Raw genomic sequence first — 57,671 nt, forward strand, 5'->3', positions numbered from 1 at the left:
TTTTTATGAATAGTATTGTTAATAGAGTGTTAATTTCAAAATAATGTTCTTTATTGTTTTATAAGTTAGTGAATTCAGGCAGGTTATTTCTTGGGGTGACGGAATGACGATGCATTTTTTATTTTCGCAAAATTTTATAGGTCTGTGTGCGGCGTTCTCTGTGCGTCTTGTTGCGGCAGGCCTCAGAAAAACAGACATTATAGCGGCTTTCGCCAGTGCGGCGCAGCATAATACCTCCTTTAATGATGAGCTTGTGCACAGAGGCGCCATTTCCGAGGGCGACCTTTACCGGCTGTGGGCTGAGGAAGCGGGGTTGATCTATGATGATGCGCCCGCTGCGGGAGAGGTTTTGCTGCGCCCTTTTGATGGCTCTGCGCGCCTCAGCAGTATTCGTCATATATTGATCGCGGGGCGCAAAGGGCAGAGCCTGCTCTATATGGCCCCTGATCTCAAAGAACTGGCTATGCTGAAATTCTATTTGCAGCAATATCCTGAAATGCGCGACCGTTTGAGGCTGTGCCCGCCAGCGGTGCTGGTAGCCCTTTTGCACAACCGCTACGGAAAGGCTGCGGCAGGCCGTGCGCAAACAATGACGCCGTCGCATCTTTCGGCCAGTCTTGTGCTGAACGGCTGGCAGGGCTTTTGTTTCGGCGGATTGCTGCTGGGGGTGATGTGGCTATTCCTGAAAGAGGGCAACGCTCAGCTTTCATTACTTTATTGGGCAATGACATTGTTCTTCTTTGCTTGCGTTACAATTCGCCTTCTGGCTGCATTTAATGCACGGCCATTGCATATCAGGCCGCTGGCTCCGTACCGCCTGCATGATCTTCCGGTTTATACCGTGCTTGTGCCGCTCTATCGGGAGGCGGGTATTGTGCGGCAGCTCGTCAGCGCATTAAGTGCTTTGAACTGGCCGGCGACCAAGCTGGATATCAAGCTGGTATGCGAGGCCGACGACAGTGAGACATTGGCGGCATTGGCTTGTCAGTCATTGCCTGCTCAGTTTGAAATATTAAAGGTACCCTCAATCGGGCCACGCACCAAGCCCAAAGCCCTGAACTATGCTTTGCAATTTGCCCGTGGTGAGTATGTCGTGGTCTATGATGCTGAGGACAGGCCACATCGTGATCAGCTGCTGGAGGCGTGGCAGGCTTTCCGCCGTGGCGGCAGTGAACTTGCGTGTCTTCAGGCACCACTGGTTATCGGTAATTTTGATTTCAATTACCTGACCCGTTTTTTCTCGTTTGAATATGCAGGATTGTTTCGGGGGCTTCTGCCCTGGTTGAGCAGGCGGGGTGCGGTAATGCCTTTGGGCGGAACGTCAAATCATCTGAAACGGAAAGTGTTGCAGCAGATAGGCGGCTGGGACAGCTTTAATGTGACAGAAGATGCTGATCTGGGGATGCGTCTGGCGCGTTTCGGTTATCGCGTGAATGTTATTAATCGCCCGACGACAGAGGACGCCCCTGAAAATTATAAAGACTGGAAAACACAGCGTACCCGCTGGTTTAAAGGTTGGATGCAGACATGGCTGGTGCATATGCGCTCACCAGTACAAACGTGCCGCCAGTTAGGCGTTGCGCGTTTCAGTCTCTATTTAATCTATACAACCGGTTTGCTGCTATCAGCATTACTACATCCGTTTATGCTGATCGGTCTGGGGTGGGGCGCCTTTTTGTTTGTAACGGGGCAGCAGGATCAGGCTGTTTTGGCAGCAATGTTATTCAACGGCATGAATTTGCTGACGGCTTATTTAAGCTTTCATGTGCTTTGTAAGAAAACGCTGCGATATGAGGAGCGGCGACACTATTTTTATCTCTGCGGTGTGCCGTTTTATTGGTTGTTGCTGTCCTTTGCATCATGGCGCGCGCTTTATCAGATGTTTACAGCGCCTCATCATTGGGAAAAAACCCCGCATTTTCCAAGTCGCCTTGAAGGCCTGTTCAAAGAGACCGGCGAGAGCGTCATGATCGCAACCGGATCGCCGGTTCTTTATGCACAGGAAGACAAGGGGATTTTACCGGAATGTCACAAAGCCGTAATGTAAATCATGAATAATTTTGCGAATGTTTTCAAAGGGAGTGGTGATCGTTTCGAATGAGATCACGGCGAATATTGAGCAACAGGTAATTTGCTTTAGCTCCAAAATGCTTTAGCAATATTCGCAGAATATGACTTGAATTAAGAAATCACATAAATGCCTGTGTTCCGGCAGGTAAAAGGCGGCATTCAGATACATGGCAATTGGTCAGAAACAGCAAAATGAAATTGCCGTAACAACAACGGATATTGAAGTGGCGCAACGGCACAAAAAAGGTTTGCAGCGGTTCACAGACCCTGTGCGCAAATCTGCGCCGGCTCTGTTTATACTTCTGCCGCTGTTCTTCGTTTTGTTGTATTGGGGTGTTTCTCCCCTTCTGGCTGTGGTTGCCTGTGCGCTCGCTTTTGCGGCACTGATTATTGTGAGCTCATTCACTGCTCCGGAGCCTGTGGCTGTGGCAGTTAAAACGAAAAAACGAGATGGTCCGCTGTCGCGTTTATCCGGTGAGCGGCTGGCCGATTTTCTGCCTGATCCTTTGGTGTTGTTTGATGCAGCCGGTACCATTCTTTATATCAACCATGCAGCGCGTGAGACTTTTCCGCCGCTCGCGCGTGATACATCGCTTTATCTGTGCTTTCGCTCACCGGAAATGCATTCGCTGATTCAGGGAATTATTGCTGACGGTCAGGCGCGTTCAACGGATTATCTGGAGCGTTTGCCGCTGGAGCGCTGGTATCGCGCTTCAGTGATGACGTTTGAAACGGCGAAGGGTGAGGCGGATTGCTTCATTCTGATCTTCCGTGATCAGACGGAGTTGCGCCGGATTGATCGTATGCGGTCGGATTTTATCGCCAATGCCAGTCATGAATTGCGCACACCGCTCGCATCTTTGCGTGGCTTTATCGAAACGCTGCAAGGACCGGCACGTGATGATGCGGCGGCGCGGGATCGCTTTTTAGGCATTATGCAAACGCAGGCAGATCGGATGTCCCGTCTGATTGATGATTTGCTGTCACTCTCCCGCCTTGAAATGAAGGCGGCCATACCACTCAAAGAGCGGATTGATATAGGGCTGATCCTGAACCACGTTGTGGAAACGCTGGCGCCTATGGCATCAGGTGTTGGGGTCACAATTGAATGGGTAAAGCCGGATCATCCTGTTCTATTGCCGGGCGACAGAGATGAACTCATTCAGGTATTCCAAAATCTGATTGAAAATGCTTGCAAATATGGCCAGTCAGGAAAACGCGTGGTGGTGACACTGGACGAGCAGGGGGCGGAAAGCGCTTCGGCTTCCGCAGATGCGCTGCGTGGCTTTTCTGTCAGTGTGGAAGATTTTGGCCCCGGCATACCGGCTGAGCATTTGCCTCGCCTGACAGAGCGTTTTTACCGTGTTGATGTTGACAGCAGCCGCGCTCATAAAGGTACGGGGCTTGGACTGGCAATCGTCAAACATATCCTCACCCGTCATCGCGGGCGTTTGATTATCCGCTCGCAACTTGGCAAAGGCGCTGTGTTCACCGTTGTTTTCGCCGGATCATAAGTTTGTAATTTGCGGAAACATTCAGCGTTTGAAAGTGCGGATGATACGCCATTTCAGCGGCCGCAGTGCCTGCCAGAATGAAGTGGCACGCAGACGCGCCATTGTGGTCTGGTATGTTGCATAAAGCCTGCCGCGCGTTGTGTTGCACACTGTCATGCGTTTCAGCGGAATTGTCAGGTCACAATTTTGCAGTTTCCAGTCTTCATTGCCAACGCCGAGATCCAGGCAATCATAGCCCTCTTCTTTGAGGCGCGTTATGAGAAGATAATGCAGCATACGGCCGGGAGAGTATTTTGCCCAGTTTTTAAGGTTTGAGGCAATCATAATGCCGTAATAATGCGGCCCGCTTGTTAGCGCCCACATGCAGGCAATAATTTCACCATTCAGCTTCAACGCGGAAAGATGCAGCACACCGGCATGATGAAACCGCTCTGTAGCGCATTTGAAATAATGGAGCTTCTCCGGATGTGTCTCAAAGCCGGGCACTTCGGTTTCAATAAAACGCTGCTGTTTTTCATGGAGCATGAACTCTGAATAGGCCTGCCGCTCTTCATCCGTCGTCGCAACATTAAATGAGAATTCCTCAGTCTCGCTGAGCTGGCGTATATTGCGCCGGATATTTTTCGGTCTTATCAACCCTTTTTCAATTTCAGGCAGGTCATGCGTCAGAACAGTAGCATGGCTATCGGCGCCATTACTGAGATTGGCCAATAGAAATAGCGGGTTCACAAGAGAGCCAAGCTTTTCAGGCATGTTCTCAAAGTCGGCATAGTCAAAGGCAGGCAGTGCCAGTTTGATTTGACGCCACAGGTTTTGTGCCTGATCGACTGTCCACTCAATACCGCATTCAAACAGAACGGGCGCATTATAATCGGCAACGCCCTGATCCGTAAAACTTAAAAGGCGAATGCCGTTGCGCGGTATAATTGCGAGGGGCAAAAAGAGCACAGGCAATCCGGACGGCGTGCGCACTTCAACCAGACAAAGCTCTGCCTTAAGAACAGGCGCATAAGTCTCGGCCCATACGCTCAAAAAGGTTGTGGTCTGGAAAATATGATAATTGGGGCTGGCATTACTATTGATTTTTCCGGGGGCCGCCGGTGTCGCGGCTGGCCAGTCTGCCGAAACGCTGTCTACCGCGTTAAAACAACGGATAGAATAAGCAGGCTGATAGGTTGCCGGATCAATCCTGGTCGCATTGTTCTGCGCTGAAGAGAGCATGTCCATATTATCAAAGAAACCTATGTACGAGCCGGATATAAAAATCTGAAATACTGTTCAGCTGAATTCCGGGCTTCCCTGTGTCCGCGTCAATAATTGAGATATTATAGCGCCAAAAGATATAAATAATTGCTGTCAGAAATCAGAATTGGCAGGATTGAGTAAATAATCTCCTATCAACCGGAGAGTTATCCGCAATTTCGTGGTCGCTTAAATGATGATTAAGCAAGTCGTAAAGTAATTATCATTAATCATTATTGTAATGTTTCATTTATATTTAACGTCAATTTTAATCAATTATGGTGTCAATTGCAAAACGCTCTTGTCAGGCATATATGCCGTATTATTCCATGCGCGAATTAAAGGACGCGCATTAAGGCAAAAGAATGGTGCGGGCGTCGCGGGTGCAGTGAGCCGCGACATACTTTGAACAGATTGCTGCGGATTTTGTGACGGAAGAGAAATGACAGTTTCAATCATAATCAAAGCACTGAATGAAGAACGGCGCATTGCTGCTGCGATTGAAAGTGCATTGGCAGCCCTGCCCGGCGGGCAGGGTGAGGTCATTTTGGCTGACAGCGGTTCAACGGATCGTACCATTGAGATTGCGCGTCAATATCCGGTGAAAATCGCCCAGATCGAAGCGCCTGCTAAAGCCAGCTGCGGCCTTGGACCTCAGTTAGGTTATCAGTATAGCCGCGCTCCTTTCATCTGCCTGATGGATGGTGATACGGAACTGGCACCTGATTTTATTATTGAGGCCATGAAATATCTGGAAGAAAATCCGCGTGTTGCCGGTGTAACGGGCCATGTGACGGAGCGGAATAATGAAAGTCTTGAATATGTCCGCCGTGGTTTGCGGAAAACAGCCTATAAAGCAGTTGGCACGATTGACCGCATTAATTGCGGCGGTCTTTACCGGCGCGAAGCGATAGAAGAGATCGGTTATTTATCCGATCGCAATCTGCATAGCTATGAGGAATATGATCTTGGCGTGCGGTTGCGCAGCAAAGGGTGGACACTGTTTCGTCTTGACCGGCGTTTTGTTTATCACACAGGACACAGCGCCAATGCGTACAAGTTGTTGTTGAGGCGCTGGCAGACAAAATATATTCGCGGGATCGGTGAACTGCTGCGCTCGGCAACGGGAAAACCGCATTTTAAAATGCTTTTTGCCGAATTGCCGGAATTGCGTCTGTGGATGGGTGTCTATGGATGGATCATTGTAATGTTGCTGGTTCTGGCCGTGTTGCCCGCCGGTATCGCATTGATGGTTGATCTGGCGATGATTGCCGGCGTTGTGGCACTAATGAGCATGAAGCACCGTAGTCTTTCCATCGGGCTTTATTCTGTGACGGCATGGTTTTTCCATGCTGCTGCGCTGCCACTTGGCTTTTTTGCACCGCGTAAAAACCCTGCAGCACAGATTGAGAGTAAAATCATTCAGGAAAACAAGAGCTAGAGCATTTCGAGTTTTGATTGAAACAGAGAGAATACTCTAGCTCTTTGTTTTTACGCATTTCCTGACGCAAAATCTGTTCCCGCTTTTGCTGGAAAAGCTTTAGGCCGAGCGTTGAGCGGCCTTGCGCACCAGTCGTGACAGCACCAGCCACGCGGATAAAGCGATGGAGAACTCAATCAGATAGATTGAGATAAATGTGCCTGTGGGCGGCATCAGCCATGTGGCAAAGGCCAGCACAGGTGCGCCGATCAAATTGCCGGTGTTGAGAATGGCTGCACGATATCCATGCTCACCGGCGGCACCCATTGCTTCTACGCCGACCGACCATAGGGCATAGAAAATAATGACCCAGCACAGCACCTGCGTGAAATATACCATTGACTGATATTCCTGCCCGAAAACCAGCGGCAGATAAGGTGCAAGGAAATAAATGAAGGTGGCAGTGAAGATGGCAATGCCCAGCGCCATCAGAGCGGCTTTTTGTGCCAGCGGCCACGCTTTGTCGATGCCGTTTGCGCTCATTTTGGCAAAGCGTGGATAGAGCAGGCGGCTCATAGCATCAATATTCAGATAGCTGCTATCCACAATACGACGGGCAACACCGTAGCTGCCGATGACTGCAGGAGAAAGAAGCAGACCGAGCAAGAGTAAATCGATATTCTGGCGAATGGCGCGGAATATGAATGGCGTTGCAAAGAAAACGCCGAGTTTCAGCTCCTCACGTACAATGCGAAATGTCGGCTTGCCAAGGCGTATCAGCAAAAACCAGTAAAAAGCGGCAACCAGCAGATGGCAAGCAAATTGCCACCACGCCCAGCCGTTAATTGTGCTGACGCCAAAGGCCATACATGCCACCACGGCGGCAAAAGTACGTGCGAATGCGAAGCCGACCACGGAAAGATTGGCCGCTTTGAAATTACTGTGTCCGATATAAACGGCCTCAACCAGCAGGATCAGGCGCAGCAGAACAATATTGGTCACAAGATAAAGAAAAAGGCTGAGCTGATTGGTAACAGGGTCTTCAGAAAACTGTATCCAATAGGGCAGAATAATCATGCCGGCAGCAATAAGAAACGCGCCGCTGATGCTGACAAGTATCAGGTTGTGCCCCAGCAGGACGGGGTATATTTTGTTGTTCTGAGCCACGCGGCGCAGCAGAGATTCTGCCCCGCCGATGCCGCAAACATGCACAGCGATACTGGTAATTGCCATAATGGTGATGAACATGCCGAATTCGGCGGCACCGAGAAAACGGGCGAGAATAGCAAATGTCACAAGCTGAGCGACGCTCGCCATGATCAAACTGCCGCTGGAGGCCATATAGGAGAGGAGCGACGGTACATGCCGCCTGATACGCGCAGACAACCGGTTGTCTGGCAACTCCGTTTCACTCATATTTTCATTTTCCCGTGTCGCTGCTTCTGTAAAGCATTTTCCGGTAAAATGGAACTATTTTAGGCCCGCAAGCACAAGAAAGACCAAAGACTATTATTAATTAATATAACTAAAATAGAATATGTATTTTTTATGCATTCCAATGCCTAAACGGCCTCTGACAAGCTTTGTTAACCTTTTTTTTTAATATCTCTGTTACTGCATAAATAAGGTCCGGCATATGTGCCCGACATAACAGCTTCGACTCAAAATAGTAGAGACGTCTTATGTATACTCTGCAAGAATTAGCCCAAAAAGCCAAAGCCACGCCTGCAAGCGGTCGCGGGGCAGAGGCTGTTGTGCGGACAGATGCAGAAATACAACCGGATATTGCGGTATCTCCAAAGTCTGCCACGCAGGCTTCGCGCGATAAAGCGACGATGTACAATGATGACACTGCTGTTCAGCAGGGCTGGGTATTTCCGGCAATTGGCGTTTCAACGATTATCAACTGGCTCTTGCGTTACTGGTGGCTGATCCTGCTGCTGGCAGCATTGGGTGCAGCTATAGGTATCGGGTTCGGTAAAACCGCCAAGCCGCGCTTTAATGCCGGAACCGATATTCTGGTCGCGCCGTCCAATCTGCAACTGGTGCCGAACGATGTTTATGTGCCAAGTGTGCAGGCCGAAAGCCAGCTGATGGATATTGAGAGTAAACTGCGTTTGCTCACATCCGGTAATGTTCTTCAGCGGGTGGTCGATGAATTAAAATTGCAGGATGATCCTGAATTCAACGGCACGCAAACGGGATTGCTCTCAGGCATACTGGGTGGCGCAAAGAAAAATGCTGACAGTGCCAATCCTGAGCAGGCAAAGAATATTGCTGCCTTGCGCGAACTGTCTTCCCGTATTGAGGCGCGCCGCCCTGAGCGTTCTTATCTGATCAACCTGACTGTATGGGCGCAGGAACCGGAAAAGGCTGTCTTGCTGGCCAATGCAACGGCCAAGGCCTTTCAGGAAGAGGTCGCGCAAAATGAGCAGGATGGTGCGGCCCGCGCATCCCGTGCTCTGACAGAGCCGTTGAATGAACTGAAAAAGGCCGCCACTGAAGCCGAGATGAAAGTTGCACAGTTCCGCAATGCGCAGGGCTTGCAGACCAGCAATGCCGGTGAGCTCGTCAGCACACAATCGCTGACCCAGATTAATACGCAGCTGGTTGCAGCGCTGACCCGTCAGGCTGAAGCTAAGTCGCGTTATGATGAACTGACCAGTGCGAATAATCAGGCGCTGGATCCGTCCAGCACATTGCAATCGCCGACTTTGACAGCTTTGCGCACGCAATATGCAACACTGAAGCAGCGTCTTGATGCGATGGCGATGACCTATGGTTCGCTTTATCCTGAGCTGGTAAGTACGCAGTCACAGATTGCAGGATTGCAGACACAGATTGCACAGGAAACATCACGTATCCTGCGTGCAGCGAAGCTTGATCTTGATCAGGCCAATTCTGTTGTTGAGACGCTGCGTCGTCAGACTGAAGCTGCCCGTTCGGCGGTTTCACTGGATACCGATGCGCAGGTCACATTGAATGATCTTGAACGTGACCGGCTGGCTACAACAGCACTTTATCAGACCTATCTGACCCGTGCGCAGGAAATTGCCCAACGGCAGCAGATTGATGCGACGAATATTCGTATTGTTTCAACCGCTCTGCCGCCGAAAAGCCGCTCGTGGCCTCCGGGCACAGCTGTTCTGGCCGTGGCCGGTGCCGTTGTCGGTGGCGGACTTGGCTCAGCCTTGGCGATGTTGCTGGGTTTTGTGGGATTGATGCGCGCTCAGCGCCGCGCGGCCTATGCAGTCAATTAAAATCTGAAAATGCAGACAAGACAGCATAGCGGTTTGGGCGGTACAGAAACCGTACTCGCTCCGGTTTTGTTCATGGCACAGTTTTTGTACATGTGGGTGACGGTCGATCCCTATGTAGAGATTTCTGTCTCAATTGCCGGGAGCGGGGCTTCCAGCCTGATCAATCAGCTGGCAGCGATGAGCCTGTTTTGTCTGTCGATCATTTTTATTACGCAAAGCCCCGTTAAAGCGTTGGTTTTGCAACCGCGCGGTTTCATGATTGTGCTGTTACTGTGGCTGATCGTTACAACGGTCTATGCGGTTATTCCTCAGACTTCGATCAAGCAGCTGATTTTGGTTTGCATCACGCTGGTTAATGCTTCTGTTTTTTTGCTTCTGCCGCGTTCGGAGGAGCAGTTTGCACGTTTAATATGTGCTGGTTTGTTGATCATGCTGGGATTCGCTTATTTCGGTGTGTTTTTTAAACCGCTGCAGGGCATTCATCAGTTTTCTACTGAACTGGGAAATGATCAGGTGGGTGACTGGCGCGGGCATTTTGCACATAAAAATGTTGCCGCTGGTGCGATGCTGATGAGCAGCTGTTATGGTCTATATCTGAAGGATAAAGGGCTGCGCTTTTCGGGGTGGCTGATTGTTATATTATCGGTGTATTTTCTTATTCACACAGGCGGAAAAACATCGACAGCGATGCTGCCCGCCATTCTGATTATTGCTTTTGTTTTTGAGAAGTTTGGTTTGCTGCGTTGGCCGATTGCATTGGGCGGCGCTCTGACAATTAATTTTTTAACTGTAGGCGCAGCACTGTTGCCGCCGGTTTATAAGTTTATTGAATCTCTGGGTGTAGATCCCAGCTTCACAAACAGAGCTGATATCTGGCGCTTTGCTGCACAGGTAATTTCCGAACGCCCGTTTTTCGGTTACGGCTTGCAGGGATTCTGGCGGTCTGATGTCGTCGTAAATAATGATACGGTTGAAAACTGGGCACCACTTGCATTTAATGGTCACAATGCTTGGGTCGATGCTCTGATTAATCTGGGTGTAATCGGTTTTATTTTAATGATTATATGGGTTTTGGTGTTACCTTTAATCTATGTAAACCGAATATTTAAACAGAAAAAATACACTCCTGTGGTACGGCTTTATATACGTATATGGCTCTATGGCCTTTTTTCCTGTTCCTTAGAGAGTATGTTTTTCGAAAACGGCAGCTTGTTGTGGTTTTCTGTGGTGGTGGCGATTTGTGGATTGCGTTTGCAGGCGGTGGCTGAGCCGGTTACAGAGATGAAAACCGAAACAACGGGCAGCTGCGCAAACACCCTGTCTCAAGTGGCTGTAGTGAGGTAAGACGGTGAAGCGCAAAGTCAAATTTTGGGTTGGTCGCTTGCAAGCGCATTTGATGCGCCGTATCGCTCCTAAAACACTGAATATACCAACAGATCATCCTGTCATATCTTTTACCTTTGACGATGTGCCCGACAGCGCTTTTCATTATGGTGCAGCCATTCTCGAAAAATACGGGCTGCACGGCACATTTTACATCGCAGGTAATCTTGCCGGAAGTTCTGACACCAGCAGGAAGCTGATTTCGGAAGACGGTATTCGCGCACTGGCCGACCATGGCCATGAAATCGGTTGTCACACATTTTCCCACCCGAATGTTGCGACATTGAGCGGTGCAAAACTGCAAGAAGATATTGATCGTAACCGTTCTTTCCTAAGCCGCATTCTGGGCGGTCGCAGGGGCGGGCATGGTGCGCAGCTTAATTTTGCTTATCCGTATAACGCAGTGTCGTATTTTGCGTATCGCCGTTTAGCCCGAAATTACCGTACCTGCCGCGCCGGAGAAAACCGGATTAACCGGGGGGCAACGAGCCCGCAAATGCTTTGCGGTATGGAAATCGGCCTGTCTGATGCTTATTCGCAGCAACTGACGCGCGAGATTGATGCGGTTAAGGAGCAGCCGGGCTGGTTGATTTTCTTCACTCATGACATTTCTGAGACACCAACGCCCTATGGCTGCACGCCGGCAACTTTTGAAAAGCTGGTTCAGTATGCGGTACAAAGTGGTGCTACAATTTTAACTGTTGATGCAGCGCTGGATCGTTACACATCGCCGCGTTCGGTATGAGGCGTTAAGCTTTATCTGATCTACAAAGCATAACTGCCGGTTTGAGGAATTTTCATGATCTCTGATATGAAGCAGATGCGTCTGCTGGCCATTAATAATTACTTCTACCGGCGGGGCGGAGCGGAAGCGATTTTTCTTGACCATATGAGCTTGTTTGAAGACATCGGCTGGGATGCTATTCCTTTTGCTATGCAGCATCCGGAAAACCTGCCTTCAGACTGGTCGCGCTATTTCGTTTCAGAAATTGAATACGGGCGTGAAAGCTCGGCGCTGACCAAGGTGAAGCAGGCTGCGAAGGTCATTTATTCCCGTGAGGCGCAGAACAATCTCAGTGCGCTGCTCGCGGTGGCAAAACCGGACATCGCCCATGCGCATAATGTCTACCACCATTTGTCGCCGTCGATTTTTGCCACGCTGAAGCAGCATAATATTCCGGTTGTGATGACCGTACATGATCTGAAACTGGCCTGTCCTGCCTATAAAATGCTGGTGGACGGTCATATTTGCGAGCAATGCAAAGGCGGGCGGATTTATAATGTTGTCGCCAATCGCTGCATCAAAGGCTCTGTGCCGCTGAGTGGTCTGGTGTTTGTGGAAACTGCTATTCACCGCATGCTCGGGCTCTATCGCAATAAGGTTGACCGCTTTGTAGTACCAAGTCGTTTCTATCGTGAGAAGCTGATTGAGTGGGGCTGGCCGCAGGAGCAGCTGGTCTATATTCCGAACTTTGTTGAAACAGATCATCTGAAACCGGTCTATGAAGCGCAGGATTATTTTCTGTTTGCCGGTCGCTTGGCACCGGAAAAAGGGCTTAAAACGCTGATCCGTGCAGCGGCAAAATCCGGCATCCGGCTGGTCATTGCCGGTACAGGGCCCGATGAGGCCGAATTGCATGCGCTGGTTAAAGAGCTGGATGCGCCTGTGACCTTCGCCGGTTATGTGACTGGCGAAAACCTGCATCGTCTGATCGGCGAGGCGAGGGCACTGGTGCTGCCATCAGAATGGTATGAAAATGCGCCGGTGAGTATTCTTGAGGCCTATGCACTTGGCACGCCCGTCATTGGCGCGCGTATCGGCGGTATACCGGAAATGATCCGTGAAGGGGAAACCGGTCTGACTGCGGAAGCTGGCAATGCCGATGATCTGGCCGCACAATTGAGCCGCATGGCTGCCTTGCCGCTTGCAGAGCGCAATCGCATGGGCTTGGCGGGGCGTGAATGGATATTGAATGAATTTTCAGCAGATGCCTATCGCAACCGTATGCTGGAACTCTATGCCGGACTGGGTGTGCGGGCATGAGTAAGCATAAACAGCCGAAAGTGATGATGCTTGGTCTGCGCGGTGTGCCTCAGGTGCAGGGCGGTGTGGAAAAGCATGTTGAAGAGCTGAGCGAGCTTTTTGTGCAAAAAGGCTGGGATGTTGAGGTGCTGGGGCGCAAGCCGTATCTGGCACAGAAAACACCTTATCAATGGGAGGGCGTGCAGGTTACGCCGCTTTGGGCGCCGCTTTCCACTAAGTTTGAGGCTATTGCCCATACATTTCTCGGGGTGCTGGTAGCGGCAGTGCGCCGTCCTGATATTCTGCATATTCATGCGATCGGACCTGCATTGCTCACGCCTTTGGCGAGGCTGCTGGGGCTTAAAACTGTCGTGACCCATCACGGCTTTGATTATAACCGCGATAAATGGGGCGGACTTGCACGGAAAATGCTGAAAACCGGCGAATGGGCAGGCATGCGTTTTGCAAGTCAGCGTATTGCGGTTTCCCGCCATATCGCAGAGGCGATGGCAGAGCGTTATAAGGTATCATCGCAATTCATCCCCAACGGTGTAACCTTGCGCGAGAGCGGTGTTAGCGATGTTTTGCAAAAATTTGGTTTGGCCGAGAAACATTATGTGGTGATGGTTGCCCGTATTGTGCCGGAAAAAAACCAGCACGATCTGATCGCGGCTTTTGCCGCAATGCAGGGGGCGGGTTATCACAAGGATAAGAAGCTGGCGATTGTCGGAGCCGCCGATCATCAGTCGCCTTATGTGGATGAGGTCAAAGCTCTTGCTGCCAAAACGCCCAATGTCGTGCTGACAGGAATGCAGCGTGGCGATGATCTGACGGCGCTATACAGTAAGGCTGCATTATTTGTGCTGCCTTCCAGCCATGAGGGCATGCCCATCGCAATGATGGAAGCTATGGGATCCGGGCTGCCAGTACTGGCGAGCAATATCACCGCTAATCTGGAGGTTGGTTTACCGGAAGCGGATTATTTCCCGCTGGGAGATACGCAGGCCTTAGCACGGCAGATGGCCGAAAAACTGGATCGGCCTTTCAGTGCAGAGCAGGCGGCTGAACAGAGTGCGGAAATTGCAAAAAACTATAGCTGGTCAGGAATCGCAGATCAGACTTTGGCGGTTTATCAGCGCCTGTTGTGAGTTTTGAGCGCTGAATGGTGCAAAAAGCGGTGCATTTCCTGCTTTGGCTTCGCACTAAATGCAGATGAATATATGCGGCATATGCATGATGCAGTTGACGTGAGCATAATAAAAAAGGCGCTGAGAAGCGCCTTTTTTGTTTGCAGTAATTTTCCAGTCAGCGAGCGCGGCGGCGCTCGGCTGTCGGCTGGAATGCCAGCTTGGAATGGTAGCTGCAATATGGGCTGGATTCACCGGATTCATGACCGCAGAAATGGAAGTCATCATGCAGAGGATCACCGACCGGCCATTTGCAGGTGCGTTCTGTCAGCTGCAGCAAGGTCAGGTGGCGTGAAATCGGCACAACGACATTTTCATTCGAGCGAATGATCGGTGCTGCAACGGCATCAGCCAGAATTTCAGCCTGCAGCGCTGCGCCGCCGGAAGATTTCATGACTGTTGCACGAGGTGCAGCCTGTGCAGCACTGACGCTGGCAGCAGACATGCTGCTGACATTGGAGGTCGTTGCCGGCCGAGGTGCGGCCACCGGTGCAGGTGCTGGTTTTTTGCTGCGAGGTGCGGCAGTGGTGGTTTTGCCGCGACCGGATAGTTTAAGCCGGTGCACTTTGCCGATTACCGCATTGCGGCTGACGCCGCCCAGCTGGGCTGCAATCTGGCTTGCACTCAGACCTTCACTCCACAATTTCTTGAGAAGCTCGACGCGTTCATCTGTCCAGTTCATTGTGGCTCAGGCTCCGTTCTTTATAATCTTATAGCGTCCGGCTATCGTTTTTGCGGGCCCGTCCAAGCAGGCACCATATGTACCGGACAGCTGGCGCTGTCGCACTAAATCTAGTCTTACTTTAATATGAAACTACCTTAAGCATGGACACCGTGACAAGCGCGGCACCCGTAGCTGAAATGGTTTTCCCCAACCTTGGAGATCAGCGGGCATTTAATAGACCGGTTTTTTTTAAATACAAGGTTTTCGTGCAACACTCGGGAGTTTATTTCATCCGCACGGGGTCAGAAATTAGCTGTCACAGATCGGCAAAAGGCTTTTACAGGCTGGTCGCAGGACTGTTACCTATACGTCAAACCCGCGTGACAGCGACATTTTTGCACGTTTTATGGTTGCTGTTTTGCTCAATCACAGTTCCGTCTTTGATTGACATTTAAATATTGGCGAACAATAGTGCATTGTCTGGCCGCCCTGAGGGCGGCTTTTTGATTTCATCCGCGCGCAACAACCGCTTCTCCGGGGGAGTTTTGAAAAACTCACGGAGACCGGTGAAGACTGGTGATGATGCCCGCTTCAATTTAAAGGCTTTGGAGGCCTTATTGGCATGACGACTGCAAATGTGCACCCGCTTTACGACACCTATAATCGTGCAGCGTTGCGCTTTGAGCGAGGGGAAGGCGTTTGGCTGATTACAGAGGGCGGTGAGCGCTATCTTGATTTTGCAGCCGGTATTGCTGTGAATTCACTCGGCCACAGCCACCCGCATCTGGTGAAGACACTTCAGGATCAGGCCGCCAAACTGTGGCACCTGTCCAATGTTTATGAAGTGCCTGGTCAGGAGCGTCTCGGTCAGCGCCTCGTCGACAATACATTTGCCGATAAGGTATTCTTCACCAACTCCGGTGCCGAGGCTCTGGAATGCGCGATTAAAACCGCACGTCGTTATCAATTTACCAATGGCCAGCCTGAGCGCTACCGCATTGTCACTTTTGAAGGTGCCTTCCACGGCCGCACGCTGGCAACTATTGCCGCTGGCGGACAGGCTAAATATCTTGAAGGTTTCGGCCCGAAGGTTGATGGTTTTGATCAGGTACCGTTTGGCGATGAAGCTGCATTACGCGCTGCCATTACACCTGAAACCGCTGCTATTCTTCTGGAGCCTGTGCAGGGTGAGGGCGGTCTTCGCTCTTTCCCGACCGAGTTCCTGCGTCTTATTCGCCAGATCTGCGATGAAAACGGCCTGCTGCTGATTTTGGATGAAGTACAGACCGGCGTTGGCCGTACCGGTAAATTCTATGCTTATGAATGGGCTGGTATTGAGCCTGATCTGCTGGCAACAGCTAAGGGTATCGGCGGCGGCTTCCCTATGGGGGCTTGTCTGGCAACAGCAGAAGCAGCCAAAGGCATGGTGATCGGCGTGCACGGCACGACCTATGGCGGCAATCCGCTGGCTATGGCCGTGGGGGAGGCTGTTCTGGATGTGATGCTGGCGGATGGTTTCTTCGATCACGTCAACGAAATGGCATCGCAGTTCCGTCAGGGCATGGCTTCGATCATCGACCGCTATCCGGATGTGTTCACAGAAGTGCGTGGCAAAGGCCTGATGATCGGTCTGAAATGCGTGGTTCCGAACACAGATGTTATTACAGGTCTGCGCGCAGAGAAAATGCTCAGCGTTGGCGCCGGTGACAATGTTGTGCGTTTGCTGCCGCCGCTGACAGTAACGGCAGATGATATGCGTGAAGCCCTGAACCGGATTGAAAAGGTTGCAGCCAAGCTTTCAAAAGCTGCTGCATAACGGTGACTGATAATGGCAAGTGATAAGACTTTAAAGCATTTTACCGATCTCTCAGCAGTCAGCCCGCAGGACCTGCGCTTCATCCTTGATGAAGCGCGCGCCCGCAAAGAACGATTAAAAGCCGGTGAGCGCGATAAGCCGCTTGATGGTAAAGTTCTGGCTATGATTTTTGAAAAGCCGTCTACTCGAACCCGCGTTTCTTTTGATGTGGGTATGCGCCAGCTCGGCGGCGAAACAATCATGCTGACCGGTTCGGAAATGCAGCTTGGCCGCAGTGAAACCATTGCGGATACGGCTAAAGTTTTGTCACGCTTTGTCGATGCTATTATGATCCGTACAACATCTCATGAACGCATGCTCGAACTGGCTGAGCATGCGACCGTGCCTGTGATCAATGCTCTGACCGATGATACTCATCCGTGTCAGATCATGGCCGATATTCTGACTTTTGAGGAACATCGCGGCCCGATCAAAGGCCGCACGGTGACATGGAGCGGTGACGGCAACAATGTGCTGCATTCCTTTATTGAGGCTGCAGCACAATTCGACTTCCGTTTGAATATTGCCACACCTTCGGGCAGTGAACCGCTGTCGCGTTTTGTTGACTGGGCAAATGCAAAAGGCGCAAAAATCTTCTCAACCACCAGTGCCGAAAAGGCTGTGACCGGTTCTGACTGCATCGTGACCGATACATGGGTTTCGATGGGGCAGGAAGATAATGCGCGCGGCAATAATGTTTTCATGCCGTATCAGGTGAATGCTGACCTGATGGCGAAGGCCAATAAAGATGCTTTGTTCATGCACTGCCTGCCAGCCCATCGCGGTGAGGAAGTGACGGATGAAGTGATTGACGGCCCGCAATCGGTTGTCTTTGATGAGGCTGAAAACCGGATGCATGCGCAGAAGGCGATTTTGACCTGGTGCCTTGAAGGACGCTGATCGCTTCTTATCTATAGAATAACGTATGGATCGGTATGCCCCGATCCTGATTTGAAGATTGAACCACGGCTTGCAGGTCGTATAACGCCTGCGAGCCGTGTGTTATTTGTGGCGCGGATATTTGCACGCCGGTGAAAAGAGACTTACGATGAATAACCAGACCAGCTTAGAGCAGATTGTAGTTGATAGCCCGATGCCAGACCATATTACCATGTCCGGTGATGATGTTGTTGTGCCGTTTCAGGTTGAAGGTCTGGATGTGCGCGGCCGTACGGTGCAGCTCGGCGCGGCACTGGATGCTATTCTGAAACGCCATAATTATCCGGAAGTTGTGTCACGCCTGCTGGGCGAGGCTGCGGTTCTGACTGTGCTGCTTGGCACATCGCTGAAATTTGATGGCAAATTCATCTTCCAGACCCGTTCAGACGGCCCTGTGGACATGCTGGTTGTGGATTTCCGCACACCGGATGCGATCCGCGCTTATGCCCGTTTTGACGAAGCCCGTGTGGCTGAGTTTGTGGCGGCTGGTAAGACCAAGCCGGAAGAACTGCTGGGGCAGGGTACGCTGGCGCTGACTGTGGATCAGGGTGAGTTTACGCAGCGCTATCAGGGTATTGTTGCTCTTGACGGTTCTTCGCTGGAAGATATCGCACGCAATTACTTCATGCAGTCTGAACAGATTGCGACTGAAGTTCAGTTGGCTGTTGCCAAGCTTTTCGAGCGCGGTGCCGATGGCAAAGCGACCGAACAATGGCGTGCCGGTGGCCTGATGGTGCAGTTTCTGCCGCAGTCCGAATTGCGGGCGCGTCACCGTGATCTGCATGGCGGTGATAATCCGAATGGGACTGAAGCTGAACAGGCTCCGGTTGAGGATGAATGGCAGGAAGCCCGTTCACTGGTTGCGACCATTGATGACTCTGAATTGACCGATCCGCAGGTGCCGTCTGAGCGTCTGTTGTATCGCCTGTTCCATGAGCGCGGCGTGCGCGTTTATGAAGGCACGAAAGTGACCGATCATTGCGCTTGTTCGCGGGACAAGATCTTCGGTGTGCTGAAAGGCTTTTCGGCTGAAGAAATTGAGCACAGCACAGAGAATGGCAAAATCTCTGTGACCTGTGAGTTCTGCTCAGGCCGTTATGATTTTGAGCCATCGGAAATTGCAGCTGCACAATGAGTGCTGATGCAAACAAATGTGCCTGCCTGATACGGCAGGCACAGATTGCAGATGCAGCATTATTACCTGAGATTGAGTGCTCGGTAGCCAAAACCTTCAGCACCGATCCGTCACTGCATTTCATTCTGGATATGCCGGTGATGTCTGTTGAGCAGCATCTGGATTTTATGCAAAAAGGCCATGTGCTGGTTACGGAATGTGACGGGGTGCTTGGCGGTTTTCTGGTTGCAGAAGCCATGCCGGATGAAAGCTGCCTGCATGTCTGGGAATTATCCGTCCATCAGGATTTCCAGCGGCGCGGGCTTGGCCGCAAATTGCTGGATGCGGCGGCAGATATTGCCAAAGCGCAGGGCTGCACACAGCTAAGCCTGACGACTTTCGGCGATGTGCTGTGGAACCGGCCTTTTTATGAAAGCTGCGGCCATCAGGTGCTGCCGGTCGATCAGTATAATGCGCGTTTTCGCTCAATCGCTGAACTGGAAGAGTCCATCGGTCTGCCGATTGAGCGCCGTGTGACGATGATTAAAACTGTATAGTTAGAGCATAATTCCTTAAACTTGGATCAGTTTAAGGTAAAATTATGCTCTAATTTTAAAGTGTTAGAGCGACCTTTGTGTGCCAAGTCTGGCACACGGCGCTCTAGTTCAGAACCGGCCTGTGTCCCGGCATATCGAGTGAAAAAGCCGGAATTGTAATGGCAAATAGCTTGCCTTCATCAGGGCTGCCTGCCTCATGATTTTGCATCATATAGCTGCCGGACATCATGCCGGATGAAGTTGTCAGCGGGCAGCCGGAGGAATATTGATAGCTGTCACCCGGTTTCAAAAATGGTTCTTCGCCCACCACGCCGGGGCCGCGCACTTCTTCCGTGCGTCCATGCGCATCGGTAATTTTCCACGTCCGTGAGCGCAACTGCACCGGAATGTCCGAATGGTTGATGATCGTCACCCGATAGGCCCAGACATAGCGGGATTCATCCGGTGAAGACTGCTCCTCCAGATAAAACGGCTCAACGGTCACTTCGATATTCTCAGTAAATGCGCGATACATATGAACCACTCTGGCTGGCAGGGCATGACGGCTGCTGACAAATCACCAGCCGTCGAGTGCCAGTTTAGCCTTGTGCGGCTTTCAGCGCAAAGCCAATATCATCGATCAGATCATCCGCATCTTCCAGTCCGATGGAGAGACGCAGCAAGCCGTCAGTAATGCCGAGTTCTGCCTTTGCCTCATCGCTGAGATTCTTGTGCGTTGAGGTTGCCGGATGGGTGATCAGGCTTTTCGCATCACCGAGATTGTTGGAAATACGGATGACTTCCAGCGCATTCTCAAACGCGAAAGCTGCTTTTTTGCCGGCTTTGAGTTCCAATGCGATCATGGTTGAACCACCGGTCATCTGACTGGCAATGATGTCTGCCTGCGGGTGATCCTTGCGACCCGGATAAATCACACGGGCAATGGCATTCTGCTCGGCCAGAAAATCTGCGATTTTGGCTGCTGAGCGGGTCTGGGCTTCAACGCGTACGGCCAGCGTTTCCAAGCCTTTGAGCATTGTCCATGCATTGAACGGGCTGAGACCCGGGCCGGTATGGCGGAAATAATCCTGCAAGACTTCAGTAATCCACTCGCGGTCGGAGAGAACAACCCCGCCGAGGCAACGTCCCTGACCATCAATATGTTTGGTGGCGGAGTAGACAACAATATGTGCGCCCAGTGCCAGCGGTTTCTGGAACAGCGGGGTGGCAAACACATTGTCAACGATCAGCTTGGCGCCGACGCTATTGGCAATGCCCGCAATTTTGGCAATGTCCATGACTTCCAGTGTTGGATTGGTCGGGCTTTCCAGAAACAGCACTTTGGTATTCGGCCGGATGGCGTTTTCCCAATTTTCGATTTTCACGCCGTCAATCAGTGTGAACTCAACGCCATATTTCGGCAGTAGCGTTTCAATAATATACCGACACGAGCCGAACATGGCTTTTGCTGCCAGCACATGGTCGCCGGCACTTACCTGACAGAGAATTGCAGCAGCAACAGCAGCCATACCGGAGGCGGTGGCGCGTGCTTCTTCTGCACCTTCAATCGCGCACATGCGCTTTTCAAACATATCGGTGGTCGGGTTTGCGTAACGGGAATAAATAAAACCCGGATCTTCGCCGGTAAAGCGGGCTTCGCAGGCCTCAGCGCTGTCATAAACAAAGCCCTGTGTCAGAAACAGTGCTTCTGATGTTTCACCATAGGGCGTGCGGGTCGTACCGCTATGCACAAGCTGCGTTGCGGGGCGAAGGGTACGGGTATGTGTCTTTGTCATCGGTCCAACCTAATTAAAAGGATGGTCGGCAGGGTTCGGGCCACACCGGCCAATAAAAACCGGCCTATGCATGAAGACGCAAAAAGGCCGGCTCGGAACCGCGGCCACATTTAGCAACTTCTTTAACGTGGCTGCAAGCCGGCCGGCCAAATCACCACGGTTATTTTTGTAGGACTGTTATGATTGTGCTGTCAAGCACTCGATTTTACAGGACTTGACAGGAAAGAGTGAAATCTATCTGTAAATGCGGAGATCACAGTAGCCCTCTTTTAACCGTTAATGACTAGGTTGCGGTAAAATAAATTTAATGACTGGACAGAGAATGACCCGAGATAGCGGAATTTTGGCAGACAGCGATATTGCAGCTCTGTTTGAAACCGGCGCGCTGACGTCTGCGCGAGCCTTGGATCATGACCAGATACAGCCTGCCAGTCTTGATCTGCGTCTTGGCGAAAAAGCGTATCGCGTTCGCGCCTCCTTCATGCCAGGGCCGGATACGCCGGTTGCTAAAAAGCTGGAGCGCCTCAAGCTTCATGAGATTGATCTGCGTGAAGGTGCAGTGCTGGAGACCGGTTGCGTCTATATTGTGCCGCTGCTGGAAGGGCTGGCGCTGCCGCCGGAATTATCTGCTTCTGCCAACCCGAAAAGCTCAACGGGTCGTCTCGATATTTTTACCCGTGTGATCACCGACAGCGCACAGGAATTTGACAAGGTACCTGCCGGTTATAACGGCCCGCTTTATCTCGAAGTCAGTCCGCGCACTTTCCCGATTGTTGCGCGCACCGGTTCGCGTCTGTCGCAAATCCGTTTCCGCAAAGGTGCTGCGCATCTCAATGAAACAGAGTTGAGTGCCTTGCACACAGCTGAAACGCTGGTGGCTTCCGCCACGCCGAATATTTCCAATGGCGGTATCGCGCTGTCGATTGATCTGAGCGGCGCTGAAAACGGCCTGATCGGTTATCGCGGCAAGCATCATACATCTGTGGTTGATGTCGATAAGCGCGCGCAGCATGATGTGCTGGATTTCTGGGAGCCGATCTATGATCGCGGTCACCGTGAACTGGTGCTCGATCCAGACGAGTTCTACATTCTGGTTTCACAGGAAGCTGTGCATGTGCCACCGCTTTATGCTGCGGAAATGACGCCTTTTGATCCGCTGGTCGGTGAGTTCCGCGTGCATTATGCCGGTTTCTTCGATCCGGGTTTCGGCAATGTTTCAGCGGGCGGCAAGGGCAGCCGTGCAGTGCTTGAAGTGCGCAGCCATGAAGTGCCGTTCATTCTTGAACACGGGCAGATTGTCGGCCGCTTAATTTATGAGCATATGCTCAAACGACCAAAGGCGCTTTATGGCAGTGATCTGGGCTCGCACTATCAGGCGCAGGGTCTGAAACTGTCCAAACATTTTCGTTAAAAACTGCTCATTTCTTGATTGTATCTCCACAAACTTGCATCTACTGATAATTCCGTGATGCAAGACAGCCAGTCTATGGCGGTGCGCGTGAAACCGTTTTATGGCGGGAGATAGTGTGAGAACATATCTTATAAATCTTGATGGCAGTCAGGAGCGTTTTGACACTTCCCGCGTGCAGCTGGAACAGGCCGGAATCGCTTTTACGCGTGTTTCTGCCGTGGACGGGCGCGGCAGCGATCCCAGAGCACATCCGTCCTATAATGAAAGACGTGCGCTTGCTTTTATGGGGCGTAATATCAGCGGCGGAGAGATGGGCTGTTACCTGAGCCATCTCAAAGCTGCACAGATGTTTCTGGATACCGGCGAGAAATACGCAATGGTTCTGGAAGACGATATGGGATTTCCCGCTGATCTGGCGCAAACCACAACTGAAATTGTGAACTGGCTTGAAAAGAGCGGGCAGTATTGGGATCTCATCAATATCGGCACCGACGGGATGAAACGTCATTCCCCGCTTCATGGTTTCAGCTCCGCTGAACAGACGCATATGCTGACGCGTGCTCATTATTTCCCGATGACGACCGGAGGGTTGATCTGGTCGCGTGCGGGTGCGCAGAATTTCGTGAGCAGTCAAAATCTTATTTTCGCACCGGTCGATAATTATCTGCGCTTCTGGCTGACGCGAACAAATACCGGCCTTGCGGTCTGGCCGCCTCTGATGAAAGCACGCGGCGAGCAGAGCGATATTGATGCTGTTGTCAGTAAATCGCGGGGAACGGCGACAGCTGAACGCCATTTTTTCTATAGTCTGATCAGACAAAGATGGTTTGCATTGAATAAAATCCGCTCATACCGGCATTTATGGATGGAGCGGCTGAGAAGAAGACAGCCTGCCGGTTAAGGCAGCCTGTCATTTATTCAATGTCTGCGCAGTTTGCGTTTGGTGCGCAGCTGTCGGATGAGAGCTGGAAACAGCAGAATAAGTATTAATCCCACTGCCCAGATGATCCACACCACAGGGGCGAGTGAGGCATGCAGAAATGCGATTGCCGGTTCTGTAAGCTGACCAAGGTTGAGAGCGTCAAAAGCGGTTGTGACTTCCTTTCCTGCGAGTGATTTTCCGGTGTCAATCAAAGCGCTGCCGCCGGTTACTGCCCAGTTGATCAGGGTGTCAGCTATCGTATAAAGCAGCATTAATGCCAGTGACCAGACAATCACGCCGATGATGATGAGCAGCATCAGCTTGCCTCTGTTTCGCGGCGGTTCCTGATAATCATAAGAATATGGTCGGGACATTTTAAACCTCTTTAAAAACGAATTGTCAGACTTATAAATTTTCAAATATGCCTTTGCTCAGTCTGTTGCCCTACTCCGGCGGGTTGTGTCTGAGAAAAGCAACTGGTGTATTGGCATGCTGCATGCTCTAGCGGCTAGAGAAGCAAGCAGTTTTGTTCCGGTTGCTTTTAATGCGCTGTGCCGGGTTCTGCGCTGTCGCAACTCTTTACAAAAACTGTTATCAACTTTATCGCTGGTGAGGGGCAGGGGAGTGAGTACAGGGTCATGGAGACGGGGAAGCTCGGCAAAAAAACGGTTGAAGCAGATGCGCAGCGCCTGATGCTGGGCATTATTGTGCTTCCCGGATTTACATTGTCTGCGCTCAGCCTGTTTCTGGACCCGTTTCGTCTTGCTGCTGATGATAAGGATAAAAGCCGTCAGATCCGTTGCGGCTGGAAAATATGCACATTAACCGGCCTGTCGGTTGAATCCAGCTCCGGCATGGCCGTTGAACCAACCGCCCCGATCGGCGCGCTGGATGATTGTGATTATGTGGTGGTTGTCGGTGGTGTGCTGCCGCACTACCGGCCGGGGCAAAATACCCTGATTGAAGTGTTGAAACGGGCAGACCGGCACAATAAAAATGTTATCGGACTATGCACTGCCGCCTTTATTGTTGCTGAGGCAGGCCTGCTTGAAGATCGCAATTGCTGCGTTAACTGGTTCCACAGAGAAGATTTTTTACAGCTTTTCGACGGATTTACCGCTGATACCACGAGCCTGTTTCACCGCAGCGGCAGGCATTTCACCTGTGCTGGCGGATTGGGCGCGGCATCTCTGGCGCTGTCTATTATTCAGGCGGAAATCTCCGAAGAGCTTGCACGCAAAAGCGCGTCAATTCTGATGTTCCCTTTTGAGCTGATGACCTCAGAGCAACCGGCGCTCAGTTTCAACGGTGTGCGCTCTCCGATGATCCGCAAGGCGATCCGTATTTTTGAAGAAACGCTGGAAGACCCGCTGGCAATGGCAGATGTCGCCCGCAGGCTTGGTATCTCTACCCGTCAGATGGAGCGTGGCTTCCGGCTTGGGCTTGGCAAAACGGCTTTTCAGGTGCGCGAAGAATTGCGGGTGCAGCGTGCGAAAGAGCTGCTGACAACAAGCGGCTCATCGCTGTTGGAAGTTGCGGTTGCCAGTGGCTTCACCGACACGCGCAGCATGAACCGTTCTTTCATGCGCCAGAACCAGAATTTGCCGCGCAGTTACAGAAATACCCGCTGAAATTGACGGCAGCAGAGGCTTGCCTCTTCAGATATTCGTGCTTATTTGTTGCGTCTCAACAAAGGAGTGTCCCAATGTCAGACCGCGCTACCCGCTTTTTGGGCGATACGCCAGGCCGCATCATCGTGAAACTGGTACTGGTGTCGCTGGTTGTTGGTGTTGTCATGCACGCCTTTAACTGGACGCCTTATGATATTCTCTGGAATATCCGCGATTTCTTTATCAGTCTCTGGAATATGGGCTTCTCGGCATTGTCACGTTTTGCTGATTATCTGCTGCTGGGGGCCGCTGTTGTGATCCCTGCCTTTATTTTGCTCAGAATTATCAATTACAGAAAATAACCTTTTTCATTGTTACAGATGGTTTTTGATGACTGACGAATTTCTGATCTCGCGCCGCCGGATGATAATTACCGGCGGTGCCTTGTTGCTTACGCCTGCTTTTATGCCGCTTTCTGCTGCGTTGGCAGCGGAGAACGTCAATGAACTGGTGAACAAAGTGCGCCGCCAATATGGTGCGCCGCCGATGCAGCCTGAAGAAAAGCTGGAAAAGGCCGCCCTCTATCAGGCACGCCTGATGGCAAAGCATGGCAAGATCGGTCATAGTATCGGTTGGGGAAACAGCTTTGGAGGCAGGCTGAAACAGGCCGGAATTCGCGGCCCCGCAGCAGAAAATGTTGCTTCCGGCCAGAAAGATGTGCCGGATGCACTGACTGCATGGCTCAATTCGGCAGGGCATCGCAAAAACCTGCTTGATCCGTTGTTCACCCGCTATGGTCTGGCTTATGCGGCGCGGGCAGAAAAACCACATTATCTGTATTGGGCTATGCTCTACGGTATTTAAGCCTGCGGCGAGATGCGCGCCATAATTCGCCATGATCTCGCATAATTGTGCTGACCGCTTTGGCAAAACAGGATATTGCTTGGCAGGATTTTCTGCGCTGACCGATAAAACCGCTTAATATAACCGCACCCAGAGCGGTAACCGGAACGGCTGACGGCAGAACCATTATTCGCTGACAGTTTTCGTGTGGTTATATGTTTAAGCCCGATAGTGACGCTCTCGCATCGTCTCTCGTTCGTCCGTTCAATGTAACGCACCGGATGGTGCTGACGATTGCCATTCCCATGACGCTGGCAGGCATGACCACGCCTTTGCTCGGGCTGGTGGATACGGGTGTTATCGGGCAGCTTGGCAATGCCGGTATGCTGGGCGGTCTGGCAATGGGCGCGCTGGTTTTCGATTGTCTGTTTTCGGTTTTTGGGTTTTTGCGCTCAGGCACAACAGGGCTTGTGGCGCAGGCTATGGGCCGTGGTGACAGCAATGAAGAGATCATGGTGTTCTGGCGTGCGATTATTGTCGCGCTGGTGGCCGGTTTGCTGATGATCGCGATTTTGCCGCTCACGCTCTATGCGGCCAATGATATTCTTAAACCTACATCGGATACGGCCAAGGCACTTAATGAATATGTGTCGATCCGTATGATCTCGGCACCGATGGCACTGCTCAATTTCTCCGTACTTGGGCTGTTGCTGGGGCGCGGTAAGGGGCTTTTCGGGCTGGCGCTGCAATTTTTGCTCAATGGCATCAATATCATTCTGGCGCTGACGCTGGGTCTGGGGCTGGGCTGGGAAGTTTCCGGCGTGGCATGGGCAACCGTTGCAGGTGAAACTGTAGCAGCTGTGACGGGCATGACCATTCTGATCTGGCGCGGCGGTGCGTTGCGCAAGCTGGATATCAACCGCCTGTTTGACAAGGCGGGCATGTGGCGGATGATCGTTATCAGCCGCGATATTATGATCCGCTCATTGCTGCTGATGTCGACTTATGTGTTTTTTGCCCGCGTGGGCAATGAGATGGGCACAATCACGCTGGCAGCGAATGCCGTGCTGATGAATTTTTATCTCGTTGTCGGCTTCTTTCTGGAAGGCGTAACGATTGCTGCCGAACAGCTGGCGGGGCGGGCGGTTGGCGCGCGCTATAGCCCGGCCTTCCGGCGTTCCATTCAGCTGACCTTTTTCTGGGGCATGGCGATGGCGCTTGTTATGGGGCTGATCTTTCTCGCTTTCGGTGATCTGCTGGTCAATGTGCTGACAACCGAGCCGGATGTGCGCCAGATGGCGATTTATTATCTGCCTTGGGTGTCGCTGACAGCGCTGACGGGGCTCTATGCCTTCCAGATGGATAGTATTTTCATCGGTGCGTCATGGTCCAAGGACATGCGTAATATGATGTTCTTGTCTTTGTTCGTATTTTTCGGCGTGCTTTATGGCACACGTGACTGGCTGGGTAATCACAGCCTGTGGCTGGCACTGAATATGTTCCTGTTTATTCGCGGGGTGACTTTGTCATTCATGCTGCCAAAGCGTTATCGCGGAGAATTCCCGCTCACCTGAACGGCGATACCTCTGCAGCCCGATCTAAAATAAACCAGCCGGATCATCCTCTGCGGATGATCCGGCTGGCTCGTTTTTGAGTAATAAGTTTTCTAAATTAGAAATATTTTTATGCGCGTTTCTTGCAGATAAAACGCTGATTTTGCGTTTCAAATGGTCGCCTGTCAGGGGAAAGCTCAATGAAATCCAACCGTTTAAGCTGGTTGGTGACAACGGCATTAAGTAAAAATTAATAAATAAAATCAAGGGCTAAAGCCACTCAGCGTTAACGATCCATCAAGGTTAATAGATCATTATTTGACTATAGTCATCTTGTTGAGTGAGTGGAGTATTCCGGTGCGTAGTGTAGCTTTGCGGGCCCTTTTCGGCCGATCCGGCAATGAGCCAGCACAGGTCTGGTATTATCCGTCAGAAGGGTATTCCCCGCAGGATGGCCGTTATTATCCCGTGGCCGTAACCGTGAAACAGAAGCGCCGGTCGATAACTTTGCCGAAGCTTCTCGCCGGAGTGGGGCTGTTTTTCTATTCGAGCAATGTGATCGCCTATCAGGATATGGCCAGCATGATGAGTGTTGGCGAGCAGTCCGGCAATCGCTGGGCAACCTATATGGTGGATGCTCCGGCCGGTTCTATCCACAAAGCTGAAATGCCGTTTGTTGATTCGTCTGTCGTAACCGGCAGCCTGACTGCCGCCGCGGATATTGAGGGTCTGGGGCGCGTTGTGATGAGCGGTCGTGTAGCTGGCGGCAAGCGCGGCGTTGATGATCCGAATCCGGATGAAAAACGCATCAGCCGTTCGGACAAGCAGGGACGTCTGGTTTCTGTGCAGACCAAAGCGCCCGCGCGCATGTTCAATGCAGGCTCACTGGCCGAACAGGTATCATCGGTGAGTCCCAGGCTGATGCAGCCGGTAGCCGGTAAGAAAGATGTCAAAGCGGCCTTTGTCAAAGCGCCGATCCGCGGCAAAGAAGTTGAGATTACACTGGCATTCCATCGTCCTGAGGTGAAGCCTGTTGTGCCGGTGCCAACTGCACTTGCGTCGCTGATCACCAATGACAAGCCGGATGTGCTGGCGCTGGGTTATGCTCCGGCAAAGCCTGATTATGCCAAAACTTCGCCTTTTGAGAGCATTCTTGTGCCGGAAAAGGACAGTGGTCGCTTTATTCCGCCGATCAGCGCGCGGGATCACAATTGGGCCGCCACGCCTTTGCCACCAGCAGCATTCAGTGCGGCAGAGCAGAAATGTCTGGCTGAAGGCATCTATTTTGAGGCGCGTGGCGAGCCTGTCAAAGGGCAGGCAGCCGTTGGTCAGGTCATTCTCAATCGTGTACGCAATCCTGCCTATCCGTCAACGATCTGCGGCGTGGTTTATCAGAACAAGGATTGGCGTAATGCCTGTCAGTTTTCTTTTGCGTGTGACGGACAAAAACATCGCGTAACGGAAACGGGGCATTGGCGTATGGCGCAGCAGGTTGCGAAAGCAGTGACTGCGGGTCAGATCTGGCTGCCGGAAGTGGGCTCTGCAACCCATTATCACGCAACATATGTGCGTCCTCGCTGGGCGTCGACAATGGAAAAAGTCAAGAAAATCGGATTGCATGTTTTCTACCGCACTTATGGTGGCGGCTGGAGCTGAATTGCCTGAGTATGTTGCAGTTAACCGGCTTCAGGCAATGTCCGCAAACATGCGGTAATTCAGGAAACGAGAGCGGGCGCAACGGCTATGATTAAATGCGATCTGCTCTGGGGATTCGGTGTCTGAAATCACAGCGTGAAGCGGGATTCATGACCTGCTTCATGCTGATAGCTGTTAAGTATATGATTTAATAATACAAAAAACCTTCAACTTCTATGCAGACAGTGCCTTGACGAATGAGTTGGCTGTTAATATGTTGCGGCCGACTTCAGAGTGGGGTGAAAACCTCAGTTTTCTTGCCAAAGGAGGCGTGAATGGCCGCCGGGAAAATACCCGAAAAGCCTCAGCATTCCGATGATTCAGCAAGCAAGGCTGATATTTCAGCTCGGGCCAATACTACGGCCGGTGCTCAGGAAAGTCTGGACGACCGTCTGCGCAAGCTTGAAAGCCATCTGGCGGCTAAGGGCGTGGGGGAGAAATCCAAAAAAGACGAACAGGCCGAGAAAAATGCAGCCTCAATGGGGCAGGCCATGAAATTATCCAGCGAGTTTATAGCTGGTATCGTGGTCGGTGCCGTAATAGGTTGGTTTTTTGATCGTGTTTTAGGTACGAACCCTTGGGGATTGATTATTTTCCTCTTTTTGGGATTCGGTGCCGGTACTCTGAATGTTTTACGCTCGGCAGGATATGTTGCAGAAAGCGGCAATAATGTGGGCGAGAAGCAACAGAAAGAAAAATAATGTGCATAAAGGGTATCCCTGACATGCGCGGCAGCGAATAAGCCTGTAAAGGCAAGATGCGCTTGAAGCGATATCGCTTTTTGAGTGCTCTGAATTTTTTAAGGCCTTACGGTCTTAATTTTGAAAAGCGCCCTCGGGCATGAATGTAACGCCTTCGGGCACGGGTTGACAGGTGAGGTTAAGGTGGCAAACGATCCGATCCATCAGTTTCAGGTTTCCAGATGGATTCCTATCGATGTCGGCGGTGTCGATCTGTCGTTTACGAATGTGTCCGCCTTTATGGTGCTGACTGTCGTAACCGCTTCCGCTTTTCTGTTTCTGACATCAGCAGGCCGCGGCATTGTTCCGACCCGTCTGCAGTCAGTTTCTGAGATGGCTTATGAGTTCGTGGCGTCTTCTTTGAGAGACTCTGCCGGTTCTCATGGCATGAAATTTTTTCCGTTTGTGTTCTCGCTGTTCACATTCATTCTTGTAGCAAACTTTATCGGTCTGTTTCCGTATTTCTATACAGTGACCAGTCAGATTATTGTTACCTTCGCACTGGCGCTGCTGGTTATCGGTACAGTAATTATCTATGGTTTCTTCAAGCATGGCTTCCGCTTTCTCAAGCTGTTTGTGCCAAGCGGTGTACCAATGGCCATCGTGCCGCTGGTTTCTGCGATTGAAATCATTTCGTTCCTGTCCCGTCCGATCAGCCTTTCTGTGCGTCTTTTCGCCAGTATGCTGGCCGGCCACATCACAGTAAAGATTTTCGCAGGTTTCGTAGTTTCTATGGCTGCACTGGGTCCGCTCGGTGTGGGTGGCGCTATCCTGCCTCTGTTCATGACCGTTGCTATTACCGGTCTGGAATTCCTGGTCGCATTCCTGCAGGCCTATGTGTTCACTGTTCTGACCTGCATGTACATCAATGATGCAGTTCATCCGGACGGTCACTAATTGAAATTACTGCTGTCCGGCATTCGGGCAGCAGTCTTGCCTATCCTAAAATCAGGCTCTGCATTTTATTAAGAACTGTGTCTGACACATTATTTTTAGAATAACAGGTCGCTCTGAAATATCACCGGCGGGTTTCCGCCAGAACTGAAATCCGCATTTATATCAATCCAGAAGGAGCTTAACATGGAAGCGGAAGCAGCAAAGTACATCGGCGCAGGTCTGGCCTGTTTCGGTATGGCCGGTACGGCTCTCGGCCTCGGCAACATTTTCGGTAGCTTTCTTTCGGGTGCACTGCGCAATCCGTCTGCCGCTGACAGCCAGTTCGGCCGTCTGGTATTCGGTTTCGCCGTGACAGAAGCTCTGGGCATCTTCTCGCTGCTCATCGCGCTTCTTCTCCTGTTCGCAGTTTAATCGCTTAAGCTGCCGGATTAAATCGGCCGCATATGCAAGTCTCCTTCTTGAAGGTATATGGCATATGCGGCTGGTTATCGTTTATCAAGCCTGAGTGAATAAGGGGAAAATTGGATGTTCGTGTCCACGGCGTTTGCCCAAACCGCAACTGACTCTCAGCCGGCACCTGTGTCGGGAGCTGACAGTGGCAACTCTGTTGTGCACACTGAAACTGGTGTGGCGCACGATGCCGGTAAAGGCGTGTTTCCACCATTTGATTCCACCCATTATGCATCGCAGCTTCTGTGGCTCGCGATTACCTTCGGGCTGTTTTATCTGTTCATGTCGCGCGTTGTGCTGCCACGTATCGGCGGCGTCATCGAAACGCGTCGTGACCGTATTGCACAGGATCTGGAACAGGCTGCACGTCTGAAAACAGATGCCGATAATGCTATTGCTGCTTACGAGCAGGAACTGGCAGAAGCCCGCAAAAGTGCGGCTGTGATCGGTCAGGAAGCCCGTGATAAGGCTAAAACCGATATTGATGCTGAGCGTAAAGCTGTTGAAGCATCACTTGAAAAGAAATTGGCTGAAGCTGAAGACCGCATTGCTGCCATTAAGGCGAAAGCGATGAGCGATCTCGGCTCGATTGCTGAAGAAACAACTGCAGAAATCGTTGAAAAACTGCTTGGCGGTAAGTCCGACAAGGCTGAAGTCACGGCTGCTGTTAAAGCTGTCAGCGCGTAAGGGAGACCCATTATGGATGCAACGTTTATTGCCCTCGTCGGTCTGATTATTTTCCTGGCGCTGCTGGCTTATCTTAAAGTTCCGGGCATGATCGGCCGTTCGCTTGATGAACGCGCTGCGAACATTGCCAAGGAATTGGATGAAGCCCGCACTCTGCGTGAAGAAGCTCAGGCTTTGCTTGCTGAATATCATCGCAAGCGTAAAGAAGCTGAAAAAGAAGCCGGTGAGATCGTTGCCGCTGCACAGCGTGAAGCATCTTCTCTGCTCAGCGAAGCAAAAGCGAAGTCGGAAGATTACATTGTTCGCCGCAACAAACTGGCTGAACAGAAAATCGCTCAGGCTGAAAGCGATGCGGTTAATCAGGTTCGTGCATCTGCAGTGGAAATCGCTGTTGCTGCTGCCGGTACTCTGATCGCAAATAAAATGGACGCAAAAACTGCCGGTGAAATGTTCAAAGCATCACTGGATCAGGTTAAAACCAATCTGAATTGATTGCAGTTCATAGAGTTCAAAAAAAACGCCGCTTTATGCGGCGTTTTTTATGCCTGAAATTGAGTGATTTAGATTATTCACCCCTAAGCCAGCGTCCTTTGATTGGCGCAAAGCTATAGCGATGGAGTCTCGCAACGGGTCCTTGTTCTTCAATCGCTTGTCTGTGGGCAGCGGTGCCGTAGCCCGCATGTTTTTCAAGCCCGTATGCGGGATATATAAGTCCGGCACGCTCCATCATCTTGTCACGGGTGACTTTGGCAATGATTGACGCTGCGGCAATTGTGAGTGATCGCTGATCACCTTTGACCAGTGTCATGGCAGGGCAGGGCAAGCCAGCCGGTGATTTATTGCCGTCGACCAACGCATAGTCCGGCTGCACAGTCAGCGCATCGACGCAGCGTTTCATAGCTAGCAATGAGGCTGCGAGTATGTTGCTGTGGTCAATAGTATGCGCGCTGAGACTGCACAGACTTACCGCAATTGCTTTTTCCATGATGCTGTCAAACAACCGGTCACGTTTTGCAGCGGTTAGTCTCTTGGAGTCATCCAGACCCTCTGGCAGATTATCAGGATCAAGGATCACACAGGCAGCGACCACAGGACCTGCAAGGGGGCCGCGGCCGACTTCATCGAGACCGGCAATCAGTCTGTGTCCTTCAGCTTGCAAGCTGAGTTCATGACTGTAATCCGGTGTGAAGCTTACAGATTTATCAGCCGTGGTTTTGGCTGATGACTTAGGCTGCTTTTTAGAAAAAAGCGGAGAATCAGAAGGTGCTTTGCTCATAAACTGAGATTGCATCCTATCCAATTCTCCGCAAGCCACATCGCCAAAAGGGGGAAGCGACGTGGTGGCTGCCGGCAAAGGACGGGGCAGCCTATATCTGCTGGAGGGCAGATCAGAAGAGTGAAAGCTGCACCCCATTCGGCTGCGGCGGAGTGAAAAGGTCACAACGCAAACGCCGCTTATGGATATTCAATTCCAGCTTCCTACAGGCGATTTCAAAGCGGCGGCCAATCTGCCATGCATAAGGGCCTTCGCCACGCATACGCCTGCCCCATTCAGCGTCATAGTCTTTTCCGCCGCGCATGGAGCGCAGCAGGGACATGACATGCCGGTAGCGATCAGGAAAATGCTGGAGCAGCCAGTCTTTGAAGAGGGGGGCGACTTCATAAGGCAGCCGCAGCAATACATATCCGGCCTCACGCGCACCCATAGCATGTGCGGAATCCAGTATCCGCTCAATCTCGTGGTCGTTGATGCCGGGGATGACGGGGCCGAGCATGACAGAAGCGGGAATGCCAGCTTCATTGAGCTGTCTGATGGCTTGCAGACGCAGGCTTGGCGTTGAAGCACGCGGCTCCATATCGCGTGCGAGCTTCGCATCAAGCGTTGTGACGGAGAGCGCGACCTTTGCCAGACCCCTCTCAGCCATAGAGCCGAGAATATCAATATCCCGCGTGACCAGAGCAGATTTGGTAATGATGCCGACGGGATGATTAGCGGCATCCAGCACGCTCAGAATATCACGCATGATCCGCCATTTTTTCTCAATCGGCTGGTAAGGGTCAGTATTGGTGCCGATCGCAATGGTCTTCGGAACATAGCCCGCTTTGGAGAGCTCTTTCTCCAGCAGCTTTGCGGCATCCGGCTTAGCAAACAGTTTGGTCTCAAAATCAAGACCGGCCGACAGCCCCATATAACTGTGGGAAGGGCGGGCGAAACAATAGATGCAGCCATGCTCGCAACCGCGATAGGGATTGATGGAGCGGTCGAAATTGATGTCCGGCGAGTCATTGCGGGTAATGATCGTGCGCGGCTTTTCAATCTGAACTTCAGTTTTGAAAGGCTCCAGCTCTTCTAGTGAGTTCCAGCCGTCATCACTGTCGATCCGTGTCTGGCTTTCAAAGCGCCCTGAAGGATTAATGCCTGCACCACGCCCGCGACGGCGGCTGTGATCAATCCGAAGGCCGCTGCCGTCGATAATGGCATTTGCCTGATCTGTACGCTCCGAGCCGAATACAGCAGGACGGGAGAAAACGGCCTGATCAGCCGGTTCGAAAACCTCCTGTAAAATCGCCATAACTTTCTCCCTTCCGGAAATGCCATGAACAGCATGACCGGAGCAAAATATTTAAAATGAAGAAATTGATACGGCGCGTATTATACGACTCTGACGCACCGTTTGAGTTTTCAAATTAATATTAAAATAGGAACAAAGCAAGAACTTATTTTGCAGTCAAATTTTACGTTTCAGGTGCTCATCAAGGCGCGGCATGATCTCAACGAAGTTGCACGGGCGGTGGCGGTAATCCAGCTGCTGGGCAAGAATACCGTCCCAAGCATCGCGGCATGCACCGCCGGAACCCGGTAGCACGAAAACAAAAGTCTGGTTGATCAATCCGGCGGTAGCGCGGGACTGGATCGTGGAGGTGCCGATTTTGGCGTAGGACATTTGATGAAAGATCACTGAAAACCCGTCCATACGCTTGTCGAAGACCGGCTCCAAAGCGTCAGGCGTCACATCGCGTCCGGTAAAGCCGGTGCCACCGGTGGTAATCACCACATCAATGGCCGGATCTTTTGACCACTGCACAACCAGTTCACGGATTTTTGCAGCATCGTCCGTCACGATTTGACGGTCGCGCAGCAGATGGCCTGCTTCTTCAATACGGGAGGCGAGAAATGCGCCGGATGTATCGGTTTCCAACGTACGGCTGTCTGAAACCGTCAGCACCGCGATACCTACAGGTATAAATGCGCGTTCGGTTTTGGCAGTATCGGACATGGCTGGCTCCGGTTAAGCTTTATTCGGCAGGGTGGTGGTTGCGCAGACAAACCAATGCGGGTTTTGCTGTTGCAAAACCTCTGCGGCCTGTTGCGCCGCAGGCAGAGTGTCATAGATGCCGAAACAAGTCGCGCCTGATCCGGACATTTGCGCATAATGTGCGCCGCAATCCCGCAAAATCTGGAGAATTTCCGGCAATTGCGGTGCAAGCTGGGCGGCAGGCGGCAGCAGATCATTGCGGGTTGTTTTCAGAAAATTGCACAGTTCTGCATGACTGTCGAAACGTGCCAGTTCCGGCAATGCGGGATTATCCCGCTTGTGCATATGCTTGAAAATCTGCGGCGTTGATATCGCCGTGCCGTCATTCACAAGCACCAGCGGCAGAACCGGCAGGCCGGACAGGCTCTGCACGTCTTCACCGATACCTTTGGCAATCAATGCGCCGCCATAGAGTTGACCATGCAGGCACATCGGTACATCGGCACCAAGTTGCAGGCAGATTTGCTTCAGCAATGTCTGTTCCGGCTTGATGTTCCACAGGCGGATGAGCAGCGCCAAGAGTGTCGCTGCATCGCTCGACCCGCCACCGATACCGGAAGCAACGGGCAGGTTTTTTTCCAGATGAATAGCAATCGCAGTGCTTTGTTGCGGGAAATGCTCGCGAAGTGCATCCCGTGCCTTCAGCACAAGATTATCACCATTAACCGGCAATTGCTGTCCAAACCGCCCCGAAAGGGTGAAGCTGTCTTCCTGCGCGGGAGAAATTGTGATCTCGTCGCCATAGCCGGCAAAAGCGACAAGCGTATCCAGCAGATGGTAGCCGTCATCGCGCCTGCCGGTCACATGCAGCGCAAGGTTGAGCTTGGCATAGGCCGTGGCCTGCAATGCAGAGGAAGCCGGAGCAGTCTGCATACTGAAAATATCTGGCATGCGCTGGGATCAGTCTTTATCTGCCGGACGGTAAACGCCGGTTTTTGGATCACGCACCAGAGTGCCGCTGGCACCAGTACGGGCTTCATGTTCAGCCTGACGCACTTTTTGCGAAACACGTGCTGCCTCGCGCTTAAAGGAGCGATAGCCATAGATTGCAATTGCAACCAGAAGGATCAGAAAAATCAGCTGTGGCATACCGGCTCCTTTCCGGAGTGAGTTCAGAACCCTATTGATTTAGTCAGGGCGCTGTCTTGTTTCAAGAAGCTCTTATAGCATCTTATTCTGATGATATTATGATAACGCTAGAGCGTATCCCGAAAAGTGGGAACCGGTTTTCGGATAAGATACGCGTAAAAACAAATAGATAGAGCATTTTCTGTGATTCAAAATATACTGGAAATGCTCTAGCCTGTTACAGGCCGTAGCGCGACCATAAGGTCTTCTCTTCCAGAACATTAATCAGACTTTCACCTGCAGCACCGAGCATTTGCCCGTGATAGATACCGCCGGTATTTTTGCGTCCCAGCAGCCCGCGTGAAGGCTGGATCAGATTAAGCTTGGTTTTCTCGCCATAGAGCTTGCGCAAATGGCTGCGCATATCGCCCAGCCCGTCGATCAGTCCGAGCTGCAAAGCGGTGATGCCTGTCCAGAACTGACCGGTAAACAGATCATCATTATCCTGCAGTTTTGCACCACGGCGCTCTTTCACCATATCAATAAATGTCTGGTGAATTTCCAGCTGCAACGTTTTGATGTGCTCAATGTCCGATGCCTTTTCCGGCTGAAACGGGTCCATCGTCGCTTTGTTCTTACCGGCCGTATGCACGCGGCGCTCGATGCCGATTTTCTTGATCAGTTCAGTAAAGCCAAAGGAAGCGGAAACCACGCCGATCGAACCGAGAATGGAAGACGGGTCGGCAATGATCTCGTCTCCTGCGATAGCAATCATATAGCCGCCGGATGCCGCCACATCTTCAACGAAGACATGGACTTTCTTGTTCTTTTCTTCAGCCAGATCGCGGATGCGTTTATAGATCAGCCGTGATTGTACCGGTGAACCGCCGGGTGAGTTAATGCTGAGTGCCACAGCAGGGCTGTGTTTGTTATCAAAGGCTTTTTCCAGCTGAATGGCAATGCCTTCAAGAGACAGGTTTTGGCGCAGCGGACTATTGCCGGTCATGATAGCACCGCTGAGCCGGATAACCGGAATTTCAACGCTTGAAGATTTGAAACGGCGCGGGATAACACGGCTGATAAGTGACGGCACTGATAGTCTCCGGTGCGAAAAAGCGGGCGATATAATAGTTTTCACCCGTTGTTATAGCGACAGCGGGTGAAAGCAGAACTTGTTATTTTACAGTACGGTTGCGCGTTGTGACGCGCAGCAATGCCCAGCCACACACGGCGGAAAGAAGTGAGCCGAGCAATACACCGATTTTGGTTTCGCTGTGCAGCAGATCATTATCGAAGGACAGGAGACCAATAAACAGGCTCATGGTGAAGCCGATACCGCAAAGCAGTGCCACACCATAAAGCTGCGCCCAGCTTGCACCCATCGGTTTGGTGGCAATGCCCGAACGAATGGCAATCCATGCTGCGCCAAACACACCAAACTGCTTGCCGACAAACAGGCCAAGCGCGATACCGAGGGTCAGTGTGTCTGTGAGGATTGATGGGCTCATACCGGCGAAAGAAACACCCGCATTGGCAAAACCGAAAATCGGCACGATAACAAAGCCAACCCATTTGGCCAGTGCATGTTCCAGCGTGTGCAGCGGCGAGCTCATATCATCAGGACGGCCAAGCGCAGGCTTGATCGGAATGGTCAGAGCCATCAGTACACCGGCGACCGTTGCGTGAACACCGGAGCGCAGAACAAAGAACCACAAAACACAGCCGAGCAGCAGATAAGGTGTGAGGCGCATCACGCCCATCTTGTTCATGGCGAACATGGCGATGAAAATACCGGCTGCACCGGCAAGATAAAGCGTGGAAATATCGGCTGTATAAAACACGGCGATAATGGCAACCGCTGCCAGATCATCAAGAATAGCAAGCGTTGCCAGAAACACTTTCAGGCTGGTTGGCACGCGTGGCCCGAGCAGGGACAAAACGCCGAGTGCAAAAGCGATATCTGTGGCGGACGGAATAGCCCAGCCGCGGATGGTTTCAGGATTTGACCAGTTAAAACCGGCAAAAATCAGTGCGGGAACGATAACACCACCGGCGGCGGCAATACCTGGCAGAGCGCGGTTTGACCAGCTGGCAAGTTGGCCATCGAGAAATTCGCGTTTGATTTCGAGGCCTACGAGCAGGAAGAACACGGCCATCAGCGCATCATTGATCCAGTGCAGCACGCTTAACGGGCCGAGCTTGGTTTCGAGAACCTGAAAATATCCGGCAGATAGGGGGGAGTTGGCAACGATCAGGGCAAGAGCCGCAGCGAACATCAGTGCAATGCCGCTGGCGGATTCACTGTCGAGCCAATGGCGGAGCGTTGAGAAGGGGCGCTTGGTCTGGCTTTGTGTCATCCGGTATCGGCCTTTTCTTTACGGGCAGCAGTTTGGAAGTGCTTACCCTTGTCTGTCTTTCGGGGTTTCGCGCCTTAGATAGAGCGAAAAACCTGCCCGGACAGTCTTTGTTCTAGGGAAAATGCGCTCCGGCCTCGTGTGCAACAGCTACAACAGGCTGTCGCAACCATTAATGAGGCTTTCTGCGCGGGGCGTGAATTCATGACCGGAACTTTTATGCAAAATTAATGCCGGTGCAAGAAAAACCGGAGCGCGACTGCCTTTTATGCCCGTAATCACGATGCGAATGGCCGCTTCCTCTGGTCTGGCATGGATCGGAACAATGGCAATGCTGCCAAAACGGCGTTCCATGCAGGTCAGAATTTCACTGATATTCGCTGGGCGTGCGATGATCGCAATGTGCCCGCGCGGGCGCAATATGCCCGATGCCGTGCGTATCCAGCTTTCAAACATGCCCTCATGCATCACATGCGCCTGCGCTTTTAAATCGTCCGGCGTGGCGCGGTCATTATGCTGGTTAAAGGGCGGGTTCATAATCACATAGTCAAAATGATTGTCGGCCAGTCCTGCTTCATGACGGGCAGGGCCGGCCATTGTTACATCTGCCTGCAAGCAGGAGAGGCGACCTTGCATATGGGCATTTTCAGGCAGTGTGCAGGATTTTTCCGCATAGAGCAGCATTTCCGGCGAGCGCTCAATCAGCGTAACATGTGTCTCTGTACAGCGGGAGGCCACAGCCAGACCTGCGGCACCGGCACCGGCACCGAGATCCGCGATTTTACCTTTAAAATCCGCTGGCACCGCACTTGCCAAAATCATGGCATCGATGCCTGAGCGATGCCCCTTCAGCGATGGCTGCACCAGACGGAATGCGCCGCGATGAAAAGCATCGAGAGTTTCACCGTAAGGCAGGGGGCTGGACATGGGAGACATAAAGGCGGCGGCTTCCTGTTTGGGTGCTTTTCGTATCTATCAAAGCGGCTTTAACCGATTCTGTATACAGGCGGACCAGACCACAATTCTGCGTACTAACGGTTATTTGACATCTTATATAAGCTGAATGTGCTTTATTGTGGGTTGTGGCCGTTCGCAACTCTTGCCTTTAACGGGGCTTTTAGTGCATTTGGCGCTTGAGCATAAAGGCAGCGTTGAATAATGTGCTGCTATAAAAACGGGTCTCATGATCAGGCCGCGTGAACTGGAGATATGGCATTGGGTGTGGTTCTCAATCTCGATGAGAAAAAAAATCAGCAGGCGTCCATTCAGAAGCTGGTTGATCTGACGAAAGCGGATATGGGACGTGTCAATGCGCTGATCCTGTCCAAGGCCGGTTCTGATGTTGAGATGATACCGGAAGTGGCCAATCATCTGATTTCATCCGGTGGGAAGCGTTTGCGTCCGATGATGACACTCGCTGCTGCAGCCATGTTCGGCTATGAGGGTGAAGGCCATGTGCAGCTCGCAACCAGTGTGGAGTTTATGCACACTGCCACTCTGCTGCATGATGATGTGGTGGATGAGAGCGACCTGCGCCGCGGTAAAAGCACTGCGCGGATGATCTGGGGCAATCAGGCCAGCGTTCTGGTTGGTGACTACCTGCTCGGACAAGCCTTCAAAATGATGGTTGATGTCGGTTCGCTTGACGCGTTGGATGTGCTGGCAACTTCTGCCTCGGTGATCGCCGAGGGCGAAGTGATGCAGCTTGCCGCCGCAAAAAACATGGAAACCACGGAAGACGAATATCTGGCCGTGATCAAAGCCAAGACCGCAGCGCTGTTTTCTGCTGCTGCCGAAGTTGGCCCGATCATTGCCGATGCGCCGCGCGCGCATCGTCTTGCATTGCGCTCCTATGGCCTCAATCTCGGTCTTGCATTCCAGCTGATTGATGATGCGCTGGATTACGGTGGCTCCGCCGCAGACCTCGGCAAAAATGTAGGCGATGATTTCCGCGAAGGCAAAATCACTATGCCGCTGCTGCTGAGCTATCGCCGTGGTTCTGAGGAAGAGCGTGCTTTCTGGAAAGTTTCTATTGAGCAGGGCAAAAACGATGATGAGGCTTTGCAGAAAGCTATCGGCCTGATGACCAAGCATGGTTCGATTGCCGATACAGTGCAGCGCGCCCGTCATTTTGGTGAGATTGCGCGTGACGCATTGGCACCGCTGCCGCAGAGCCCGCAAAAAGATGCGCTGATTGATGTGATTGATTTCTGCATCAGCCGCGTAAACTGATTATTGACCACTACCGGAGCATGTTTCCGGTAGTGGTATTTTAAAAATACCCTCTTCTCCGGCCATATAAAAACCACGTCAGTGCGTTGAATTTAAACCACTGACACCGGATGTTGTGATTGTTTGGAATAAGCCGGAGATCGAGCCGGACATTAAGAATTCAAGGGGAAATGCCGATGCGGCGGAATACAGTTAAAGCTCGTGCTCTGGTTCTCGCTTTGATGGCAGGGGTAGCCTTTACAGGCGGACTGTCAGGCATCGCCAATGCGCTGACGCCGGCAAAAGCACCGGCAGATGAGCCGGTCATTATTTCCCGTGCAGGCTCTTTCCCTGGCGCCTATCTGGCAGGCCGCATTGCCGAGATTGACAATAATCTTCCCGTGGCGATTGCTTATTACCGTCAGGCGCTGGTTTTTGATCCGTCCAATCAGCCGATGAAGCGTGATCTGCTGCTCTCTTATCTGACAGATGGTCAGCTGGATGAGGCATTGCCATTTGCCCGCGTGCTGAAAAATGAACCGGAAGTCGAGCGTTTTTCCCGCGTTGTACTGGCGATAAAAGCGTTTAACGATAAGCATTACCGTACTGCCCGCACCAATCTGAAGCTCACGCAGCAGTCGGAAATGGATCGTTTGGCAACCGGCCTGATGAGCGCATGGACGTTCTATGGTGAAGGCCGCCCGAAAGATGCGCTGGCAGCCGTTGAGAAGCTCGACGGGCCTGTCTGGTACGACCTTTTCAAAACATATACTTCGGCAATGATTGCTGACAGTGCAGGACAGACCAAAGTCGCGGATAAGTTCTATGCGCAGGCTGTGGCCGATAAAGAAGGCGGCAGTGCTGCCCCTGATACCTATGAGCGCATCATTTACGCTTATGCTGATTTCAAACAGCGTCAGGGTGATAAAGATGGTGCGATCAAACTGGTAGAAGATGCCGAGCAAATTCTCAGCGGTCGTGTGATCCTGCGTGAAGTGCGCCAGAAGCTCGAAAACGGTGAGAAGCTTGATCCGCAGGTGCGCACTCCGCAGCAAGGCGCGGCAGAGGTGCTTTATTCTCTGGGAACGGCCATTAATCGTGGCGGTGCAGAGGCTTTTGCAACCATTTATCTGCAGATGTCCGGTGAGCTGCGAGAGGATAATGACGCAACATTGTTCCAGCTTGGCGATATTGCTGCGAAACTGCGTCAGCCTGAAAAGGCGATTAAGTATTATAGCCGTGTAGCCGCTAAATCGCCTTATAAGCGGGATGCGGAAATGCAGCTGTCGCTCAATCTCGCGGAAACCGGCAAGATTGATGACGCAATTGAGCATCTGAAAAACAACCTGCGCAGCAATGATAAGGATAACCGTTCTTATCTGGCCCTTGGCGGTGTTTATGCGCAGAAGGAAGACTGGGCAAACGCGGCAAAGACCTATGATCAGGCTGTCGCGGAGCTTAAATCACCGGTACGTCAGGACTGGCCTGTGTTTTATCAGCGCGGCATTGCCTATGAGCGTCTGAAGCAATGGGACAAGGCTGAGCCGAATTTCCGTCAGGCATTGGAGCTGTTTCCAAGCCAGCCGCAGGTGATGAACTATCTCGGCTATTCATGGGTCGATCGCGGTGAAAATCTGGAAGAAGCTTTGCAGATGATCCGCAAGGCTGTCGAGATGCGTCCGCAGGACGGTTATATTGTCGATTCCCTTGGCTGGGCTTATTACAAGCTGGGTCGCTATAATGAGGCGGTTGTGGAGCTTGAAAAAGCTGTCAAACTGCGGCCTGAAGACCCGACGATCAATGATCATCTGGGCGATGCTTATTGGCAGGCAGGGCGCGGGCTGGAGGCAACATTCCAGTGGAATCATGCTATTGCCGGTAAGCCGGAAGCGGCAGAGCTGGCCAAGATTGAGAAAAAGCTGAAAAACGGCCTGACACAGACAGCGGAAGCTGATGTGAAAGACACGGCTTCGGCAAAGCCTGAAATTGCACCGGATGTGAAGCCTGCTGATCCTGCTGCAAAGCCATAATACCTTGCTATCCGGCTTTAAGTCTTGACCGCTTAGCGCGGAATAATTAGGACAAACTATCTGTTTTTCGGCGGAGCTGAGCTGTTATGGCTCAGCTTTCACCGTTTTCACCACGCATGCTTTGCAAGAAGAACAGTTTTTATGACTGATCTCGCCAAGAATGCTCTAATGAGGCCTTCCGTGACCAGCACATTGCCTGAACACCTGCATCCGACCCGCTCTTTTCAGGGCTTTATCATGGCGCTCCAGCATTACTGGGCGCAGCATGGCTGCACAATTTTGCAGCCTTACGATATGGAAGTCGGGGCGGGTACGTTGCATCCGTCTACCACTTTGCGCGCTCTGGGGCCAAAGCCGTGGAATGTTGCCTATGTGCAGCCGTCGCGCCGCCCGAAAGACGGCCGCTATGGTGAAAACCCGAACCGTATGCAGCATTATTACCAGTATCAGGTTTTGCTGAAGCCAAGCCCGCCGAACCTGCAGGAGCTGTATCTCGGCTCGCTGAAAGCCATCGGCATTGATACAGAGCTGCATGATATCCGCTTTGTTGAGGATGACTGGGAAAACCCGACCACCGGCTCTTGGGGGCTGGGTTGGGAGTGCTGGTGCGATGGTATGGAAATCTCGCAGTTCACTTATTTCCAGCAGGTTTGCGGTATCGAATGTTCTCCGGTCGCCGGTGAGCTGACCTATGGTCTTGAGCGCCTCGCTATGTATGTGCAGGGCGTGGACAATGTTTATGACCTGAATTTCAATGGTCTGGAAGGTGAGGATAAGGTCACTTACGGTGACGTGTTCCTCCAGACCGAGCAGGAATATTCGCGCTACAATTTCGAAATCGCCAATACCGATATGCTGCACCAGCATTTCATTGATGCGGAAGCGGAATGTAAGGCTGTGTTGGCTGCGGGTGCGCCACAAGAGGCGACGAGTGCCGGAGGCACGACAGGGAAGCTACATAAATGTGTTTTCCCTGCTTACGATCAAGCGATCAAAGCCTCGCATATTTTCAATCTGATGGATGCCCGTGGCGTTATCTCGGTAACCGAGCGCCAGAGCTATATCCTGCGTGTGCGCAATCTTGCGCGCCAGTGCGGTGAAGCTTTCCTTCAGACCGATGCCGGTGGCGTCAACTACAAGAACGAGACACGCTGATGCCTGATTTACTGTTAGAATTGTTCTCTGAAGAGATTCCAGCCCGCATGCAGCGTAAAGCTGCCGGTGATTTGAAGAAAATGATCACTGATGGTCTGGTTGAAGCCGGTCTGATCTATGAGGCGGCAACGCCTTACTGGACACCGCGTCGTCTCACGCTGGATATTCGTGGTCTGACTGTGCGTTCAAAAGACGTGCATGAAGATATCAAAGGTCCGTCCGTTTCTGCGCCTGAGGCCGCAATTCAGGGTTTCTTGCGTAAAGCTGGCTTGAGCGATATTGCGCAGGCGCATGTGCATTCCGACCCGAAAAAGGGCGATTTCTACGTCGCGCATATCACCAAATCTGGCCGCGCTGCTGAAGAGATCATCGCGGAACTGGTGCCGAATGTGGTGCAGAATTTTCCGTGGCCGAAATCCATGCGCTGGGGCAAAGCTTCGGCACAATCGGGTGCGATGCGCTGGGTACGCCCGCTGCAGTCGATTATTTGCCTGTTTGGTCCTGAAACCGAAGAAACCGTTGTGGTGGATTTTGAAGTCGGCGGCGTACGCTCCGGCAACACCACGCACGGTCACCGTTTCATGAGCGACGGTAAAGCGATCACCGTGCGCCGCTTTGACGACTATGTTGAGAAGCTGGAAAAAGCGCATGTGGTGCTCGATGCTGAGCGCCGCAAGGAAATCATTCTCACCGATGCCCGCAATCTGGCATTTGCCTCCGGTCTGGAGCTGGTCGAAGACGAAGGCCTGCTGGAAGAAGTGTCCGGTCTGGTTGAGTGGCCGGTGGTGCTGATGGGCGAGTTTGAGGAAGAGTTCCTCTCCATTCCGCCGGAAGTTATCCGCCTGACCATCCGCGCAAATCAGAAATGCTTTGTCACCCGCAATCAGGGTGAGACAGAAGCGCTGTCGAACAAATTCATTCTGATCTCCAATATTGCTGCCCGTGACGGCGGCAAGGAAATCGCTTTCGGTAACGGCAAGGTTGTCCGTGCACGTCTGTCCGATGCCTTGTATTTCTGGCACACCGATCAGGCAGATATGCCGGATATGGATAAGCTGAAAGCGTCTGCTGCTAAATTCGCGCTTGATCTGGCTAAACCGCTTGATCAGCGCATGGCACGCCTGGATGCGCTCAATGTGACCTTCCATGCCAAGCTCGGCACGCAGGGTGCACGCGTGGCACGCATCAAAGCTTTGGCTGAGGCAATTGCACCGCTGGTTGGTGCGGATGTTACACTGACTGCCCGTGCAGCTGTGCTGGCTAAAGCTGATCTGCAGACAGAAGTTGTTGGTGAGTTCCCTGAATTGCAGGGCGCGATGGGGCATAAATATGCGCTGTTGCAGGGTGAAGATGCGAGTGTCGCAATAGCACTTGAAGATCATTACAAGCCTCAGGGCCCGTCTGATCGCGTACCGCGTGAGCCGGTATCGGTTGCCGTTGCACTGGCTGACAAGATCGACACGCTCACAGGTTTCTGGGCGATTGATGAAAAGCCGACAGGTTCGAAAGACCCTTATGCGCTGCGCCGTGCAGCCCTTGGTGTGATCCGCCTGATCCTCGAAAATGATATCCGCGCAGAATTGAAAGCTTTGATTGCGCAGGCTGAAAAGCCATTGGCGTCAATCGAAGGTCTGGCATCGAAAGACGTTGGCGCTGATCTGCTGTCCTTCTTCCATGACCGTTTCAAGGTCTATCTGAAGGATGAAGGTGCACGTCACGATGCGATTGATGCCGTTCTGTCAGCCGATGCAGATAATCTGCTGCTGGTTGCCCGTCGCCTCGAAGCTCTGATCGTTTTCATCAATGAAGAAGACGGCAAGAACTTGCTGGCAGGCACCAAACGTGCAGCCAATATTCTCGGTGCTGAAGAGAAAAAGGGCACTGTCATTGCTGCAAATGTTGATGCGGCACTCTTCAACAATGAAGAGGAAAAGGCGCTGTTTGCTGCCGTGCAGTCGGCAGAAACCAAGGCCGCCGAGGCAATTGCCAGGGAAGATTTCTCTGCGGCAATGTCGGCAATGGCCGAGCTGCGTGCGCCGGTTGATGCCTTCTTCGACAAGGTGATGGTCAATGATGAGGATGAAGCTATCCGCGCCAATCGCTTGGCACTGCTGGCGAAAATCCGCTCGGTAACCGGTCAGGTTGCTGACTTCTCAAAGATCAGCGGCTAATTAAATAAATAATAAGAAAAAGCCGGAGTGGTGAGAACCGCTCCGGCTTTTTTGTATTCAGTTTTTTAAAAAATCAGGCCGGAATGTCTTTGGCCGCCCACTGAGCTGTTTCCAAATCGCGCAGCTCGGAAATATTGGCGACACCTGCCTGTTTCACCAATGCGGAGAGTTCTTTGACGATCTCTTTCGGCACGGTCGGGCCGCGATAGATCATACCGGTATAAAGCTGTACCAGATCGGCACCGGCTTTAATTTTGGTAAGCGCGGTTGCACCGCTGTCCACACCGCCAACACCGATGATCGGCATGGCTTTACCGATGCGCTGGCGCATTTTAGCAAGTACAATGGTCGATCGTTCAAAAATCGGTGCGCCGGAAAGTCCGCCTGTCTCCTTCGCTTCAACCTGATTGACCAGATTGGTGCGTGACAAAGTGGTGTTGGCAATAATCAGACCGTCGAGAGGATGAGCCAGTGCCACTTCGGCAATATCATCCAAGCCTTCTTCTGTCAGGTCAGGGGCAATTTTCAGAAAAACAGGACGTTTCAGGGTGCATTTTTCTGCTTCCTGATCGCGTGCTTCCAGCACTTTTTCAAGCAGAATATGCAGGCTGTCTTTGGCTTGCAGATCGCGCAGACCCGGTGTGTTCGGCGAAGAAATATTCGCGGTGAAATATTTGGCCACGCTGTAGAAGCGGTGAATACCGGCCACATAATCGGCCACGCGATCTTCACTATCTTTATTGGTGCCGATATTCACGCCGACAATACCGCAACTGCTGCAGCTGTTACGCTGGCTCAGGCGCTTATAAGCAGCTTCATGGCCTTCATTGTTGAAGCCGAGACGATTGATCACTGCACGATCTTCGACAAGGCGGAAGATGCGCGGTTTAGGATTGCCAGCCTGCGCGCGCGGCGTAATGGTGCCGACTTCTGCAAAACCAAAGCCGAGTTTCAGCAGCGCATCCGGTACTTCTGCATTCTTGTCAAAGCCAGCGGCCATGCCCAGCGGATTGGTAAATTTAAGACCGGCAACTGTTTGCTGCAAAGCAGGGTCAAGCGGGGCAGGGCTGGAGAGTACACCGGTTTTCAGTGCTGCAATGGAAAGGCCATGCGCCTGCTCACCATCCATCGCAAACAGTGCGCGACGGGCAATATTCTCAAAAAAACCGCTCATTGTTCAAGCTCCGGAAACTGATGCTTGCCGTCGCTGTCGAGCGGCAGGTCTTTCACCCAGCGCACCGCAGTGAGCTGAAGATTGGCGTAAAGATGCGGAAAGGCTTTGCCGCCGCGGGAAATTTCATAGCGAAGTTCATCGCCCAGCTGGTTTGCATCAACAGCCACCAGCAGCAGATCATGCTGCCTTGCAAAGTGCTTGGCAGCGGTTTCTGCAACCGTATCATCGGTGGAAAAGTGGATATAACCATCCTGAAGATCAACAGGCGCACCGGAAAAATGCCCTGCCTTTTCCGCGTCTGCCCATTGGGCGCGCGTGGCAATCTTGTAGATGGTATGATGTGACGGATCACTGTTTGACATGAAAAACGCTATTGTTGTGAACGGTAAAATTGTTCAGACATCGTTATATATGTGGCCGGTTTGGCGCATCCGGCAGCTTTTAAGACAAAATTAAGTCACAAGCCACCTCTAAATTTTAATAAAGGGTTAACATCACTTTTGCAAATGAGCAAAATGGAGTTCTGACAAGTTTGTGTTTTTGACAGGAAGCACTGGAAAGTGTCTGGATAAAACCCATATACCTAGCAGACAGATTAAAGGAGTGGGCAGATGAGGAACCGGTCCGCTATTGCGGTTGCTGTAGCAAAAGAAAACAAATTCAAGCTCATTATACGCAGTGCTGTTCTTTCGGCTTTAACAGGGTTGGCTTTGGTCTGGGGTATGAGTCCTTCTCCTGCACAAGATATGCAGCGCTACTCTATGGAAAAAACCGAAGCCGGTATTATCCGCCTTGATCGCCAGACCGGTGAATTTTCCCTGTGCAAAGAGCAGGCCGGTAAGGTTGAATGTGCTGAAACCAAACCTGCACAACTGAGCAATGATGAACGCGTTATTCTGCTGGAAAAGCAGGTTGCTGATCTGACTGCACGCATTGCCAAGCTTGAAAAAAGCGGCGTTGCAAACGGCACGCTTCCAAGTGAAGAAGAATTTGAAAAGGGTTTAAGCTATATGGAACGCTTCATGCGCTCCTTCATGGGCGTAGCCAAGAGCCTTGATGAACCGGCACCGGTGCCGAACCGCACATAATTCCTCCTAAGAAAAAAAGCGCCGTTTCCGGCGCTTTTTTATTCTCTTCAATTTGCTTTAGCCGATATTGGCAAAGCGGCGTGTCGCCTCGATCAGCTCGTGGGTAATGCCCGGCTCGGTCACTGCATGACCACCATTCTCGACAATCCGCAGATCGGCTTCCGGCCAGACTTTCTTCAGATGCCATGCATTGATGAACGGCGTGCACATATCGTAGCGACCGTGAATGATAACACCCGGAATATGACGGATACGATCGGCCAGACGCAGCAGCTGATCATCCGTGTCAAAGAAGGCGCGGTTCTGGAAATAGTGACATTCGATGCGCGCGAAAGCGATGGCGAAATGATCCTGCGCAAAAGCGTTTTCACGTTCCGGATCTGGCAACAGAGAAATCGCTGAGCCTTCCCAGCGTGACCAGCGTCGTGCTGCTTCAATCTGTATTTGCGGGTTCGGATCGGTCAGGCGGCGGTAATAGGCGGCCACCATATCGCCGCGCTCGGCTTCAGGAATATGCAGCTGATAGGCTTCAAAGCGATCCGGATAGATGATGCTGGCACCATTGCTGTAGAGCCAGTCCACTTCAAAGCGACGTGCCAGAAAGATACCACGCAGCACCAGTTCGCTGACACGCTCCGGATGGGTCTGTGCATAAGCGAGCCCGAGTGTGGAGCCCCAAGAGCCACCGAATACCTGCCATTTTTCAACGCCGAGATGGGTGCGCAGACGTTCCATATCAGCAACCAGATCCCATGTTGTGTTTTCACGCAGCTCTGCATGAGGCGTGGAACGGCCGCAACCGCGCTGGTCAAACAGAATAATGCGGTAGGCTGACGGGTCATGCAGACGACGCATGGTCGGCGAAATGCCGCCGCCCGGTCCGCCGTGAATCATGATGACCGGCTTGCCGTTCGGATTTCCGCATTCCTCAAAGTAAATCCGGTGCAGTGATGAGACCTGCAGCATCTCTTCCCGATAGGGATTAATGTCCGGATAGAGGCTGTGGCGTGTCATGGATCGTCCTTTTTGGTTATTATTCCCGCAAAGCGGTAAGATTTTTCTCTTGCATATAGAGCAGGCATCACCCTAACTGACAATACGGCACCATCGCGGCAAAAGCAGAAAACAAACTGCATATTGTTCACTATGCCGGTAATATTGCATAATGAAGATAACCGCGCCCGTCACAGACGGTTTTTGTTGCGCGCTTGGTATAGCATTCAACAGTTTTATCAGACCTGCATGCCTCATTGAAACAAAAAATGCGGCTGCACAGACTTGGGGCATCTGAGGCAGAGCGGGAGCTGTCCGGCGGTAAGCTGTGATGAATACATGCGATTTCGATCTTTATCTTTAGTCACACAAAAGGATAAGGTGTCTTTGGGAGACTGTTCGCGGGAACTCGGTTGAGGGAACAGATAAGGGGTAGGAAATTTATGGATTTGAATTTTATTATTGCCGATGATCACCCTTTATTCCGTGGTGCGTTGCGGCAAATTTTGCAAGACGGTTTTCAGCCGGAAAGTGTGACTGAAGCAGACAATTATCAGCAACTGCAAAAAGTTGCAGAAGATGCGCAGGATGTTGATCTGTTATTTCTTGATCTGACCATGCCCGGTGTCAGCGGACTTTCCGGCCTCATCAATCTCAAAGCACAGCACCCGCAATTGCCGGTGATGATTGTTTCTGCAACCGATGATGTGGCAACGATACGCCGCGCTATGGAGCTTGGAGCATCGGGCTTTGTTTCAAAATCAGCGGGTCTGGAAGAGATTGGTCTGGCGGTGCGCACTGTGCTTGATGGCGGGGAGTGGGTCTCCGGCGATCTTGAACTGGGTGCGGAAAATGATGCTGAGATCGCGGATCTGATTGCCCGCATCCGTGCGCTCACCCCGCAGCAAACACGCGTGCTTTCCATGCTGGGGCAGGGATTGCTCAATAAGCAGCTGGCCTATGAATTGAATATTTCAGAGGCAACGGTCAAAGCCCATGTGTCGGCGGTTTTGCAAAAGCTGGGCGTGGACAGCCGCACGCAGGCGGTCATTTTGCTTTCCAAACTTGGTCCCGGCTTTTCCCTTCTCGACTAAAGCATTACCTCAGATGATAATGCGCCAGCAGTGACCGCAGGGCTGCGGGTTTAATTGGCTTGTTCAGCACATGGACATTATCTTCCTGCGCGCGCAGTTTGACTTCCTTGGAGCGGTCTGCGGTGAGCAGAACCGCAGGAATAGGATGGCCGAGCATCTCACGGGTATAGCCGATCATATCCAGACCGTTTTCACGGTTAAGATGATAATCGGCAAGAATAATATCCGGTAATATTCTGACCGGCGTCTGTGCACGGGAAATATGATTGCACCAGTCTTTCAATTGGGCACCATCACGTATCAAGGTCATGTCGCAGCCCCAGCCACCAAGCAATGTGCGCATGCCGTCAAGGATCAGCGGATCATTATCAATACATAGAACACGCATGCCTTGGAGTGCATTGCTGCGGCGTCTGGCCTGCGGCTGCTCTGTTACTATTTCTGCCGCAGGTTCCTGAGAGACAGGCATGATAACGCTGAAACAGGTGCCTTTTCCGTGTTGAGATTGCAGGTGAATAGTCAGATGCAGCACCCTGACAATGCGGTCAACAATAGATAGGCCAAGCCCTAAACCGTCAGCCTGACTGATGCCCTCATCCAGCCGGTAGAACTCTCGGAAAACCAGTTGCTGCTTTTCCGGTGCGATGCCGATGCCGGTATCGGCAACTTTAATTTCAAGATTGCCGCCGCGGCGGCGCACGCCAAGCAGAATTTTACCGCTGCGGCTGTATTTTATCGAGTTTGAAACCAGATTTTGTAGCAACCGGCGCAAGAGATTGCGGTCGCTGTAAACCGTAAGAGAGCAGGGAACAATCCGCAATTTCAGGCCTTTGGCAACGGCCAGCGGGGTAAAATCTGTTGCAACCTGCTGTAACAGCCGGTCAAGGCGAAACAAAGTGAGCTCAGGTTTCAAAGCGCCGGTATCGAGGCGCGAAATATCCAGCAATGCACTGAGAATCCCTTCAACCGCCTCAAGGGATGAATCAATATTGCGCGCCAGTTGCGCTTCTGAAACGCCGAGCCTCTCGCTCAATGCAGTGCTGTAGAGACGGGCGGCATTGAGCGGCTGCAAAATATCATGTCCGGCGGCAGCAAGAAAACGTGTTTTGCCGAAATTCGCCTCTTCAGCCAGTTTTTGTGCCTGTACGAGCTGCTGGTTCACCTCCAGAAGTTCCGTGGTACGATCGGCAACGCGCTGTTCCAGCGTTTCATTCAGGCGCTTCATCGCATTATCCGCCTCAACGGAAGCGGTGATATCCGTATAGCTCGCCACAATCCCGCCGTCAGGCATCGGATTGGCTGCAATTTCGATGATTTTGCCTGTTGAGTGCAGCAAGATACGGCTTGGCTCATGGGCGCGTTCCAGCGTGCGCATCATTGCACTGCCATCGCTTGCGTGAATTTCTCCGTTTTGCAGCAACAGATCAAGGACGTCTGAAATCGGTGTGCCAACCTGCGCGAAGCCATCAGGCAGTTGCAATAAATACCGGAACCGGCGGTTCCAGCACGTCAGGCGAAAATCCTTGTCGAGAACGGTAATGCCTTGTTGCATCTGGTCAAGCGCGGTTTGCAGCAAGTCGCGGTTGTGTTGCAGTGCCTCCGAGGCATCATCAAGCAGGCGCAGCGTGTCGGGAGCAGTATTGTCTTTACGTTGCAACAGGAGCGAGAGCACCAGTCGTGCTGATGAGGAGCCGATGGCGCTGCCCAATATCTGCTCGGCAAACCGGATCAGCGGTACATCGGCGACGGCTTTGTCGTCCAGCGGCAGATCGCCGTTCTGGTCATAGCGGCTGAAAGCAAGGGCAACACGGTCCTCACCCAAATAGCGGGCAATCGTATTTTTGATTTCCCCGACAGTGACGCTGGTACGGAAACGACGCAGAACCGGCACGGTTTTCAGATTGCGCGGCATGAATGTGCTGGCCTGAATGCGCTCCAGCGGTGTGGACTGGCGGGATAGCGAGCCGATCACAAAGAAAAGCGCATTGACGGCAAGGCTCCACAATGCGCCGTGGGTGAGGGGCAAGGCATCCACGCCGAACAAAGCTTGCGGACGCAGATAGGAAAGCCCCCACAGACCGTCACGCAATATTGGTGCATCAGGATTGGCAAGGGTTGGCAAAAGCAATGTATAGGCCCAGACCGCAAAGCCGCTGACCATACCCAGCACGGCACCGCGGGCATTGGCATTGCGCCATATCAGCCCGCCGATCAGCGGGGGAGCAAATTGCGCAATCGCGGCAAACGAAACCAGCCCGATGGAGGCCAGCCCAAAAGTGCTGGAACTGGCACGATAATAGCTGAACGTAACTGCGAGAATGATGACGATGGTTGCGCGGCGTGTATAGAGGATGAGGCGGGTCAGATCCCGTTGCTGATGCTTATTCCGCCGGAAAACATAGCGGATCAGCAATGGCAGCAGCAAATGGTTGGAAATCATGATCGAAAGCGCCACGCAGGCCACAATCACCATTGCTGTAGCGGCAGAAAGCCCCCCGACAAAGGCCAGCAGGGTCAGGAGATGGGAATTCGCGGCCAGCGGCAAAGCAAGCACATAAAGATCGGCATTGGTTGCCGGCCCCAGATTGATAATGCCTTGCAAGGCAATGGGCAGCACAAACAGGTTGATCAGGATCAGATAGACCGGAAACAACCAGCGGGCAGTGCGCAGTTCTTTTTCGCTGCGATTTTCCACAACGGTGACATGAAACTGGCGCGGCAGCATCAGAATGGCGGCAGCACTGAGCACTGTGTGGACGATCCATGTGCTGGCGCTGGTCTGGGATATCATTCCCCAGAAATCAATATTGCGCTCCTGTAGTTGACGGGGCAGATCAAACGGTGAGCCGAACAGAAAAAATGTAGTCGCAATGCCAACGATCAGAAAGGCGGCGATCTTAATGACGGATTCCAGTGCCACAGCCAGAATAAGTCCGTCCTGATGCTCGGTTGCATCCGTATGTCTGGTGCCGAACAGGATGGCAAATATCGCAAGTAAGGCGGTTACAAACAGCGAAATATCGCCGAAGACATAGACAATCGGGTCGTAAGTTACCTGATATTGCGCCAATACCATATCTACGCTGCCGGAAACGGCTTTCAGTTGCAGCGCGATATAAGGCATTGAGCCGACAACGGCGATACAGGTGCCGATCGTGGCAACGCTGGTGCTTTTACCGTAGCGGGCTGCGAGAAAGTCGGCGATGGACGTAATGCGCTCGGCTTTCGCCAGTCTGACCACATGGCGCAGAAACTTGTTACCGAAAGTAAAGACAAGAATAGGCCCGATATAAATGCCCAGAAATTCAAGGCCGCGATTGGCCGCCAGCCCCACAGAACCGAAAAATGTCCACGACGTGCAATAAACAGCAAGGCTGAATGCATAAATATAGGGTCTGGGCTTGGCTCCCCACCGGAAGGCCTTGCGATCTCCGATACTGGCAACTGCGAAAAGCAGGATCAGATAGAGAAATGCGATGCCGATAATAATCCAACCGTGCATTCTGACCCCGTTATTGAAGCAGCTTCAGGGAAAATGAAGACTGTTCTGACTGGTTATTTATTGCGGGACAGAAAAATCCTGTATATGGCTGCAATTACTGGCAGTCTCTGTCCGCTGATTATTCTTTGCCTATGTTTGTATGCAACACTTCAGGATAATCAAGCTTCAACCTGCTTTATCATCTTGAGAGTATAATATTCTCCGCTACTTTAAAATTTTAATGCCGATAATAAAATCGAAATAAGCCCCCGTATTCGAAAGGACAGCTCATGCTAAAAGAGTTTCGTGAATTTGCACTCAAAGGAAATATGGTCGATCTGGCGATCGGTGTGATCATTGGTGGTGCATTTGGTGGTCTCGTTAACTCCATTGTCAATGATATCATCATGCCTATTATCGGTCTGGTTACCGGTGGTATCGATTTCTCGAATATGTTCATCCAGCTGGCCGGTGAGCCAAAGGGTACATTGGCAGCAGCGCGTGAAGCCGGTGCAACCATTGCTTACGGTAATTTCGTTACACTGCTGATCAACTTCCTGATCATCGCCTGGGTTCTCTTCCTTGTTGTTAAGGGTATGAACAAGATGAAGAAAAAGGAAGAAGCCAAGCCTGAAGCCGAAGCTGCAATTCCGGCAGATCAGGTGCTGCTGACAGAAATCCGCGATCTTCTGGCCAAAAAGGCCTGATTATAAAAAAATCGAAGAAACCCGGCCTCAGAGATGTTGCCGGGTTTCTTTTATGATATATCCTCAGGGACTTCAGACGCGTCTGGTCGCTCTGATAGCGTATCAGGTTTCAATCTATCCTTATGGTTCATAAGGATAATTTGAGTAAGAATGATCTCATGTCCCGCCCGCTTTCCCTGAAAAACAGTCTGTTTGCACTTTTATTGACATTTTTGATCGCAGGCGCAGGAGCGGCAATCGCTTATCTGATCGGCTTGCCAATTCCGTTTTTGCTCGGCTCAATGTGTAGCGTGACAATCGCTTCTTTAAGCGGGGTGCGCATTTATCTGCCGGTTTGGCTGCGCAATGCAGTATTTATCATGCTTGGCATACAAGCGGGTTCCGGCGTGCGCCCTGAGACTTTGAGTCAGATCGGTGAGTGGCCGGTGAGCTTCCTGTTGCTGTTCGTCATGCTGGTAACGGTGACAGGCTGTACTTTCATGCTGCTGCGCTATGTGTTTCGCTGGGACGCGCAGACAGCTTTCTTCTCATCTCTGCCCGGAGCCTTGTCTTTTGTAATGGCGGCGGCCAGCGAAACCCGCGCTGATCTGGTGAAAATTACAATCATTCAGACGGTGCGTCTGTTGTTGCTGATCGGACTGCTCGCGCCGGTGCTCAATGTGCTGGGGCAATCGGCACCGCACATAGATTTTGTTGCAAGTTCTGCCAATATGCAGCGTGAGTGGCTGGCGCTGTTTGTTGCTGGCTGTGCCGGTGCGCTGGTTGGTCATTACAGCCGTTTGCCCGGCGGTATGATGCTGGGCGCATTGCTCGCCAGTGCGCTGGTCTATGTGACGGGCGTGGTGAGTGTGCGGGTTCCGCCGGAAATGGCCGATTTCGGCATGGTTATTCTCGGGGTATTGATCGGGTCGCGTGTTGATGCGCGCCATCGCGGAGCAATCCTTAACTACCTGCCTGTGGCTTTGCTGGCCTTTGTTATCGGTACTGCAACGGCATCGGCGGTTTGTGTGCTGGCATGGCTGGCAACAGGGCTGCATCCGGCACAGATTGCGCTGGCATTCGCACCGGGTGCATTGGAAGCACTGACAGTGATTGCTTTCTCGCTCGGCGTTGATCCTGCCTATGTTGCATCTCACCATGTTGTCCGCTTCATGATGATTGCGATTTTCGTGCCGTTTCTGGCGCGTTCACTCAAAAAGATGGACGAAAAACAAACAGCCGCTCAAGTGGAGTTCTGAGCGGCTGTAAGATGCATATGATGCAGCCTATCAGGCGGTTTGTTTTAACGGCTTGCCTGTGAAGTCGGTGGCATAGGGAATATTCAGCGTCTGCCAGACTTCCAGCAGTGCTTCTTTCAATCCGGCAATCAGTTCCTCACCATGCACAGGTGTCGGCGTGATGCGCAGACGCTCGGTGCCGCGTGGTACGGTCGGGAAATTGATCGGCTGAATGTAAATCCCATGCACTTCAAGCAACCGGTCGCAAGCCTTTTTGCACAAATCTGCATTGCCGACAAACAGCGGCACAATATGCGTTTCTGTCGGCATGACCGGCAGGCCTGCGCGTTTCAGCATATTTTTGGTCATCTGCGCATTTTTCTGCTGCAGTTCCCGCTCAATCCCGGATGTTTTGAGATGGCGGATAGCTGCAACCGTGGCATTGGCAATTGCCGGTGGCAGGGCAGATGTAAAGATAAAGCCCGGCGCATAGGAGCGCACGGCATCAACCACAGTTTTTGAACCGGTAATATAACCGCCCAGTGTGCCAAAGGACTTGGCCAGTGTACCTTCAATAATATCAATACGATGGCTGAGGCCTTCGCGCTCGGAAATGCCGCCGCCGTGTGCGCCATACATGCCGACCGCATGAACTTCATCAAGATAGGTCATGGCATTGTATTTTTCTGCCAGTTCCACAATTTGCTTCAGTGGTGCCACATCACCGTCCATTGAATAGACGGATTCAAAAACGATCAGCTTGGCGCGGTCGTGACCGGCAGCTTTGAGCAGCTCTTCCAGATGAGCCACATCATTATGACGGAAAATCTGTTTTTCAACACCGGAATGACGGATACCGGCAATCATCGAAGCATGGTTCAGCTCATCCGAGAGGATCAGGCAATCCGGCAATAATTTGGCAATTGTCGAGATGGAAGCATCATTGGAAACATAGCCGGAAGTGAAAACCAGACCGGCCTCTTTGCCGTGCAGATCTGCAAGCTCATGCTCAAGTTCAACCAGCGGATGATTGTTGCCGGAGATGTTGCGCGTTCCACCTGCACCAGAGCCTTGCGTGCTGGCAGCGTCAGTCATAGCCTTCAGGACAACGGGATTTTGCCCCATGCCCAGATAGTCATTGGAGCACCAGACCGTGATTTCACGCGCCTGACCCTGATGGCGCCAGATTGCCTGCGGAAAGCGGCCGACAATGCGCTCGAGATCAGCAAATACACGGTAACGATTTTCAGTGTGAAGGCGGTCAATGGCCGCTTCAAAAAACCGGCTATAGTCCATGGGGCATCTTCCTTTTCTTCACCGTTACCTAATCCTTTAGAGGGGCATCGTCTACAAGGATACATGCGGTAAATGGACCTAGTCTGGTTCATTTGCATTGATTTCAGTCAATTTGGACACCGGTCGGATGCACTTTCGGTTGAAAAGCAGCCGGACACTCAACTTATTAGGAACAGTTTGTTGCAAATAGATTTTCTTATGCCTAAAAAGCGGTCTGAAAGATTGTATCTGATTTGGCATATGTGCCGGAAAATCAATGAGCGGGGGCGGCAGTGAAAAACAATAATACGGAAAAACCTTGTATGGTTGCCGGAAGCCGCGTCGGCCGGCCGGCGCGTATTTCCTATGAGGAAATTGCCCGCATTGCGCTCAAAATCGGTCTGGAAGATGTGACGATGATCGCGGTCGGTCAGGCGCTGGGCGTCGATCACTCTTCGCTGTACCGCTATGTCAAAGGTCGCAAGGAGCTGCTTCTTGCCGCCGCTGATCTGGCAATCACTGAGC

Annotated in this window: 52 protein-coding genes and 1 riboswitch (1 of these 53 running past the window's edge); of the genes, 33 read left to right on the plus strand and 19 right to left on the minus strand. The window is 51.9% G+C overall.

Going from position 1 to position 57,671, the window contains the following annotated elements:
- Positions 1–109 precede the first annotated feature (109 nt).
- Positions 110–2,047 carry a glycosyltransferase family 2 protein gene (locus tag P8H26_RS13800; protein WP_289633710.1) on the plus strand — a complete coding sequence of 646 codons (1,938 nt, stop codon included), beginning with the start codon at positions 110–112 and terminating at the stop codon, positions 2,045–2,047.
- 190 nt (positions 2,048–2,237) lie between these two features.
- On the plus strand, positions 2,238–3,584 hold the full coding sequence (locus P8H26_RS13805; protein ID WP_308446677.1) for an ATP-binding protein: 1,347 nt from the start codon (positions 2,238–2,240) through the stop codon (positions 3,582–3,584).
- Between the two features lie 21 nt (positions 3,585–3,605).
- Here P8H26_RS13805 and P8H26_RS13810 read toward each other — a convergent pair whose 3' ends face one another.
- Positions 3,606–4,811 (minus strand): GNAT family N-acetyltransferase, encoded by a 1,206-nt coding sequence (locus tag P8H26_RS13810; RefSeq protein ID WP_289633711.1) that lies wholly within the window; start codon positions 4,809–4,811, stop codon positions 3,606–3,608.
- Positions 4,812–5,268: 457 nt separating this feature from the next.
- Here P8H26_RS13810 and P8H26_RS13815 point away from each other — a divergent pair, with 457 nt between their 5' ends.
- Complete coding sequence (locus P8H26_RS13815; RefSeq protein ID WP_289633712.1) at positions 5,269–6,267, plus strand: glycosyltransferase family 2 protein; 999 nt, start codon at positions 5,269–5,271, stop codon at positions 6,265–6,267.
- A gap of 99 nt (positions 6,268–6,366) precedes the next feature.
- Here P8H26_RS13815 and P8H26_RS13820 read toward each other — a convergent pair whose 3' ends face one another.
- Positions 6,367–7,662 carry a lipopolysaccharide biosynthesis protein gene (locus P8H26_RS13820; RefSeq protein WP_289633713.1) on the minus strand — a complete coding sequence of 432 codons (1,296 nt, stop codon included), beginning with the start codon at positions 7,660–7,662 and terminating at the stop codon, positions 6,367–6,369.
- Between the two features lie 266 nt (positions 7,663–7,928).
- On the opposite strand from P8H26_RS13820, the gene P8H26_RS13825 reads away from it, so the two are divergent.
- The 5 genes from P8H26_RS13825 (at position 7,929) to P8H26_RS13845 (ending at position 14,060) form a co-directional block, all read left to right on the plus strand.
- On the plus strand, positions 7,929–9,506 hold the full coding sequence (locus P8H26_RS13825) for a GumC family protein (RefSeq protein ID WP_289633714.1): 1,578 nt from the start codon (positions 7,929–7,931) through the stop codon (positions 9,504–9,506).
- A gap of 33 nt (positions 9,507–9,539) precedes the next feature.
- The gene (locus P8H26_RS13830) at positions 9,540–10,850 is read left to right on the plus strand and encodes an O-antigen ligase (protein ID WP_289633715.1); all 1,311 of its coding nucleotides are present in this window, start codon (positions 9,540–9,542) and stop codon (positions 10,848–10,850) included.
- Between the two features lie 4 nt (positions 10,851–10,854).
- Positions 10,855–11,634, plus strand: a complete 780-nt coding sequence (locus P8H26_RS13835) for a polysaccharide deacetylase family protein (RefSeq protein ID WP_289633716.1) — start codon at positions 10,855–10,857, stop codon at positions 11,632–11,634.
- A 66-nt stretch (positions 11,635–11,700) separates the two neighbouring features.
- Positions 11,701–12,933: a glycosyltransferase family 4 protein gene (locus P8H26_RS13840; RefSeq protein WP_289633788.1), complete on the plus strand. Its 1,233-nt coding sequence runs from the start codon at positions 11,701–11,703 to the stop codon at positions 12,931–12,933.
- Positions 12,930–14,060 (plus strand): glycosyltransferase family 4 protein, encoded by a 1,131-nt coding sequence (locus P8H26_RS13845; protein WP_289633717.1) that lies wholly within the window; start codon positions 12,930–12,932, stop codon positions 14,058–14,060. The genes P8H26_RS13840 and P8H26_RS13845 overlap by 4 nt, the downstream gene beginning before the upstream one ends.
- Positions 14,061–14,217: 157 nt before the next feature.
- Here P8H26_RS13845 and P8H26_RS13850 read toward each other — a convergent pair whose 3' ends face one another.
- Complete coding sequence (locus P8H26_RS13850; RefSeq protein ID WP_289633719.1) at positions 14,218–14,781, minus strand: GcrA family cell cycle regulator; 564 nt, start codon at positions 14,779–14,781, stop codon at positions 14,218–14,220.
- Between the two features lie 604 nt (positions 14,782–15,385).
- On the opposite strand from P8H26_RS13850, the gene P8H26_RS13855 reads away from it, so the two are divergent.
- The 4 genes from P8H26_RS13855 (at position 15,386) to P8H26_RS13870 (ending at position 19,228) form a co-directional block, all read left to right on the plus strand.
- Positions 15,386–16,579: an aspartate aminotransferase family protein gene (locus P8H26_RS13855; protein WP_289633720.1), complete on the plus strand. Its 1,194-nt coding sequence runs from the start codon at positions 15,386–15,388 to the stop codon at positions 16,577–16,579.
- Positions 16,580–16,591: 12 nt separating this feature from the next.
- The gene (gene argF, locus P8H26_RS13860) at positions 16,592–17,518 is read left to right on the plus strand and encodes an ornithine carbamoyltransferase (protein ID WP_289633721.1); all 927 of its coding nucleotides are present in this window, start codon (positions 16,592–16,594) and stop codon (positions 17,516–17,518) included.
- Between the two features lie 193 nt (positions 17,519–17,711).
- Positions 17,712–18,692 carry an Hsp33 family molecular chaperone gene (locus P8H26_RS13865; RefSeq protein WP_289633789.1) on the plus strand — a complete coding sequence of 327 codons (981 nt, stop codon included), beginning with the start codon at positions 17,712–17,714 and terminating at the stop codon, positions 18,690–18,692.
- Positions 18,689–19,228 carry a GNAT family N-acetyltransferase gene (locus P8H26_RS13870; protein WP_289633722.1) on the plus strand — a complete coding sequence of 180 codons (540 nt, stop codon included), beginning with the start codon at positions 18,689–18,691 and terminating at the stop codon, positions 19,226–19,228. Before P8H26_RS13865 ends, P8H26_RS13870 begins: the two co-directional genes overlap by 4 nt.
- 103 nt (positions 19,229–19,331) lie before the next feature.
- On the opposite strand, the gene apaG is transcribed toward P8H26_RS13870, so the two are convergent.
- Positions 19,332–19,742, minus strand: a complete 411-nt coding sequence (apaG, locus tag P8H26_RS13875; protein WP_289633723.1) for a Co2+/Mg2+ efflux protein ApaG — start codon at positions 19,740–19,742, stop codon at positions 19,332–19,334.
- 64 nt (positions 19,743–19,806) lie between these two features.
- Complete coding sequence (locus tag P8H26_RS13880) at positions 19,807–21,003, minus strand: O-succinylhomoserine sulfhydrylase (RefSeq protein WP_289633724.1); 1,197 nt, start codon at positions 21,001–21,003, stop codon at positions 19,807–19,809.
- Between the two features lie 88 nt (positions 21,004–21,091).
- Positions 21,092–21,171, minus strand: a riboswitch (SAM riboswitch).
- 154 nt (positions 21,172–21,325) lie between these two features.
- Here P8H26_RS13880 and P8H26_RS13885 point away from each other — a divergent pair.
- Positions 21,326–22,414 (plus strand): 2'-deoxycytidine 5'-triphosphate deaminase, encoded by a 1,089-nt coding sequence (locus tag P8H26_RS13885; RefSeq protein WP_289633726.1) that lies wholly within the window; start codon positions 21,326–21,328, stop codon positions 22,412–22,414.
- A 115-nt stretch (positions 22,415–22,529) separates the two neighbouring features.
- On the plus strand, positions 22,530–23,315 hold the full coding sequence (locus P8H26_RS13890) for a glycosyltransferase family 25 protein (protein WP_289633727.1): 786 nt from the start codon (positions 22,530–22,532) through the stop codon (positions 23,313–23,315).
- A 17-nt stretch (positions 23,316–23,332) separates the two neighbouring features.
- On the opposite strand, the gene P8H26_RS13895 is transcribed toward P8H26_RS13890, so the two are convergent.
- Positions 23,333–23,710 carry a hypothetical protein gene (locus tag P8H26_RS13895; RefSeq protein ID WP_289633729.1) on the minus strand — a complete coding sequence of 126 codons (378 nt, stop codon included), beginning with the start codon at positions 23,708–23,710 and terminating at the stop codon, positions 23,333–23,335.
- Positions 23,711–23,974: 264 nt separating this feature from the next.
- Between P8H26_RS13895 and P8H26_RS13900 the strand changes: the two genes are divergently transcribed.
- The 10 genes from P8H26_RS13900 (at position 23,975) to P8H26_RS13945 (ending at position 32,303) form a co-directional block, all read left to right on the plus strand.
- On the plus strand, positions 23,975–24,967 hold the full coding sequence (locus tag P8H26_RS13900; RefSeq protein ID WP_289633730.1) for a GlxA family transcriptional regulator: 993 nt from the start codon (positions 23,975–23,977) through the stop codon (positions 24,965–24,967).
- Positions 24,968–25,041: 74 nt separating this feature from the next.
- Positions 25,042–25,308, plus strand: coding sequence for a DUF6460 domain-containing protein (locus tag P8H26_RS13905; RefSeq protein ID WP_289633731.1), 267 nt, complete (start codon positions 25,042–25,044; stop codon positions 25,306–25,308).
- Between the two features lie 28 nt (positions 25,309–25,336).
- Entirely contained in the window at positions 25,337–25,810 is a 474-nt protein-coding gene (locus P8H26_RS13910) for a CAP domain-containing protein (RefSeq protein ID WP_289633732.1), read from the plus strand.
- A 194-nt stretch (positions 25,811–26,004) separates the two neighbouring features.
- Entirely contained in the window at positions 26,005–27,363 is a 1,359-nt protein-coding gene (locus P8H26_RS13915; RefSeq protein ID WP_289633733.1) for an MATE family efflux transporter, read from the plus strand.
- Between the two features lie 336 nt (positions 27,364–27,699).
- Positions 27,700–28,998: a cell wall hydrolase gene (locus tag P8H26_RS13920; RefSeq protein ID WP_289633790.1), complete on the plus strand. Its 1,299-nt coding sequence runs from the start codon at positions 27,700–27,702 to the stop codon at positions 28,996–28,998.
- A 314-nt stretch (positions 28,999–29,312) separates the two neighbouring features.
- A complete protein-coding gene (locus tag P8H26_RS13925) occupies positions 29,313–29,738 on the plus strand; it encodes an AtpZ/AtpI family protein (protein ID WP_308446678.1) in 426 nt (141 codons plus the stop codon).
- A gap of 183 nt (positions 29,739–29,921) precedes the next feature.
- Positions 29,922–30,674 carry a F0F1 ATP synthase subunit A gene (locus P8H26_RS13930; protein ID WP_022711130.1) on the plus strand — a complete coding sequence of 251 codons (753 nt, stop codon included), beginning with the start codon at positions 29,922–29,924 and terminating at the stop codon, positions 30,672–30,674.
- A 183-nt stretch (positions 30,675–30,857) separates the two neighbouring features.
- Entirely contained in the window at positions 30,858–31,085 is a 228-nt protein-coding gene (locus P8H26_RS13935; protein ID WP_022711131.1) for a F0F1 ATP synthase subunit C, read from the plus strand.
- Between the two features lie 114 nt (positions 31,086–31,199).
- Positions 31,200–31,811: a F0F1 ATP synthase subunit B gene (locus tag P8H26_RS13940; protein ID WP_289633735.1), complete on the plus strand. Its 612-nt coding sequence runs from the start codon at positions 31,200–31,202 to the stop codon at positions 31,809–31,811.
- Positions 31,812–31,823: 12 nt separating this feature from the next.
- The gene (locus tag P8H26_RS13945) at positions 31,824–32,303 is read left to right on the plus strand and encodes a F0F1 ATP synthase subunit B (RefSeq protein WP_289633737.1); all 480 of its coding nucleotides are present in this window, start codon (positions 31,824–31,826) and stop codon (positions 32,301–32,303) included.
- A 73-nt stretch (positions 32,304–32,376) separates the two neighbouring features.
- Here the strand turns inward: P8H26_RS13945 and P8H26_RS13950 are convergent, their stop codons facing one another.
- The 8 genes from P8H26_RS13950 to P8H26_RS13985 form a co-directional block, all read right to left on the minus strand.
- Positions 32,377–33,087 (minus strand): ribonuclease HII, encoded by a 711-nt coding sequence (locus P8H26_RS13950; protein ID WP_289633738.1) that lies wholly within the window; start codon positions 33,085–33,087, stop codon positions 32,377–32,379.
- A gap of 112 nt (positions 33,088–33,199) precedes the next feature.
- Positions 33,200–34,384: a PA0069 family radical SAM protein gene (locus tag P8H26_RS13955; RefSeq protein ID WP_289633740.1), complete on the minus strand. Its 1,185-nt coding sequence runs from the start codon at positions 34,382–34,384 to the stop codon at positions 33,200–33,202.
- Between the two features lie 156 nt (positions 34,385–34,540).
- Positions 34,541–35,089, minus strand: coding sequence for a molybdenum cofactor biosynthesis protein B (gene moaB, locus P8H26_RS13960; protein WP_289633741.1), 549 nt, complete (start codon positions 35,087–35,089; stop codon positions 34,541–34,543).
- Between the two features lie 12 nt (positions 35,090–35,101).
- Entirely contained in the window at positions 35,102–36,019 is a 918-nt protein-coding gene (locus tag P8H26_RS13965; RefSeq protein ID WP_289633742.1) for a 4-(cytidine 5'-diphospho)-2-C-methyl-D-erythritol kinase, read from the minus strand.
- A 9-nt stretch (positions 36,020–36,028) separates the two neighbouring features.
- A complete protein-coding gene (locus tag P8H26_RS13970) occupies positions 36,029–36,217 on the minus strand; it encodes a hypothetical protein (protein ID WP_289633743.1) in 189 nt (62 codons plus the stop codon).
- A 217-nt stretch (positions 36,218–36,434) separates the two neighbouring features.
- Positions 36,435–37,289: a S49 family peptidase gene (locus P8H26_RS13975; protein WP_289633745.1), complete on the minus strand. Its 855-nt coding sequence runs from the start codon at positions 37,287–37,289 to the stop codon at positions 36,435–36,437.
- Positions 37,290–37,371: 82 nt separating this feature from the next.
- The gene (gene nhaA / locus P8H26_RS13980) at positions 37,372–38,553 is read right to left on the minus strand and encodes a Na+/H+ antiporter NhaA (protein ID WP_289633746.1); all 1,182 of its coding nucleotides are present in this window, start codon (positions 38,551–38,553) and stop codon (positions 37,372–37,374) included.
- 147 nt (positions 38,554–38,700) lie between these two features.
- Entirely contained in the window at positions 38,701–39,477 is a 777-nt protein-coding gene (locus P8H26_RS13985) for a tRNA1(Val) (adenine(37)-N6)-methyltransferase (protein ID WP_289633793.1), read from the minus strand.
- Between the two features lie 288 nt (positions 39,478–39,765).
- Between P8H26_RS13985 and P8H26_RS13990 the strand changes: the two genes are divergently transcribed.
- From P8H26_RS13990 to glyS, 4 genes are all read left to right on the plus strand, one after another.
- Positions 39,766–40,782 (plus strand): polyprenyl synthetase family protein, encoded by a 1,017-nt coding sequence (locus tag P8H26_RS13990; protein WP_289633794.1) that lies wholly within the window; start codon positions 39,766–39,768, stop codon positions 40,780–40,782.
- Between the two features lie 176 nt (positions 40,783–40,958).
- Complete coding sequence (locus P8H26_RS13995; protein ID WP_289633748.1) at positions 40,959–42,791, plus strand: tetratricopeptide repeat protein; 1,833 nt, start codon at positions 40,959–40,961, stop codon at positions 42,789–42,791.
- Between the two features lie 204 nt (positions 42,792–42,995).
- On the plus strand, positions 42,996–43,946 hold the full coding sequence (locus P8H26_RS14000; RefSeq protein WP_289633796.1) for a glycine--tRNA ligase subunit alpha: 951 nt from the start codon (positions 42,996–42,998) through the stop codon (positions 43,944–43,946).
- Positions 43,946–46,117, plus strand: a complete 2,172-nt coding sequence (gene glyS, locus P8H26_RS14005; RefSeq protein ID WP_289633749.1) for a glycine--tRNA ligase subunit beta — start codon at positions 43,946–43,948, stop codon at positions 46,115–46,117. Before P8H26_RS14000 ends, glyS begins: the two co-directional genes overlap by 1 nt.
- A 73-nt stretch (positions 46,118–46,190) precedes the next feature.
- Here the strand turns inward: glyS and P8H26_RS14010 are convergent, their stop codons facing one another.
- Positions 46,191–47,291 (minus strand): quinone-dependent dihydroorotate dehydrogenase, encoded by a 1,101-nt coding sequence (locus tag P8H26_RS14010; RefSeq protein WP_289633750.1) that lies wholly within the window; start codon positions 47,289–47,291, stop codon positions 46,191–46,193.
- The gene (locus P8H26_RS14015) at positions 47,288–47,653 is read right to left on the minus strand and encodes a DUF952 domain-containing protein (protein ID WP_289633751.1); all 366 of its coding nucleotides are present in this window, start codon (positions 47,651–47,653) and stop codon (positions 47,288–47,290) included. The genes P8H26_RS14010 and P8H26_RS14015 overlap by 4 nt, the downstream gene beginning before the upstream one ends.
- 249 nt (positions 47,654–47,902) lie before the next feature.
- Between P8H26_RS14015 and P8H26_RS14020 the strand changes: the two genes are divergently transcribed.
- Positions 47,903–48,379, plus strand: coding sequence for a hypothetical protein (locus P8H26_RS14020; RefSeq protein WP_289633752.1), 477 nt, complete (start codon positions 47,903–47,905; stop codon positions 48,377–48,379).
- Between the two features lie 57 nt (positions 48,380–48,436).
- Here P8H26_RS14020 and pip read toward each other — a convergent pair whose 3' ends face one another.
- Complete coding sequence (pip, locus tag P8H26_RS14025; RefSeq protein ID WP_289633753.1) at positions 48,437–49,393, minus strand: prolyl aminopeptidase; 957 nt, start codon at positions 49,391–49,393, stop codon at positions 48,437–48,439.
- Between the two features lie 422 nt (positions 49,394–49,815).
- Between pip and P8H26_RS14030 the strand changes: the two genes are divergently transcribed.
- Positions 49,816–50,466: a response regulator transcription factor gene (locus P8H26_RS14030; protein ID WP_374708306.1), complete on the plus strand. Its 651-nt coding sequence runs from the start codon at positions 49,816–49,818 to the stop codon at positions 50,464–50,466.
- A gap of 4 nt (positions 50,467–50,470) precedes the next feature.
- Here P8H26_RS14030 and P8H26_RS14035 read toward each other — a convergent pair whose 3' ends face one another.
- Positions 50,471–53,968 (minus strand): PAS domain-containing hybrid sensor histidine kinase/response regulator, encoded by a 3,498-nt coding sequence (locus P8H26_RS14035; protein ID WP_289633754.1) that lies wholly within the window; start codon positions 53,966–53,968, stop codon positions 50,471–50,473.
- A gap of 269 nt (positions 53,969–54,237) precedes the next feature.
- Between P8H26_RS14035 and mscL the strand changes: the two genes are divergently transcribed.
- Together mscL and P8H26_RS14045 are read left to right on the plus strand one after the other, a co-directional pair.
- Complete coding sequence (gene mscL, locus P8H26_RS14040; protein ID WP_289633755.1) at positions 54,238–54,654, plus strand: large conductance mechanosensitive channel protein MscL; 417 nt, start codon at positions 54,238–54,240, stop codon at positions 54,652–54,654.
- A gap of 158 nt (positions 54,655–54,812) precedes the next feature.
- Entirely contained in the window at positions 54,813–55,892 is a 1,080-nt protein-coding gene (locus P8H26_RS14045; protein WP_289633756.1) for an AbrB family transcriptional regulator, read from the plus strand.
- A gap of 30 nt (positions 55,893–55,922) precedes the next feature.
- Here the strand turns inward: P8H26_RS14045 and hemA are convergent, their stop codons facing one another.
- Positions 55,923–57,167 carry a 5-aminolevulinate synthase gene (gene hemA, locus P8H26_RS14050; RefSeq protein ID WP_289633757.1) on the minus strand — a complete coding sequence of 415 codons (1,245 nt, stop codon included), beginning with the start codon at positions 57,165–57,167 and terminating at the stop codon, positions 55,923–55,925.
- A gap of 272 nt (positions 57,168–57,439) precedes the next feature.
- On the opposite strand from hemA, the gene P8H26_RS14055 reads away from it, so the two are divergent.
- Positions 57,440–57,671: the 5' portion of a hypothetical protein gene (locus tag P8H26_RS14055; protein WP_289633759.1), read on the plus strand. The gene runs 482 nt beyond the window's last position; only the first 232 of its 714 coding nucleotides appear in the window; it begins with the start codon at positions 57,440–57,442; its stop codon lies off the right edge, out of view.

This window comes from Pseudochrobactrum sp. sp1633, from assembly GCF_030376605.1.
Classification (GTDB): domain Bacteria; phylum Pseudomonadota; class Alphaproteobacteria; order Rhizobiales; family Rhizobiaceae; genus Pseudochrobactrum.

Coding starts and splice junctions, on each gene's coding strand:
- P8H26_RS13800 (WP_289633710.1), top strand. CDS start 110: ATGCATTTTTTATTTTCGCAAAATTTTATAGGTCTGTGTGCGGCGTTC.
- P8H26_RS13805 (WP_308446677.1), top strand. CDS start 2,238: ATGGCAATTGGTCAGAAACAGCAAAATGAAATTGCCGTAACAACAACG.
- P8H26_RS13810 (WP_289633711.1), bottom strand. CDS start 4,811: ATGGACATGCTCTCTTCAGCGCAGAACAATGCGACCAGGATTGATCCG.
- P8H26_RS13815 (WP_289633712.1), top strand. CDS start 5,269: ATGACAGTTTCAATCATAATCAAAGCACTGAATGAAGAACGGCGCATT.
- P8H26_RS13820 (WP_289633713.1), bottom strand. CDS start 7,662: ATGAGTGAAACGGAGTTGCCAGACAACCGGTTGTCTGCGCGTATCAGG.
- P8H26_RS13825 (WP_289633714.1), top strand. CDS start 7,929: ATGTATACTCTGCAAGAATTAGCCCAAAAAGCCAAAGCCACGCCTGCA.
- P8H26_RS13840 (WP_289633788.1), top strand. CDS start 11,701: ATGAAGCAGATGCGTCTGCTGGCCATTAATAATTACTTCTACCGGCGG.
- P8H26_RS13845 (WP_289633717.1), top strand. CDS start 12,930: ATGAGTAAGCATAAACAGCCGAAAGTGATGATGCTTGGTCTGCGCGGT.
- P8H26_RS13850 (WP_289633719.1), bottom strand. CDS start 14,781: ATGAACTGGACAGATGAACGCGTCGAGCTTCTCAAGAAATTGTGGAGT.
- P8H26_RS13855 (WP_289633720.1), top strand. CDS start 15,386: ATGACGACTGCAAATGTGCACCCGCTTTACGACACCTATAATCGTGCA.
- argF (WP_289633721.1), top strand. CDS start 16,592: ATGGCAAGTGATAAGACTTTAAAGCATTTTACCGATCTCTCAGCAGTC.
- P8H26_RS13865 (WP_289633789.1), top strand. CDS start 17,712: ATGCCAGACCATATTACCATGTCCGGTGATGATGTTGTTGTGCCGTTT.
- P8H26_RS13870 (WP_289633722.1), top strand. CDS start 18,689: ATGAGTGCTGATGCAAACAAATGTGCCTGCCTGATACGGCAGGCACAG.
- apaG (WP_289633723.1), bottom strand. CDS start 19,742: ATGTATCGCGCATTTACTGAGAATATCGAAGTGACCGTTGAGCCGTTT.
- P8H26_RS13880 (WP_289633724.1), bottom strand. CDS start 21,003: ATGACAAAGACACATACCCGTACCCTTCGCCCCGCAACGCAGCTTGTG.
- P8H26_RS13885 (WP_289633726.1), top strand. CDS start 21,326: ATGACCCGAGATAGCGGAATTTTGGCAGACAGCGATATTGCAGCTCTG.
- P8H26_RS13895 (WP_289633729.1), bottom strand. CDS start 23,710: ATGTCCCGACCATATTCTTATGATTATCAGGAACCGCCGCGAAACAGA.
- P8H26_RS13900 (WP_289633730.1), top strand. CDS start 23,975: ATGGAGACGGGGAAGCTCGGCAAAAAAACGGTTGAAGCAGATGCGCAG.
- P8H26_RS13905 (WP_289633731.1), top strand. CDS start 25,042: ATGTCAGACCGCGCTACCCGCTTTTTGGGCGATACGCCAGGCCGCATC.
- P8H26_RS13910 (WP_289633732.1), top strand. CDS start 25,337: ATGACTGACGAATTTCTGATCTCGCGCCGCCGGATGATAATTACCGGC.
- P8H26_RS13915 (WP_289633733.1), top strand. CDS start 26,005: ATGTTTAAGCCCGATAGTGACGCTCTCGCATCGTCTCTCGTTCGTCCG.
- P8H26_RS13925 (WP_308446678.1), top strand. CDS start 29,313: ATGGCCGCCGGGAAAATACCCGAAAAGCCTCAGCATTCCGATGATTCA.
- P8H26_RS13935 (WP_022711131.1), top strand. CDS start 30,858: ATGGAAGCGGAAGCAGCAAAGTACATCGGCGCAGGTCTGGCCTGTTTC.
- P8H26_RS13940 (WP_289633735.1), top strand. CDS start 31,200: ATGTTCGTGTCCACGGCGTTTGCCCAAACCGCAACTGACTCTCAGCCG.
- P8H26_RS13945 (WP_289633737.1), top strand. CDS start 31,824: ATGGATGCAACGTTTATTGCCCTCGTCGGTCTGATTATTTTCCTGGCG.
- P8H26_RS13950 (WP_289633738.1), bottom strand. CDS start 33,087: ATGAGCAAAGCACCTTCTGATTCTCCGCTTTTTTCTAAAAAGCAGCCT.
- P8H26_RS13955 (WP_289633740.1), bottom strand. CDS start 34,384: ATGGCGATTTTACAGGAGGTTTTCGAACCGGCTGATCAGGCCGTTTTC.
- moaB (WP_289633741.1), bottom strand. CDS start 35,089: ATGTCCGATACTGCCAAAACCGAACGCGCATTTATACCTGTAGGTATC.
- P8H26_RS13965 (WP_289633742.1), bottom strand. CDS start 36,019: ATGCCAGATATTTTCAGTATGCAGACTGCTCCGGCTTCCTCTGCATTG.
- P8H26_RS13970 (WP_289633743.1), bottom strand. CDS start 36,217: ATGCCACAGCTGATTTTTCTGATCCTTCTGGTTGCAATTGCAATCTAT.
- nhaA (WP_289633746.1), bottom strand. CDS start 38,553: ATGACACAAAGCCAGACCAAGCGCCCCTTCTCAACGCTCCGCCATTGG.
- P8H26_RS13985 (WP_289633793.1), bottom strand. CDS start 39,477: ATGTCCAGCCCCCTGCCTTACGGTGAAACTCTCGATGCTTTTCATCGC.
- P8H26_RS13995 (WP_289633748.1), top strand. CDS start 40,959: ATGCGGCGGAATACAGTTAAAGCTCGTGCTCTGGTTCTCGCTTTGATG.
- glyS (WP_289633749.1), top strand. CDS start 43,946: ATGCCTGATTTACTGTTAGAATTGTTCTCTGAAGAGATTCCAGCCCGC.
- P8H26_RS14010 (WP_289633750.1), bottom strand. CDS start 47,291: ATGAGCGGTTTTTTTGAGAATATTGCCCGTCGCGCACTGTTTGCGATG.
- P8H26_RS14015 (WP_289633751.1), bottom strand. CDS start 47,653: ATGTCAAACAGTGATCCGTCACATCATACCATCTACAAGATTGCCACG.
- P8H26_RS14020 (WP_289633752.1), top strand. CDS start 47,903: ATGAGGAACCGGTCCGCTATTGCGGTTGCTGTAGCAAAAGAAAACAAA.
- pip (WP_289633753.1), bottom strand. CDS start 49,393: ATGACACGCCACAGCCTCTATCCGGACATTAATCCCTATCGGGAAGAG.
- P8H26_RS14030 (WP_374708306.1), top strand. CDS start 49,816: ATGGATTTGAATTTTATTATTGCCGATGATCACCCTTTATTCCGTGGT.
- P8H26_RS14035 (WP_289633754.1), bottom strand. CDS start 53,968: ATGCACGGTTGGATTATTATCGGCATCGCATTTCTCTATCTGATCCTG.
- mscL (WP_289633755.1), top strand. CDS start 54,238: ATGCTAAAAGAGTTTCGTGAATTTGCACTCAAAGGAAATATGGTCGAT.
- P8H26_RS14045 (WP_289633756.1), top strand. CDS start 54,813: ATGTCCCGCCCGCTTTCCCTGAAAAACAGTCTGTTTGCACTTTTATTG.
- hemA (WP_289633757.1), bottom strand. CDS start 57,167: ATGGACTATAGCCGGTTTTTTGAAGCGGCCATTGACCGCCTTCACACT.